Source organism: Xanthomonas hyacinthi (assembly GCF_009769165.1).
Taxonomy (GTDB): Bacteria; Pseudomonadota; Gammaproteobacteria; order Xanthomonadales; family Xanthomonadaceae; genus Xanthomonas_A; species Xanthomonas_A hyacinthi.
Genome location: NZ_CP043476.1, coordinates 1,976,052 through 2,031,313, shown reverse-complemented (window position 1 = coordinate 2,031,313; position 55,262 = coordinate 1,976,052). Strand labels below are relative to the sequence as shown.

51 protein-coding genes and 4 pseudogenes (2 of these 55 cut by a window edge) are annotated in these 55,262 nt (G+C 70.3%); 32 read left to right on the top strand and 23 right to left on the bottom strand.

The window, feature by feature from the left end; all coding sequences use genetic code 11:
* Positions 1 to 117, top strand: partial view of a type II toxin-antitoxin system TacA family antitoxin gene (locus tag FZ025_RS09145; RefSeq protein ID WP_046978659.1) — the 3' portion only. The gene continues 147 nt to the left of window position 1, outside the view; the window shows 117 of its 264 coding nt (coding positions 148-264); its start codon lies beyond the left edge, outside the window; its stop codon occupies positions 115 to 117.
* 3 nt (positions 118 to 120) lie between these two features.
* On the top strand, positions 121 to 609 hold the full coding sequence (locus FZ025_RS09140) for a GNAT family N-acetyltransferase (protein WP_046978660.1): 489 nt from the start codon (positions 121 to 123) through the stop codon (positions 607 to 609).
* Positions 610 to 812: 203 nt separating this feature from the next.
* Here the strand turns inward: FZ025_RS09140 and FZ025_RS09135 are convergent.
* A pseudogene (locus FZ025_RS09135) lies at positions 813 to 1,106 on the bottom strand (AAA family ATPase); the annotation flags it as partial.
* Positions 1,107 to 1,222: 116 nt separating this feature from the next.
* On the opposite strand from FZ025_RS09135, the gene FZ025_RS09130 reads away from it, so the two are divergent.
* The 9 genes from FZ025_RS09130 (at position 1,223) to FZ025_RS09090 (ending at position 10,239) form a co-directional block, all read left to right on the top strand.
* The gene (locus tag FZ025_RS09130) at positions 1,223 to 1,855 is read left to right on the top strand and encodes a ParA family protein (RefSeq protein WP_039006481.1); all 633 of its coding nucleotides are present in this window, start codon (positions 1,223 to 1,225) and stop codon (positions 1,853 to 1,855) included.
* A 15-nt stretch (positions 1,856 to 1,870) separates the two neighbouring features.
* A complete protein-coding gene (locus FZ025_RS09125; protein WP_046978674.1) occupies positions 1,871 to 2,347 on the top strand; it encodes a SixA phosphatase family protein in 477 nt (158 codons plus the stop codon).
* Positions 2,338 to 2,955: a YceI family protein gene (locus FZ025_RS09120; RefSeq protein ID WP_046978662.1), complete on the top strand. Its 618-nt coding sequence runs from the start codon at positions 2,338 to 2,340 to the stop codon at positions 2,953 to 2,955. The genes FZ025_RS09125 and FZ025_RS09120 overlap by 10 nt, the downstream gene beginning before the upstream one ends.
* Positions 2,952 to 4,934, top strand: coding sequence for a phospholipase D family protein (locus FZ025_RS09115; RefSeq protein WP_046978663.1), 1,983 nt, complete (start codon positions 2,952 to 2,954; stop codon positions 4,932 to 4,934). Before FZ025_RS09120 ends, FZ025_RS09115 begins: the two co-directional genes overlap by 4 nt.
* Before the next feature lie 144 nt (positions 4,935 to 5,078).
* A complete protein-coding gene (locus tag FZ025_RS09110; RefSeq protein ID WP_046978664.1) occupies positions 5,079 to 5,498 on the top strand; it encodes a hotdog fold thioesterase in 420 nt (139 codons plus the stop codon).
* 76 nt (positions 5,499 to 5,574) lie between these two features.
* Positions 5,575 to 6,369, top strand: coding sequence for a lysophospholipid acyltransferase family protein (locus tag FZ025_RS09105; protein ID WP_046978665.1), 795 nt, complete (start codon positions 5,575 to 5,577; stop codon positions 6,367 to 6,369).
* A 70-nt stretch (positions 6,370 to 6,439) separates the two neighbouring features.
* Positions 6,440 to 7,432, top strand: coding sequence for a YheT family hydrolase (locus tag FZ025_RS09100; protein ID WP_046978675.1), 993 nt, complete (start codon positions 6,440 to 6,442; stop codon positions 7,430 to 7,432).
* 100 nt (positions 7,433 to 7,532) lie between these two features.
* Complete coding sequence (locus FZ025_RS09095; RefSeq protein ID WP_046978666.1) at positions 7,533 to 9,605, top strand: tetratricopeptide repeat protein; 2,073 nt, start codon at positions 7,533 to 7,535, stop codon at positions 9,603 to 9,605.
* A 22-nt stretch (positions 9,606 to 9,627) separates the two neighbouring features.
* On the top strand, positions 9,628 to 10,239 hold the full coding sequence (locus FZ025_RS09090; RefSeq protein ID WP_046978667.1) for a YbhB/YbcL family Raf kinase inhibitor-like protein: 612 nt from the start codon (positions 9,628 to 9,630) through the stop codon (positions 10,237 to 10,239).
* Between the two features lie 60 nt (positions 10,240 to 10,299).
* Here FZ025_RS09090 and FZ025_RS09085 read toward each other — a convergent pair whose 3' ends face one another.
* Entirely contained in the window at positions 10,300 to 11,091 is a 792-nt protein-coding gene (locus tag FZ025_RS09085) for an undecaprenyl-diphosphate phosphatase (protein WP_046978668.1), read from the bottom strand.
* A gap of 224 nt (positions 11,092 to 11,315) precedes the next feature.
* Here FZ025_RS09085 and glnA point away from each other — a divergent pair, with 224 nt between their 5' ends.
* From glnA to ntrC, 5 genes are all read left to right on the top strand, one after another.
* On the top strand, positions 11,316 to 12,725 hold the full coding sequence (glnA, locus tag FZ025_RS09080; RefSeq protein ID WP_046978669.1) for a type I glutamate--ammonia ligase: 1,410 nt from the start codon (positions 11,316 to 11,318) through the stop codon (positions 12,723 to 12,725).
* A 311-nt stretch (positions 12,726 to 13,036) separates the two neighbouring features.
* The gene (locus FZ025_RS09075; RefSeq protein ID WP_003470522.1) at positions 13,037 to 13,375 is read left to right on the top strand and encodes a P-II family nitrogen regulator; all 339 of its coding nucleotides are present in this window, start codon (positions 13,037 to 13,039) and stop codon (positions 13,373 to 13,375) included.
* Between the two features lie 19 nt (positions 13,376 to 13,394).
* Complete coding sequence (amt, locus tag FZ025_RS09070; RefSeq protein ID WP_046978670.1) at positions 13,395 to 14,831, top strand: ammonium transporter; 1,437 nt, start codon at positions 13,395 to 13,397, stop codon at positions 14,829 to 14,831.
* Positions 14,832 to 15,166: 335 nt separating this feature from the next.
* Positions 15,167 to 16,204, top strand: a complete 1,038-nt coding sequence (locus tag FZ025_RS09065; RefSeq protein WP_046978671.1) for a two-component system sensor histidine kinase NtrB — start codon at positions 15,167 to 15,169, stop codon at positions 16,202 to 16,204.
* A gap of 10 nt (positions 16,205 to 16,214) precedes the next feature.
* Positions 16,215 to 17,648, top strand: coding sequence for a nitrogen regulation protein NR(I) (gene ntrC / locus FZ025_RS09060; RefSeq protein ID WP_046978672.1), 1,434 nt, complete (start codon positions 16,215 to 16,217; stop codon positions 17,646 to 17,648).
* A gap of 121 nt (positions 17,649 to 17,769) precedes the next feature.
* Here ntrC and FZ025_RS09055 read toward each other — a convergent pair whose 3' ends face one another.
* The 4 genes from FZ025_RS09055 to FZ025_RS09040 form a co-directional block, all read right to left on the bottom strand.
* Complete coding sequence (locus FZ025_RS09055) at positions 17,770 to 19,866, bottom strand: glucosidase family protein (protein WP_104558364.1); 2,097 nt, start codon at positions 19,864 to 19,866, stop codon at positions 17,770 to 17,772.
* A 16-nt stretch (positions 19,867 to 19,882) separates the two neighbouring features.
* Positions 19,883 to 22,651, bottom strand: coding sequence for a TonB-dependent siderophore receptor (locus FZ025_RS09050; RefSeq protein WP_053057199.1), 2,769 nt, complete (start codon positions 22,649 to 22,651; stop codon positions 19,883 to 19,885).
* A gap of 184 nt (positions 22,652 to 22,835) precedes the next feature.
* On the bottom strand, positions 22,836 to 23,798 hold the full coding sequence (locus FZ025_RS09045; RefSeq protein WP_046978673.1) for a FecR family protein: 963 nt from the start codon (positions 23,796 to 23,798) through the stop codon (positions 22,836 to 22,838).
* Entirely contained in the window at positions 23,795 to 24,331 is a 537-nt protein-coding gene (locus FZ025_RS09040) for an RNA polymerase sigma factor (RefSeq protein ID WP_104558366.1), read from the bottom strand. The genes FZ025_RS09045 and FZ025_RS09040 overlap by 4 nt, the downstream gene beginning before the upstream one ends.
* 167 nt (positions 24,332 to 24,498) lie before the next feature.
* On the opposite strand from FZ025_RS09040, the gene FZ025_RS09035 reads away from it, so the two are divergent.
* Positions 24,499 to 25,077: a superoxide dismutase family protein gene (locus tag FZ025_RS09035; protein WP_046978679.1), complete on the top strand. Its 579-nt coding sequence runs from the start codon at positions 24,499 to 24,501 to the stop codon at positions 25,075 to 25,077.
* A gap of 71 nt (positions 25,078 to 25,148) precedes the next feature.
* Entirely contained in the window at positions 25,149 to 25,802 is a 654-nt protein-coding gene (locus tag FZ025_RS09030; protein ID WP_104558367.1) for a superoxide dismutase family protein, read from the top strand.
* 330 nt (positions 25,803 to 26,132) lie between these two features.
* Here FZ025_RS09030 and FZ025_RS09025 read toward each other — a convergent pair whose 3' ends face one another.
* Positions 26,133 to 27,020 (bottom strand): hypothetical protein, encoded by an 888-nt coding sequence (locus tag FZ025_RS09025; protein WP_046979317.1) that lies wholly within the window; start codon positions 27,018 to 27,020, stop codon positions 26,133 to 26,135.
* A gap of 102 nt (positions 27,021 to 27,122) precedes the next feature.
* Here FZ025_RS09025 and FZ025_RS09020 point away from each other — a divergent pair, with 102 nt between their 5' ends.
* On the top strand, positions 27,123 to 28,403 hold the full coding sequence (locus FZ025_RS09020; protein ID WP_046979318.1) for an acetyl-CoA C-acetyltransferase: 1,281 nt from the start codon (positions 27,123 to 27,125) through the stop codon (positions 28,401 to 28,403).
* A gap of 125 nt (positions 28,404 to 28,528) precedes the next feature.
* Here the strand turns inward: FZ025_RS09020 and FZ025_RS09015 are convergent, their stop codons facing one another.
* From FZ025_RS09015 to FZ025_RS09005, 3 genes are all read right to left on the bottom strand, one after another.
* Entirely contained in the window at positions 28,529 to 29,797 is a 1,269-nt protein-coding gene (locus FZ025_RS09015; RefSeq protein ID WP_046979319.1) for a heme biosynthesis protein HemY, read from the bottom strand.
* Positions 29,794 to 30,771, bottom strand: a complete 978-nt coding sequence (locus tag FZ025_RS09010; RefSeq protein WP_046979320.1) for a uroporphyrinogen-III C-methyltransferase — start codon at positions 30,769 to 30,771, stop codon at positions 29,794 to 29,796. Before FZ025_RS09010 ends, FZ025_RS09015 begins: the two co-directional genes overlap by 4 nt.
* A 117-nt stretch (positions 30,772 to 30,888) precedes the next feature.
* Positions 30,889 to 31,665, bottom strand: coding sequence for a uroporphyrinogen-III synthase (locus FZ025_RS09005; RefSeq protein WP_386268469.1), 777 nt, complete (start codon positions 31,663 to 31,665; stop codon positions 30,889 to 30,891).
* A gap of 42 nt (positions 31,666 to 31,707) precedes the next feature.
* Here FZ025_RS09005 and FZ025_RS09000 point away from each other — a divergent pair, with 42 nt between their 5' ends.
* From FZ025_RS09000 to FZ025_RS08980, 5 genes are all read left to right on the top strand, one after another.
* A complete protein-coding gene (locus FZ025_RS09000; RefSeq protein WP_046979322.1) occupies positions 31,708 to 32,178 on the top strand; it encodes a YiiD C-terminal domain-containing protein in 471 nt (156 codons plus the stop codon).
* 37 nt (positions 32,179 to 32,215) lie between these two features.
* Positions 32,216 to 32,635, top strand: a complete 420-nt coding sequence (locus FZ025_RS08995) for a hypothetical protein (protein ID WP_046979323.1) — start codon at positions 32,216 to 32,218, stop codon at positions 32,633 to 32,635.
* A gap of 53 nt (positions 32,636 to 32,688) precedes the next feature.
* Entirely contained in the window at positions 32,689 to 33,123 is a 435-nt protein-coding gene (locus tag FZ025_RS08990; RefSeq protein WP_046979324.1) for a rhodanese-like domain-containing protein, read from the top strand.
* A gap of 99 nt (positions 33,124 to 33,222) precedes the next feature.
* Complete coding sequence (gene secB / locus FZ025_RS08985) at positions 33,223 to 33,741, top strand: protein-export chaperone SecB (RefSeq protein ID WP_046979325.1); 519 nt, start codon at positions 33,223 to 33,225, stop codon at positions 33,739 to 33,741.
* An 18-nt stretch (positions 33,742 to 33,759) separates the two neighbouring features.
* Positions 33,760 to 34,785 (top strand): NAD(P)H-dependent glycerol-3-phosphate dehydrogenase, encoded by a 1,026-nt coding sequence (locus tag FZ025_RS08980; RefSeq protein ID WP_046979326.1) that lies wholly within the window; start codon positions 33,760 to 33,762, stop codon positions 34,783 to 34,785.
* A 166-nt stretch (positions 34,786 to 34,951) separates the two neighbouring features.
* Here the strand turns inward: FZ025_RS08980 and FZ025_RS08975 are convergent, their stop codons facing one another.
* Positions 34,952 to 35,524 (bottom strand): OmpO family porin, encoded by a 573-nt coding sequence (locus tag FZ025_RS08975; RefSeq protein ID WP_046979327.1) that lies wholly within the window; start codon positions 35,522 to 35,524, stop codon positions 34,952 to 34,954.
* A 400-nt stretch (positions 35,525 to 35,924) separates the two neighbouring features.
* Positions 35,925 to 36,059, bottom strand: a pseudogene (locus FZ025_RS08970) (IS5/IS1182 family transposase); the annotation flags it as partial.
* A 92-nt stretch (positions 36,060 to 36,151) separates the two neighbouring features.
* Between FZ025_RS08970 and FZ025_RS08965 the strand changes: the two are divergent.
* Positions 36,152 to 38,077, top strand: a complete 1,926-nt coding sequence (locus FZ025_RS08965) for a M3 family metallopeptidase (RefSeq protein WP_146093525.1) — start codon at positions 36,152 to 36,154, stop codon at positions 38,075 to 38,077.
* On the opposite strand, the pseudogene FZ025_RS08960 reads toward FZ025_RS08965, so the two are convergent.
* A pseudogene (locus tag FZ025_RS08960) lies at positions 38,011 to 38,145 on the bottom strand (AEC family transporter); the annotation flags it as partial. The gene FZ025_RS08965 and the pseudogene FZ025_RS08960 overlap by 67 nt on opposite strands.
* Positions 38,146 to 38,350: 205 nt before the next feature.
* Complete coding sequence (locus FZ025_RS08955; protein WP_046979329.1) at positions 38,351 to 38,956, bottom strand: tetratricopeptide repeat protein; 606 nt, start codon at positions 38,954 to 38,956, stop codon at positions 38,351 to 38,353.
* Positions 38,957 to 39,145: 189 nt separating this feature from the next.
* Between FZ025_RS08955 and FZ025_RS08950 the strand changes: the two genes are divergently transcribed.
* Complete coding sequence (locus tag FZ025_RS08950) at positions 39,146 to 42,868, top strand: indolepyruvate ferredoxin oxidoreductase family protein (protein WP_046979330.1); 3,723 nt, start codon at positions 39,146 to 39,148, stop codon at positions 42,866 to 42,868.
* 297 nt (positions 42,869 to 43,165) lie between these two features.
* Here the strand turns inward: FZ025_RS08950 and FZ025_RS08945 are convergent.
* From FZ025_RS08945 to FZ025_RS08925, 5 genes and pseudogenes are all read right to left on the bottom strand, one after another.
* Positions 43,166 to 43,534, bottom strand: a pseudogene (locus FZ025_RS08945) (hypothetical protein); the annotation flags it as partial.
* Between the two features lie 178 nt (positions 43,535 to 43,712).
* The gene (locus FZ025_RS08940; protein ID WP_046979331.1) at positions 43,713 to 44,315 is read right to left on the bottom strand and encodes a DUF938 domain-containing protein; all 603 of its coding nucleotides are present in this window, start codon (positions 44,313 to 44,315) and stop codon (positions 43,713 to 43,715) included.
* Between the two features lie 65 nt (positions 44,316 to 44,380).
* Positions 44,381 to 45,238: an NYN domain-containing protein gene (locus FZ025_RS08935; RefSeq protein ID WP_104558368.1), complete on the bottom strand. Its 858-nt coding sequence runs from the start codon at positions 45,236 to 45,238 to the stop codon at positions 44,381 to 44,383.
* Positions 45,239 to 45,499: 261 nt separating this feature from the next.
* Entirely contained in the window at positions 45,500 to 46,315 is an 816-nt protein-coding gene (locus FZ025_RS08930; RefSeq protein ID WP_208803752.1) for an EcsC family protein, read from the bottom strand.
* Between the two features lie 92 nt (positions 46,316 to 46,407).
* On the bottom strand, positions 46,408 to 47,817 hold the full coding sequence (locus tag FZ025_RS08925; protein ID WP_046980402.1) for an MFS transporter: 1,410 nt from the start codon (positions 47,815 to 47,817) through the stop codon (positions 46,408 to 46,410).
* A 198-nt stretch (positions 47,818 to 48,015) separates the two neighbouring features.
* Between FZ025_RS08925 and FZ025_RS22330 the strand changes: the two genes are divergently transcribed.
* From FZ025_RS22330 to FZ025_RS08905, 4 genes are all read left to right on the top strand, one after another.
* A complete protein-coding gene (locus tag FZ025_RS22330; protein WP_244292497.1) occupies positions 48,016 to 48,534 on the top strand; it encodes a lysozyme inhibitor LprI family protein in 519 nt (172 codons plus the stop codon).
* Positions 48,535 to 48,961: 427 nt separating this feature from the next.
* Entirely contained in the window at positions 48,962 to 49,153 is a 192-nt protein-coding gene (locus tag FZ025_RS08915) for a hypothetical protein (RefSeq protein WP_046980403.1), read from the top strand.
* A 227-nt stretch (positions 49,154 to 49,380) separates the two neighbouring features.
* Entirely contained in the window at positions 49,381 to 49,674 is a 294-nt protein-coding gene (locus FZ025_RS08910; protein ID WP_046980404.1) for a DUF2388 domain-containing protein, read from the top strand.
* A gap of 153 nt (positions 49,675 to 49,827) precedes the next feature.
* Complete coding sequence (locus tag FZ025_RS08905) at positions 49,828 to 50,247, top strand: BA14K family protein (protein ID WP_046980405.1); 420 nt, start codon at positions 49,828 to 49,830, stop codon at positions 50,245 to 50,247.
* 281 nt (positions 50,248 to 50,528) lie between these two features.
* Here FZ025_RS08905 and FZ025_RS08900 read toward each other — a convergent pair whose 3' ends face one another.
* The 4 genes from FZ025_RS08900 to FZ025_RS08885 all read right to left on the bottom strand — a co-directional run bounded on the left by FZ025_RS08900 (position 50,529) and on the right by FZ025_RS08885 (position 52,482).
* Positions 50,529 to 51,014 carry a hypothetical protein gene (locus tag FZ025_RS08900; RefSeq protein ID WP_244292496.1) on the bottom strand — a complete coding sequence of 162 codons (486 nt, stop codon included), beginning with the start codon at positions 51,012 to 51,014 and terminating at the stop codon, positions 50,529 to 50,531.
* A gap of 70 nt (positions 51,015 to 51,084) precedes the next feature.
* Entirely contained in the window at positions 51,085 to 51,747 is a 663-nt protein-coding gene (gene trhA / locus FZ025_RS08895) for a PAQR family membrane homeostasis protein TrhA (protein WP_046980407.1), read from the bottom strand.
* A gap of 148 nt (positions 51,748 to 51,895) precedes the next feature.
* Positions 51,896 to 52,186, bottom strand: a complete 291-nt coding sequence (locus FZ025_RS08890) for a HigA family addiction module antitoxin (RefSeq protein ID WP_104558371.1) — start codon at positions 52,184 to 52,186, stop codon at positions 51,896 to 51,898.
* Between the two features lie 14 nt (positions 52,187 to 52,200).
* Positions 52,201 to 52,482: a type II toxin-antitoxin system RelE/ParE family toxin gene (locus FZ025_RS08885; RefSeq protein ID WP_104558372.1), complete on the bottom strand. Its 282-nt coding sequence runs from the start codon at positions 52,480 to 52,482 to the stop codon at positions 52,201 to 52,203.
* Positions 52,483 to 52,652: 170 nt separating this feature from the next.
* On the opposite strand from FZ025_RS08885, the gene FZ025_RS08880 reads away from it, so the two are divergent.
* Together FZ025_RS08880 and FZ025_RS22325 are read left to right on the top strand one after the other, a co-directional pair.
* Entirely contained in the window at positions 52,653 to 55,148 is a 2,496-nt protein-coding gene (locus tag FZ025_RS08880; protein WP_104558373.1) for a DEAD/DEAH box helicase, read from the top strand.
* Positions 55,145 to 55,262, top strand: the 5' end (the start) of a protein-coding gene (locus FZ025_RS22325) for a ribonuclease H-like domain-containing protein (protein ID WP_244292495.1). It continues 1,013 nt past the right edge of the window; 118 of the gene's 1,131 nt are visible here — the first part of the coding sequence; its start codon is at positions 55,145 to 55,147; its stop codon lies off the right edge, out of view. Before FZ025_RS08880 ends, FZ025_RS22325 begins: the two co-directional genes overlap by 4 nt.

Sequence of the window (55,262 nt, the reverse complement as noted above, 5' to 3'; positions counted from 1 at the left end):
GAACTGACCGTCACCCTGTCGGTGGAAGAGTCTCGGCGCTTCCTCAAGGCTCTGGATGCTCCTTTCCAGCCGAACACCAAGCTGAAAAAGGCCCTCGCCCGCGTCGCGCAGGCGTGATACGTGCTCGTTGTCGAGCAACTCAAGCCCAAGCGGCACCATCGCGACGGGTTTGTCTGTGGCGAACCCACGCTGGATGCCTACCTGTGCCGGCAGGCCGCCCAGCATCACCGTGATGGTATCAGCACCACACACGTCCTGGCGGATGACGCCGATCCGACCCGCATCCTCGGCTACTACAGCCTGTCCGCTGCCCAACTCTTGCTGACAGACTTGCAGGAGGCGGATCGCAAGCACCTGCCCAACTATCCGGTGCCGGCCATCCGTATGGGGCGGCTGGCCGTCTCGGCCAGTGAGCAGGGCAAGGGTCACGGTGATTACCTGCTGGCGCATGCCGTGGCGCGCTGCCTGGGGCTACGCGAGCAGCTAGGGGTGCGTGTGCTGCTGGTGGATGCGCTGCATGAGAAGGCGGCCCGTTTCTATCACGCCTATGGCTTCCGCGTAGCCACGGCGAATTCGCATACGTTGTATTTGCCGTTGGGGAATGCATGAACACGTTACAGGGGGCGCTGTGTCACGACTGACCGACTTGATTGCGAAAAAGGGGCCGGAGGAAATATGCGGTTGAAGTGGGTTGAAGTGGATATTTTCTCTGGCCCCTTTTTCCCTGGCCCCTTTTTCCGGGCCCCTTTTTCCGCCGGCCCCTTTTTCCGCCCCTTTTTCCGCAGACGTCCAACCCACTTTCCGAGGAAGGCCCCTTTTTCCGGTACCACGTCCAGCAACAGGCAGATGCCGCGCTGGTCGGCCTGCTTGATCGCCTGCAGCACCGCGCTGGCATCGGGCGGGCCGCTCGGCTCGTCCTCGCGGTCCAGGTCGATGCGGCGCAGGCCTTCGGTGATCGACCAGCGGTGCAGCGCGCGCCAGACCTGCATCAGCGCCTGCCGGAACAGCGCCACGATGCGCGCCTCCTCCGGGGTCTCGATGACGATCAAGGGGGTGTTGGCGCGGATCAGCGCGGTCAGGTCCTGCAGCTCTCGCTCATGGGCGATCCGTTGCCGTGGGGTCGCCACGCTAGCAACGCGCCGCCCGGCCCGCTACGCGTTGACTACCGGCCAACATGGGGCCGGTGTACGCTGCGGCCTCTTCTTCCGGAAGCGAGGCGCGCATGAAGACGATCCTGGTGGCCGGCTCCAAGGGCGGCGTGGGCAAGACCACGATTGCCACGCACCTGGCCGCGTACTACGCGCTGGCCGGCAAGCGCACGGTGCTCGCCGATGCCGATCCGCAGGGCTCCTCGACCCGCTGGGCCGAGCGCCGCGCCGGCCTGGACAGCGCGGTGCTGCCGATCGACGCCAGCCGCAAACGCAACTGGCGTGCGGCGCTGCCGGACGACACCCAGCGGGTGATCATCGACGGCGCCGCCGGCGCCATGGCCGAGGACCTGGCCCAGTTCCTGGACGAGGCTGACGCGGTGGTGGTGCCGGTGATGCCGTCGGCGCTGGACATCGAGGCCACCGTCGGCTTCCTCAACACCCTGGCCAAGGTGCCGCGGGTGCACCAGCGCAAGTTGCCGGTGGGGCTGGTGATCAACCGCAGCAAGCCGTGGACCCACGCCGCGCAGCAGGCGCTGGAGATGCTCGGCGGCTGGCCGTACCCGGTGCTGGCGCAACTGCGCGACAGCCAGGCCTATGTGGTGCTGGTCGGCCTTGGCCGCAGCCTGTTCGACTACCGTTCCGCTCAGGTGCGCGATCACCAGCAGGACTGGGAACCCTTGCTCAAGTGGCTCAAGAAGGCCTGACCGATGACCATCGTCCTGCGTGAAGTGATCCTGCTGCGCCATGCCCATGCCGAACCGGCCGATACCAGCCAGGCCGATTTCGACCGGCCGCTGTCGCCGCACGGCCTGGCCGAGGCGGAGGCGGCCGGACGCTGGCTGCTGGAGCAGCGGCTGGTGCCCGACCGGGTGCTGTGCTCGCCGGCGCGGCGCGCGCGCGAAACCCTGGAAGCGGTGCTGGGGCTGACCGGCTATGCCGAGCAGCGCCTGGAGCCGCGCATCTACGAAGCCACTTCCGGCACCCTGGCCACGCTGCTGGACGAGCAGCGCGACGTCGAGCGCCTGCTGCTGGTCGGCCACAACCCCGGCCTGGAGCAGCTGGCGGCGTTGATGCACAGCGGCCAGTCCGGCGACTACCGCGGCATGCCCACCGCCAGCGTGGTGCTGCTGACGGTGCCGCAGGACGCGGCGATCGAGCCGGGCGTGGCGCGATTGACCGCGTTCTGGTGGCCCTGAACGCACGGCGCGCACCGCGCCGGCGCAGGCGCCCGGCGCTGCTGTTGTCGCTATGTCTGCTGCCGGGCTGGGGCAGCGCGCAGGCGCCGCCGCTGCTGTCGCCGGGGGAGCATGTCTTCGATCCGGCCCAATCGCGCTTCGGCTTCGAGATCCGCACCCGCTTCGGGCAGCGCATCGAGGGCTTCTTCCCGCGCTTCGAAGGCACCGTGGAGATGTTGCCCGACGGCCGCCACCAGGTGCGCCTGCGCCTGTTCACCGCCTACGTGCAGATTCCCGGCAAGCCGCGCTATTCCGACTGGATGCGCGGCGAGGACTTCTTCGACGCGGCGCGCTTTCCGGCCGTGTCCTTCGATTCGCAGCCACTCTCCCCGCAACTGCTGATCAGCGGCGGCGCGCTGGCCGGCACCTTGAGCATCCGCGGGGTCAGTCATGCCGAAACCCTGACCGTGATGCCGGCCGGGTGCGCCCGCCCGGGCTATGATTGCGACGTGATCAGCCGCGGTACGGTTCTGCGTGGACGGTATGGAATGGACAAGTGGGATCTGGCCTTGAGCGATCGGGTCACCTTCGTGCTGCGCGCACGGCTGATGGGAGCGGATGCTCCGTGACCTCGCCGCTGCGGGTCCTGGCGCTGGCGGCGCTGCTGCTCGGCAGCGGCTGCGCGAGCCTGTCGCAGGCCCAGCACGGCCGCGCGATGGCGATCGCCGAGGCGGCGCGCGATGGCCGCGTCGATTGCGCGCAGAGCGACCACTGCGCGCTGGCCTCGCCGCTGCGCGCACTGGCCGGCAAGGCCTTCGCCGCGTCCGCCGGCGCCGCGCCGCGCCACTACGCCACGATCCTGGACCATGGCGAGGAAGCGCTGGTGGCGCGGGTCAGCCTGATCCGCAGCGCCAGCCGCAGCATCGACCTGCAGACCTATATCTTCGACAAGGACGACAGCGCGCGGCTGGTGCTCGACGAACTGCTGGCCGCGGCGCGGCGCGGCGTGCAGGTGCGGGTGCTGATCGACCAGCTGTCGGCGATCCCGGACCTGCAGATCCTCGGCGCGCTGGCCGGCGCGCACCGGAACTTCTCGCTGCGCATCTACAACCCCACCTTCGGCCTGGCCAAGCCCAACTACATGCACTACGCCGCCAGCGTGCTGTGCTGTTTCCGCCGTTTCAACCAGCGCATGCACAACAAGCTGCTGGTGGTGGACGACGCGATCGGCGTGGTCGGCGGGCGCAACTACCAGGACGACTATTACGACTGGGACAGCGAGTACAACTTCCGCGACCGCGACGTGCTGGTGGCCGGGCCGGTGGCGCGCAGCATGGCCGCCAACTTCGACGCATATTGGGCGGCGCGGCGCAGTGTGCCGGTGGCGCGGCTCAACGATGTCGGCAAGCTGCTGCTGCGCGACGGCGTGCCGCCGATGCCGCCGGCGCAGTTCCTGCGTCCGGAGCGGGTGCAGCGGGTGAGCGAGGAGGCCGCCGATCCGGCCTTCGTCGAGGACGCCTTCGTGTTGCCGGCGCTGCCGGTCAGGCACGTGGACTACGTTGCCGACCTGCCGCAGAAGCATCGCCGCGAGCACGGTCCCAAGGCGATCTCGACCGCGCCCAGGCTGGACAAGTTGATCGTCGAGGCGCAGCAGGAAATCATCCTGCAGACGCCGTACCTGGTGCTGTCGGATCCGGCGCAGGCGATCTTCCGCGACCTGCGCAAGCGCGCGCAGCCGCCGAAGGTGATCGTGGCCACCAACAGCCTGGCCAGCACCGACAACCCGGTGGTGTATGCGCTGTCGTACAAGTACAAGCGCCGCAACCTGCGCGAGATGGGCTTCGACATCTACGAATACAAGCCGTTCCCGCTGGACGCGCCGGTGGACTACGCCAACCTGCTGCCGTCGCCGCTGCAGCTGCCGGACGCCGGGGAGGCCGGCGGCCGCAATCCGCTGATCGGCGGCAGTGCCGCCGGCCGCAGCTCGGTGCTCGGCAGCGGCAGCGGCGGACCCTCCGGCAGCAGCCGTCGCGGCGACGGCAGCCAGGTCGATCGGCGCGTGCTGCGCACCGAGACCCGGCCGTCGTTCCTCAGCCGCCGCGTCGCCAACCGGCCGCTGCCTGTGACCCGCGACGGCGCGCGCATGGGCCTGCACGCAAAGTCGCTGGTGGTGGACCGGCGCGTCGGCGTGATCGGCACCCACAACTTCGATCCGCGCAGCGAGACCTACAACACCGAGGGCGCGGTGATCATCGACGACCCGGCCTTCGCCCAGGCGCTGGCCGCCAGCATCGGCCGCGACATCGAACCGGAGAACTCCTGGACGGTGGCGCCGCGGATCAAGCCGCCGCTGCTGTCGGGCCTGAACTACAGCATGGGCAAGGCCTCCGAGGCGCTGCCGGTGCTGGATTTCTGGCCGTGGCGCTATGCCACCGACTACGCCTTCCAGCCCGGCCCGCAGTGCCCGGCGCCGCTGACCCGGCGCGATCCCGGCTTCCACCGCTGCTATAGCGCGGTCGGCGACTTCCCCGAGGTCAACGTCGGCCCGAAGTGGCTGCTGGTGCGGATGCTGACCGCGTTCGGCTCGGGGCTGGTGCCGATTCTTTAGAGAGCCGGGAATGGGGAGTCGGGAATGGGGAATCGTAGAGCGGCTTCATGCGCGTCGAGGCGGTTGCTTGCGCCGATCCGCATCTAGGACTTGAATCCAAACCTGGCACGCGCCCGCTAATCTCCCATCTTTGGAACCAACCCAATGACCTTCCGCGACCCTGTCGATCTCGATGCCCTCAACGCCGCCGCCCGCGACACCCTGATCGCGCACCTGGGCATCGTCTTCACCGAGGCCGGGCCGGACTGGCTGCGCGCGACGATGCCGGTCGATGCGCGCACGCTGCAGCCGTACGGGCTGCTGCACGGCGGCGCCTCGGTGGCGCTGGCCGAAACCCTGGGCAGCAGCGCCGGCAACCTGTGCGTGGAACCGGACCGGATCTGCGTGGGCCTGGAGATCAACGCCAACCACCTGCGTGCCGCCCGCGCCGGCACGGTCACCGGCACCGCACGGCCGCTGCACGTGGGCCGTGCCACCCAGGTCTGGGAGATCCGCATCGAGGACGCGGCCGGCAAGCCGGTGTGCGTGTCGCGGCTGACCCTGGCGGTGATCGCACGCAATTAGCGTGCGCTCAGCCGCAACCGTCTTCATGCTGACACAATAGGGCGCTTCCTTCCCGGCTTCCGGTACCTTGACCCGAATGAGCGAGTTCTCCCCACCCGCCACGCGCCAACACGGTGGGGCGCTGCGCTGGGTCCGTTACGGCTACCGTGTTCCGCTGCTGGCGCTGCACGTGTTGCTGTCGCTGCCGTTCCTGCTGGCATGCATGGCGCTGTCGCCGGGCCGCGCCGGCGTCGAATCGTTCGGCGACCGGGTGGTGTGCTGGTGGTCGACCTGGCTGCTGCGCATCTTCGGCCTGCGCGTGCGCCGGGTCGGCACGCCGCTGCCCAATCCGGTGCTGTTCGTGGCCAACCACGTCAGCTGGATCGACATCGTGATGCTGCACAGCCAGCGCATGATGGGCTTCGTCGCCAAGCGCGAGATCGCCGGCTGGCCGCTGGTCGGCTGGCTGGCCACGCGCGGGCAGACCATCTACCACCAGCGCGGCAACACCGAATCGCTGGGCGGGGTGCTGCAGGCGATGCTGCAGCGGCTGCGCGCGGGGCGCTCGGTCGGCGTGTTCCCGGAAGGGCGCACCCGCGGCGGCCACGACGTCGGTCCGTTCCACGCGCGCATCTTCCAGGCCGCGGTGGAAGCCGCGGTGGCGGTACAGCCGGTGGCGGTGCGCTACGGCGCCGGCGGCTCGGCACAAACGGTCATCGCGTTCGCCCCGCACGAGAGCTTCTTCGCCAATTTCCTGCGCCTGCTCGGCGAGCCGGGCCGCGCGGCCGAGGTGCATTTCCTGGAGCCGATCCGGCTGCAGGACGTGGAAGGGCGCCGGCGCATCGCCGAGATCTCGCGCGCGCGTATCGCCGCGGCGATGGCGCAACGCTAACCATGGAACACTGCGGCCCGGGCGATTTGACCTATTGCTCCAATCGCCCGGCGCAAGCTCGCTGCCGATGATGAATGCCGCCGACTACCTCCCCCCGCGTTGGCTGCGCAACCCGCATCTGCAATCGGTGCTGGGTTCCAGCGCCCTGCGCGTGCGTCGCGGCGAACAGCTGCTCGCCGCCAGCGGTGCGACCACCAGCTCGCACATCCTCGACGGCGGCGACGGCGTGCGCCTGCAGGGCTGGCTCAGCGTGCCGGCCGGCGCCACCGAGCCACGCGGCACCGTGCTGCTGCTGCACGGCTGGGAAGGCAGTGCCGACTCCAGCTACATGCGCCTGACCGCCGCGCAGCTGCTGGCGCGCGGCTACCAGGTGTTCCGGCTCAACTTCCGCGACCACGGCGGCACCCACCACCTCAATGTGGACCTGTTCCATTCCGATCGGCTGGACGAAGTGGTCAATGCCGCCGGCGATCTGTGGCGGCGCTTTCCGGCACCGACGCTGCTGGCCGCCGGCTATTCGCTGGGCGGCAACTTCGCGCTGCGCCTGGCGCTGCGCGCACCGGCCGCCGGCCTGCCGTTGCAGCACGTGGCGGCGGTGTGCCCGCTGCTGGATCCGGCCAAGACCATGCAGCGGATCGAGAACGGCCCGCAGTTCTACGACTGGTATTTCCGTCGCAAGTGGCGCGAATCGCTGCTGCGCAAGCGCGAGCTGTTCCCCGAGCGGCACGGCTACGACGACGCCACGCTGGCGCTGGACATGCGCGAGCTGATGGCCTGGCTGGCGCAGCGCCACGCCGGCTTCGCCAGCCTCGACGACTACTTCGACAGCTATTCGATCGCCGGCGCGCGCTTGCTGGATCTGCGCGTGCCGACCGACATCCTGATGGCCGAGGACGACCCGGTGATCCCGCTGGACGATTTCCGCAGCTGGCGCCTGCCGCCGCCGGCGCGGCTGGAGATCGCGCGCTGGGGTGGGCATTGCGGCTTCATCGAGAACGCGCGCGGCGACGGTTTCGCCGAGCGCTGGGTGGCCGAGCGCCTGACCGACGGCCTGCCGGCCTGAGCCTGGGGCGCGTCATCCATTCCCGAGCAGGCCGACGCGCCCTGGCGCGGGCCGGCCGGGCGCTCCCGCTACAATGCCGGTTTGCCCCGAACCGGCCCACATGCAAGAGCAAATTCTTGACGCCCTGCGCCGCCAGGCCAACGCCGACGCGCTGCGCATCGCCCAGGCCTGGGTGGCCGATGCCGCCGCCGACGCGCAGGCGCACCGCTGGCTGGCGCTGGCGCAGCAGCAGAATGGCGACACCGCCGCGGCGCTGGACAGCATCGGCCAGGCCATCGCGCTGGCGCCGGAAGACGCCGGCCTGCACCTGCTGCGCGCCGGCATGCTGCTCGGCGCCAACGACCTGGCCCAGGCCGAGGACGCGCTGGCGCGTACCGCCGCGCTGGATCCCAACCAGTTCCTGGCCTACGTGATGCGCGCGCACCTGGCGCTGGGCCGCGGCGACCTGGACGAAGTGGAGCGGCTCAGCCGCACCGCTGCGCGGCTGGACCCGGAGCACCCGCAACTGCTGGGCCTGGACGGCATGCTGGCGCTGCGCCGCGGCGACGCCGATCGCGCGCTGGCGCTGCTGTCGCGCGCCAGCAAGGCGCTGCCCGACGATCCGCGGCTGCTGTACGCGCTGGGCTTCGCCTACCTGGACAAGCAGCACCTGGCCTTCGCCGAGACCGCGTTCCGCCGCGTCGCTGCGCTGACCCGCGGCAGCAGCGCGCTGATGGCGCTGGTCGCGCAGCTGGCGCACCGCCAGGGCCGCCTGGACGACGCCATCGCGGCGCTGGACGCGGTACTGGCCGATCCGGCCAGCGACACCGCCGGCATGCGCCGGCTGGCCGGCGAATACGCCTTGCAGGCCGGGCGCCCGGCCGACGCGCTGGAGCACCTGCGGCGCGCGCTGGGCGCCGCCCCGGCCGATCGCCGCACCCTGCATGCGGCGCTGATCGCCTGGCAGCGGCTGGGCGCGGTCGAGGATGCCCGCGCCACCCTGGAAGCGGCGCTGGCCACCACCACCGATGCGCACGACCTGTGGCTGGCGCGGCTGGCGCTGGAGCCGGTCGGCGGCGCCGCGGCGCGCGCGCTGATCGCACGCTGGCAGGCGGCGATGCCGGGCCACCTGCCGGCGCTGGAGGCGCAGCTGCGGGTGCACGACATGGCCGGCGAGCGCGACCAGGGCGAAGCCGTGGCGCAACGCATCGTGGCACTGGAGCCGGGCCGCATCAGCGGCGAGGAACGCCTGGTCGAAGCGCTGCTGGAACGCGGCGCGCACGACGCGGCCATCGCCCACGTGCGCAGCCTGCTGCAGCGCATGCCCAAGCACGAGCAGACCACGCTGCGGCCGTGGCTGGCGGCGGTGCAGGACCGCGCCGGTCGCCCGACCGAGGCGCTGGCGACGTGGCTGGCGTTCCAGCAGGAACAGCTGCCGCACCGCCTGCCGCTGCCGCCGCTGGGCCAGGCCACGGCGCCGTGGCCGGCGCTGGCCGCGGTCGATCCGCAGCTGCGGGCGCGGCCGCTGTTCGTGTGGGGTGCGCCGGGCAGCGGCGTGGAGCGGGTGATCGCGGTGATGGATGCGACCAGCCAGGTGCTGCGCAGCGACCGCCTCGGCGCGCAGCCGCCGACCGACGGCTTCCAGCGCTACCGCACCATCCCCCAGCTCGACAGTGGCGAACTCGACGGCGCGGCGCTGCTCGCCGAATGGCGCGCGCAGCTGCCGGCGCGCGGCATCGACGACGGCAACATCGTCGACTGGCTGCTGTGGTGGGACAACGCGCTGCTGCGCGCGCTGCGCCCGCAGCTGCCGGAAGGGCGGCTGCTGATCGCGCTGCGCGACCCGCGCGACATGCTGCTGGACTGGCTGGCCAACGGCGCCCCGGCACCGCTGGGCCTGGCCAGCCCGGAGGCCGGCGCGCGCTGGCTGGCGGCGGTGCTGGCGCAGGTCGCCGACCTGCACGACCAGGACCTGTATCCGCACCGCCTGCTGCGCCTGGACGGCATCGAGGCCGATCCGGCGGGCGTGGCCGCGGCGCTGCAGCAGGCCTTCGGCATCCCGTTCCCGAGCGTGTCCACGCTCGGCCCGCCGCGCCTGCCGTCCGGCCACTGGCGCGCCTACGCCGTGCCGCTGGCCGCGGCGTTCGCGCTGCTCACGCCGGTGGCCGTGCGCCTCGGCTACGCCGAAACCTGATTCCCCCCACAGGAGTTTCCGCATGCGTCTTCGCAGTGACAGCATCCAACCCGGCCAGCCGATCGCCGCGACCTACGCGATGGGCCAGGCCGACGGCTTCGCCGCCAATCGCAATCCGCACCTGGCCTGGGACGAGGTGCCGCCCGGCACCGCGGCGTTCGCGCTGCTGTGCCTCGATCCGGACGCGCCGACCGTGGCCGAGATGGTCGGCCGCGACGATGTGCAGATCCCGGTCGAGCAGCCACGCACCAATTTCGTGCATTGGGCTGCGGTTGAGATTCCGGCCGACGTCCGCGAGATCGCCGAGGGCAGCGCCAGCGCCGGCGTCGTCGCCCAGGGCAAGCGGCAACCGCCGGGCCTGCCTGGCGCGCGGCAGGGTTTGAACAGCTATACCGACTGGTTCGCCGACGATGCCGAGATGGGCGGGGACTACTACGGCTACGACGGCCCGTACCCGCCGGCCAACGACCTGCGCCTGCACCGCTACTTCTTCCGCCTGTTCGCGCTGGACGTGGCCACGCTGGCGCTGCCGGCGCGCTTCACCGCCGCCGACGCGCTGCGCGCGATGCAGGGCCACGTGCTGGGCGAGGCCAGCCTGCACGGCACCTACAGCCTGAATCCCGCCTTGGCATAAGCCCCTCTCCCCCCGGGAGAGGGGTTGGGGTGAGGGTCCGGCGCGCCAGCAAACCAGCCCTCAGGCCGCCGGCAACCACAGCAACAGCGCCGCGCCGAGCACGATGCGGTATACCGCGAAGGCAGTGAACCGGTGCGACTTGATGTAGCCCAGCAGCCACTTCACCACGACGAAGCCGGTCACCACCGCGGCGGCGAAGGCGATGGCCACATCGCCCCAGTCCTCGCTGCCTACCGCGCCGTCCTTGTACAGCTCCAGGAACGAGTAGCCGCTGGCCGCGAACATGGTCGGGATGCCGACCAGGAACGCGAAGTCGGCCGCGGCCGAGCGCTTGCTCAGGCCCAGCAGCATCGCCAGGAAGATCGTCGCGGCCGAGCGCGAGGTGCCGGGGAACACGCCGGCCACGACCTGTGCCAGGCCCACCGCGATGGCCACCTTCCAGGTCACCAGCTCGCGCTCGGGCAGCTTGGCGGCGAAATGCTCGGCCACCAGCATCCACACGCCGCCGATCACCAGCGCCCAGGCCACCGGCTGTACCGTCTCCGGCAACTGCCAGCCGGCCTTGCGCACCGCCAGGCCAACCACCGCGGTGACCAGGAACGCGGTCCCGAGCTTGAGTACGTAATCGCGGTTGCCGCGGTCGCCCAGCCCGGTGGCCAGCGACCACAGCTTCTGCCGGAACACCAGGGTGGTGGCCAGGATCGCGCCGGCCTGGATCACGATGTTGAAGAAGTCCGAACGGCGGCCGAGCCATTGCTCGGCGATCAGCAGGTGGCCGGTGCTGGAGACCGGCAGGAATTCGGTCAGGCCTTCGAGGATGCCCAGCAGCAGGGCAGAGAACATGTCGCTCATGGGAGAGGGTTCGGCTCGTGGGAGAGGAAATGCCGGGCAAGGATAGAACATTGTTTTGAGCACCATTTTGGTGCCATTAATTGGCATAGAACCACTTAGGTGCATGCATTTCGCCCCGTTGGCGTGCTCTCTTCACCAAAATCAAGGACTTGTGAATCTGTTGCGGTTGGCACGGTGATTGCTGTCACTGGGGCCAAGTCATTCACCAGCCCGAGGTTTCATCGATGTCTGCGGAAAATATTGAGAAGCTCGTCAAGGACAACAAGGTCGAGTTCGTCGATCTGCGGTTCGTCGATCTGCGTGGCGTGCAGCAGCACGTGACCTTCCCCGTCAGCATCATCGAGCCGGCGCTGTTCGAAGAGGGCAAGATGTTCGACGGCAGCTCGATCTCGGGCTGGAAGGGCATCAACGAGTCGGACATGGTCCTGCTGCCCGACGCCGACACCGCGTTCATCGATCCGTTCATGGCCGATCCGACCCTGGTCCTGACCTGCGACATCCTCGACCCGGCCACCATGCAGAGCTACGGCCGCGACCCGCGCGGCGTGGCCAAGCGCGCCGAGGCCTATCTGAAGTCCAGCGGCATCGCCGACCAGGCGTTCTTCGGCCCGGAGCCGGAATTCTTCGTCTTCGACGGCGTGCGCTTCGGCAACGAGATGGGCCACACCTTCTTCAAGATCGATTCGGAAGAAGCGGCGTGGAGCAGCGGCAGCAAGATCGAAGGCGGCAACAGCGGCTACCGTCCGGCGGTCAAGGGCGGCTACTTCCCGGTGCCGCCGACCGACTCGCTGCAGGATCTGCGCGCGGAAATGTGCAAGACCCTGGAGCAGGTCGGCATCGAGGTCGAGGTGCACCATCACGAAGTGGCCACCGCCGGCCAGTGCGAGATCGGCACCAAGTTCAATTCGCTGGTGAAGAAGGCCGACGAGCTGATGATGATGAAGTACATCATCAAGAACGTGGCCTACCGCAACGGCAAGACCGCGACCTTCATGCCCAAGCCGATCGTCGGCGACAACGGCTCGGGCATGCACGTGCACCAGTCGCTGACCAAGGGCGGCACCAACCTGTTCTCCGGCGACGGCTACGGCGGCCTGTCGCAGATGGCGCTGTGGTACATCGGCGGCACCTTCAAGCACGCCAAGGCGATCAACGCCTTCACCAACTCCGGCACCAACAGCTACAAGCGCCTGGTCCCGGGCTTCGAGGCGCCGGTGATGCTGGCCTACTCGGCGCGCAACCGCTCGGCCTCGTGCCGCATTCCGTGGGTGTCCAACCCGAAGGCGCGGCGCATCGAGATCCGTTTCCCGGATCCGCTGCAGTCCGGCTACCTGGCCTTCGCCGCGCTGATGATGGCCGGCCTGGACGGCATCAAGAACCAGATCGATCCGGGCGCGCCCAGCGACAAGGATCTGTACGACCTGCCGCCGGAAGAAGAGAAGAAGATCCCGCAGGTATGCTCCAGCCTCGACCAGGCGCTGGAAGCGCTCGACGCCGACCGCGAGTTCCTGAAGGCCGGCGGCGTGTTCAGCGACGACCTCATCGACGGCTACATCGCGCTGAAGATGCAGGAAGTGACCAAGTTCCGCGCCGCAACGCACCCGCTGGAGTACCAGCTGTACTACGCCAACTGAGTTCCACGCGCGGCGATGGCGAAGGTTACCCCTCCCTCCTTCGTCATCGCCGCCACCTGCCCGGCTGGGGAGCCGTGGCGGTGGTCCGCGCCCGAATCAGTGGCAACCGCCGTTTTTCCAGGGGATGCACCACGCAAGAAGCGCTTGCGTGCCGTGGGCCACGCTCCCTCCCACGTCGCCGTTGCCGCCGCGCCACGGCGCGATCCGCGGGACGCACCGCGCAGCAGGACGGCGCCGTTCGCGGCGCCGATGACATGCAAACCGCCGGCCGGCGTTCGGCGGCCGGCTCCTTCCACCAACGGGGTATGCGCATGAAACTGATCACCGCCATCATCCGGCCATTCAAGCTCGACGAGGTCCGCGAGGCCTTGTCGCAGGCAGGCGTGTCCGGCATCACCGTCACCGAGGTCAAGGGCTTCGGCCGGCAGAAAGGCCACACCGAGCTATATCGCGGTGCCGAGTACGTCGTCGACTTCCTGCCCAAGATCAAGATCGAGACCGTGGTGACCGACGAGCGTCTGGATGCCGTGGTCGAGGCGATCCAGACCGCGGCCGGAACCGGCAAGATCGGCGACGGCAAGATCTTCGTCACCGCGATCGAACAGGTCATCCGGATCCGCACCGGCGAGATCGGCGCAGATGCGCTCTAACCCCACCTTGGAGCCCCTCATGAAGACAGGTCTTTTCTCCGGGTGGAAGGCCCGGTTCTACGCGGTATGCATGCTGATGCTGGTCAGCGCGATGGCGGTGGGCGTGCCCGGCACGGCCTTCGCCCAGGCCGAAGTGACGCCGGTGCCGACGGCGGACGTGGTCACCGAACAACTGACCCCGCCGGCGCCGCCGGCCGCTGCCGCGCCGGCTGTCGCCGCGCCGGTCGTGGACAAGGGCGACGTCGCCTGGATGCTGACCTCCACGCTGCTGGTGCTGCTGATGGTGGTGCCGGGCCTGGCGCTGTTCTACGGCGGCATGGTGCGCTCCAAGAACGTGCTGTCGGTGCTGATCCAGGTCGGCGTGGTGTTCTCGCTGATCTCGATCCTGTGGGTGCTGTACGGCTACAGCCTGGCCTTCGCCGACGGCGGTCCGTACATCGGCACGCTCAACAAGGCGCTGCTGCACGGGGTGGACACCACCACATTGGCCGACACCTTCTCCAAGGGCTTCAAGCTGCCGGAGTACGTGTTCGTCGCCTTCCAGCTGACCTTCGCCGGCATCACCGGCACGCTGATCCTCGGCGCCTTCGCCGAGCGCGTGAAGTTCGCCGCGGTGCTGCTGTTCATCGTCATCTGGTTCACCTTCGGCTACCTGCCGCTGGCGCATATGGTGTGGGCGGCGCCGGGCTTCCTGTTCACCAAGGGCGCGCTGGACTTCGCCGGCGGCACCGTGGTGCACATCAACGCCGGTGTGGCCGGCCTGGTCGGGTCCTACTTCGTCGGCAAGCGCCTGGGATTCGGCCAGACCGCGCTCAAGCCGCACAACGTGACCCTGACCTTCGTCGGCGCCTCGCTGCTGTGGGTGGGCTGGTTCGGCTTCAACGCCGGTTCGGCCCTGGAAGCCAACGCCACCGCGGCGCTGGCCTTCCTCAACACGCTGCTGGCCACCGCCGCGGCGGTGCTGGCCTGGTCGCTGGTCGAGAAGCTGGTCAAGGGCAAGTCCTCGGCGCTGGGCGTGGCCTCGGGCATGGTCGCCGGCCTGGTCGGCATCACCCCGGCCGCCGGTACCGTCGGCCCGTTCGGCGCGATCGCCATCGGCGTGGCCGCCGGCGCGATCTGCGTGTGGGGCGTGACCGGCCTGAAGAAGCTGCTCAATGCCGACGACACGCTGGACGTGTTCGGCGTGCACGGGGTGGGCGGCATCGTCGGCGCGATCCTGACCGGCGTGTTCACCGACAAGGCCCTGGGCGGCGCCGGCTATGCCGAAGGCGTGAGCATGGGCCACCAGGTGCTGGTGCAGGCCACCGGCGTGGGCGTGACCGTGGTCTGGATCGGCGTGGTTTCGGTGGTCGGCTTCCTGGTCGCCAAGCTGGTGTTCGGCCTGCGGGTGTCGGAAGAAGCCGAGCGCGAGGGCCTGGACATCACCTCGCACGGCGAAGCCGCCTACGAGTCCTGAGCAAGACCGGCCCGCGACCTCGCGTCGCGGGCCGCTGCAGCAATCCCGCCTGCGACCGGCATGCCCGGTCCTGGCGGTCAGAGGCCATCGCCGGCGCTCCATGGGGCGGAACGACGGCAGTTTTCTTAGCGATCGAGGTATTCCTGCGTGGCCGCTCGCCTCGCCCGACCCCCTAATTACTTTTTTCCCGTTGCCTGCGGGGCCTTGCGCCCCGGGGCGGCGGTGGCGGCGATAGGCCGCGCGGCGGCGGCCGGCGGCGCCAGCGTGTTCCGGCGCGCGTTCCGCACTGCCAGGCGTTCAGCGCTCTCCAGCCGCTTTTGCACTACATTGGTGCAATGCTGATGACCTCGCCTCCACCCCCGCTCGATGCGCTCGGCACCCCGGTGGTCTGGGCCGATGCCGACGGCCGCCTGCTCGGCGCCAATCCGGCCTTCGCGCGCTGGCTGGGCGTCAGCGTGCGGCGCCTGCTCGACCAGCCGCTGGCGTCGCTGGAAGCGCAGGGCGACGCGCTGGCGCGGTTCCTGCTCAACGACGAACGCGACGTGCTGCGCCTGCACCGCATGGCGCTGGCCATTCCAGGCGAGACCCCGCGCTTCGCCGAGGGCTGGCTGTCGCGGCTGGACGTCGGCGGCTGGCTGCTCGAAGCGCATCCGGTCGACGAATTTCCCACCCTGGATCCGGCCCAGGCGCTGCCCAATGCGCTCGGCGCGGCGTTGAAGGGGCTGGCCCACGAGCTACGCAATCCGCTGGCCGGACTCAAGGGCGCCGCGCAGTTGCTGGCGCGGCGCGCGCAGCATCGCGACGAGGACGAACGCGAGCTGATCGACTTGATCGGCGCGGAAATCGAACGCCTCAACAGCCTGCTCGACCAGCTGCTGTCGCCGGCACCGGCGCGGCCGCACGCCATGCTCAACATCCACGCGGTGCTGGAGCGGGTGCTGCGCCTGGCCGAGAACGAAGGCGGCTGGTCGATGCGTCTGCAGCGCGACTACGACCCCAGCATTCCCGAGTTCCTCGGCGACGCCGACCGCCTGACCCAGGCGGTGTGGAACCTGGTCCGCAATGCGATCCAGGCCGGCGCCGCGCAGGTGACCTTGCGCACCCGCGTCGAGCACGCCCAGCGCATCCGCGACCGCGTGCATGCGCGCGGCGTGCGCCTGGAGATCGTCGACGACGGCCGCGGCGTGCCGGAGGAATTGGCTGAACATCTGTTCCTGCCGCTGGTCAGCGGCCGCGCCGAAGGCAGCGGCCTGGGCCTGGCGCTGGCGCAGCAGGTGGCGCGCGAACACGCCGGTTCGCTGACCTTCCGCTCCCGCCCCGGGCATACCGTCTTCACCCTGCTGCTGCCGCAGGCCGCAGCGGACCCCGAATAGGAGCATTCCGATGACCGAATCCCTGGAAGGATCGCAACGCATCTGGGTGGTCGACGACGACCGCTCGGTCCGCTTCGTGCTGTCCACCGCCTTGCGCGACGCCGGCTACAGCGTGGACGGTTTCGACAGCGCCGCCGCGGCGCTGCAGGCGCTGGCGCAGCGACCGTTGCCGGACCTGCTGTTCACCGACGTGCGCATGCCCGGCGACGACGGCCTGGTGCTGCTGGACAAGCTCAAGGCCGCGCATCCGCAACTGCCGGTGATCGTGATGTCCGCCTACACCGACGTGGCCAGCACCGCCGGCGCGTTCCGCGGCGGCGCGCACGAATTCCTGTCCAAGCCGTTCGACCTGGACGACGCGGTGGCGCTGGCCGCGCGCGCGCTGCCGGAGGCCGGCGGCGTCGCCGAGGTCGCGCTGCCGGTGTCCAGCCAGGGCAGCGCCGAACTGATCGGCGACACCCCGGCGATGCGCGCGCTGTTCCGCGCCATCGGCCGCCTGGCGCAGGCGCCGCTGTCGGTGCTGATCAATGGCGAAACCGGCACCGGCAAGGAACTGGTCGCGCACGCGCTGCATACCGAGTCGCCGCGCGCGCGCAAGCCGTTCGTCGCGCTCAACACCGCCGCGATCCCGGCCGAATTGCTGGAAAGCGAACTGTTCGGCCACGAGGCCGGCGCCTTCACCGGCGCGCAGCGGCGCCACATCGGCCGCTTCGAACAGGCCGACGGCGGCACCCTGTTCCTGGACGAGATCGGCGACATGCCGCTGCCGCTGCAGACCCGGCTGCTGCGCGTGCTGGCCGAGAACGAATTCTTCCGCGTCGGCGGCCGCGAACTGATCCGGGTCGACGTGCGGGTGATCGCCGCCACCCACCAGGACCTGGAAGCGCTGGTCGAACAGGGCCGCTTCCGCGCCGACCTGCTGCACCGGCTGGACGTGGTGCGGCTGCAGCTGCCGCCGCTGCGCGAACGCCGCGCCGACGTGCCGCAGCTGGCCGAGAACTTCCTGGCGATGGCCGCACGCAAGCTCGACACTGCCCCCAAGCGGCTGTCGCCGGCGGCGCTGGACGCGCTGCGCGGCTACGCCTGGCCGGGCAACGTGCGCGAGCTGGAGAACGTGTGCTGGCGGCTGGCCGCCCTGGCACCGGCCGAGGTCATCGACGCGCACGACGTGGACGGCGCGCTGCTGCGCGGCAGCCGCCGCGAGCGCAGCGGCGAGGGCGGCGAGGGCGGCGAATGGGACGCGCAGTTGTCGGCCTGGGCGCAGCAGCGCCTGGCCGACGGCGCCGAAGGCCTGCATGCGGAAGCGCGCGACCGCTTCGACAAGGCACTGCTGGAAGTGGCGCTGCGCTTCACCCAGGGCCGCCGCGCCGAAGCCGCCGCACGCCTGGGCGTGGGCCGCAACACGGTCACGCGCAAGCTGGGGCCGGGGCGGCGCCGGCGCTGAGCGAACGCCGCAGCGTCCTGTCGGGGGGACTTCAGCCCCGACGCATACCGATAGCGCGTCGGGCCTGAAGCCCCTTCCACGGAGGCGCGCCGCGCATCGTGTGCGTCATGGCCGCACCCGCTCATGGCGGTGGCCGCAGCGCCAGGAACACCGTGCTCCACAGCTGCGCGGCGTTGGATTCGTCCGCATCGCCGTGGTCCTGGCCGAACGCGCGCACCGCGTAGCGGCCGTCGGCATAGCGCCACGACCACAGCTCCGAGGTGCGCACCGTGCGCGCCGCATCGATTGCCGTCCATAGCCGCTGGCGCGCCGCCAGCAGGCGCGCGCGGGTCGCCGCCGGCAGGTCCTCGCGCCGCAGCTGGCGCTCCAGGCCCGCGGCCAGCACCGCCTGCTGCCACGACCAGACCACGGTGCCATGGTAGGCATCGGCGCCGAACCGCGGCTGCAGCGCCGGCGCATAGGCGGGATTGGCCACCAGCAGGCCGACGTCGGTCATCAGTCCGGCCGGGAACGGGCGCAGCAGCGCGTCCACCAGCGCATCGAGCGCGGCCGCGGACGGATCCAGCAACAGCAGCGCAAAGCCGCCGTCCGAATGCAGCACCGGCAGCGGTTGTCCGTCGGCGTCCAGCGCCAGCGCGGCGAAACGCAGCGGCGTGCGCGGCAGCGACGCCAGCGCCGGTGCCGGATCGACGCCGGCCGTGCGCGCGTAGGCGGCCACCGCAGCGCGCGCCTGCTCCGGCGCGCGCTCGACCGCGAACAGCGCCGGCGCATGGCGCTGCCAGCACTCGGCGAAGCCGGCGGCGCGCTGCAGGCGCTGCGCCTGCGCCAGGCCCAGGTACGGCTGCAGCAGGCCCTGCGCCTGCAGCCGCGCGATCGCCTGCAGCGCCGCCGGCACGAACACGGCATTGACGTCGTAGGCATAGCGGCCGCCGCCCAGCCCGTGTTCGCTGTCGCGCCACTGCCCGGCGTTGTGGCCCGGCTGCAGGGCGATCAGGCGATCCCAGCGCGGCGTCTCGGCGAATGCCGCGCTGCGCGCCACCACCCACAGCAGGTTGCGCGCCAGCGCCGCGCCGTAGCGCTCGCCGGCGGGCGTGGTGCGGGCCAGGAACGCAGCGGCGCGGGCGCGGCCATCGGCACTGTCCAGCAGCCACGCGGCCGCCACCGGCGCCAGCATGAAGTCGTCGTCGACCATGCCGTAGTCGTAGATCGGCGTGGCATCGTCGCGCCCGTCGCGCTGCCGATGGCGCAGCACCGCGAATTCGCCGATGTCCTCCTCGTGCGCGACCTCGCCGTCGCGGTCCAGCCGCGCCAGCACCGAGCCCAGCCCGGCCTCCACCGCCTCCGGCACCAGTGCCGGCAGCAGCAGGCGCAGCGACATCAGCGTGTCGCGACCGAAATAGGTATCGAAGCGCCAGGAGCCGGCCAGCAGCTTCTCGCGGTAGCTGAGGAACGCCAGCGCCTGGCGGCTGCGCGGATCGCGGCCGGCGGCCGGCGCGAACAGCTGCGCCGCATCCAACGGGGTCAACGGCGGCTCCCCGGTGAGCGCGCTGAAGCGCACCCGCAGCGGCTTGCCAGGCGGCGCATGCAGCATGATCGGCTGGCCGGCGCGCGCGTCGATGCGGCCATCGAGCAGCTCCAGCTCCAGCGCATAGCCGGCGGCGCCGTCGAGCCGCTCGCGCGCCCAGCGCAGGCGCCGGCCGTCGCGGGTCGGCACGACGCTCGCCACCGCGTCCGGCCGCTCGCCCAATGCCTGGAAATCGCGCAGCACGCGGATGCTGCCCAGCACCGCCTCGCGCACCGTCAGCGTGGCCGCGTCGCTGCTGGCCTCCAGCGCGATGCCGCGTAGCGTGCGCCCGCGCGCGTCGGCGCGGACCAGTTCGCGCAGCTCGCCCTGGGCCTGCCATTGCATCGGCGCCGCGCCGGCCTCGAACCACAGCCCGACGCCGCTGTTACCGGCAGGGAACGCCGCCAGCAACCGTGGCTGCGTGCCGGAGGTCAGCAGCGCATGCGCCGCGACCGGTCCGTGCCGGTAGAACAGGTTGTCGTTGCGGCCTTCGCGGATCCGGAAGCGCAAGATGTCGCCGGTGTCGCCGGTGTCGCTGGCGGCCTGCGCGGCGGCGGCGGCCGGCGCCTGCGCGGCGAGCGCAGGGCCGCCCAGCGCCATCGACAGCGCCAGCGCCAGCGCGACGCCGGCGGTGCGGCGGAAAAGAACGGGCATGGAGGCGGCTCCTCGCTCAGAAATCGTAGGTCAGGCTCAGCAGCAGGTTGCGGCCCAGGATCGGCCGCGCGTAGAACGCGCCGGACACGCCGCTGTTCTCGACGAATCCCGAACGCGGATTGCCTTCGGTCAGGCCGACTTCGTCGGTCAGGTTGTCCAGGTTCGCCTGCAGCTGCCATTTCGGCGCGAGCCGGTACATCACGCCTGCGCTCCATACGCCGTAGCTCGGCAGTTCCAGGCTGTTGGCGATGTCCGAATACATCTTGTCCAGGTAGTGGTAGGACAGGTAGACCTCGCCGCGTCCGTCCGGCAGCAGCAGGCTCGGGGTCACGGTGACATTGACCGGCGGTGTGCGCTCGGGCTTGTTGCCGTCGAACACGTTGGCGAAGCCGGTACCCTGGTCGTCGTTGACCTGGATCTCCGAACGCTGCACCACGCCGGTGACCTGCAGCTGGAAATAGCGCGCCGGCTTCCACAGCACATCGAACTCCACGCCGTTGGACACGATGTCCGAATAGAAGCGCACCTCGGTCGCCGCGCCCGGCGGCAGGCGCGAGAACAGGAAGTCCTTGTAGGTGGTGCGGAAGCCGGTCAGCGACGCGGTCAGCGCCCGGCTCTGGTAGCGCAGGCCGATCTCGCCGAAGTCGATCTTGACCGGATCGAAGCGGCCGTTGGCCTGGAAGCCGCGCGCATAGCGCGCATACAGCGCGAAGTTGTCGCCGAGCAGGTAGGTGCCGCCCAGCGTGGCCGCGGTCTGGGTGAAGCCGCGGTCGTAGTGGGTGTAGCGGCCGGTGAACGCGCCGCCGCCGAACTGCGCCAGGTAGTTGTTGGCGATGATGTCGTCCACGTCGTTGCCGTTGGCGTCGAAGGCGCCTTCGATCGGCTGCATCGGCGTGGAAATGCCCTCGTAGAAGTCGATGTCGTAGCGCTCCACACGCACGCCGCCGTCGATGCGCAGGCGCTCGGTGGCCTGGAACTCGTCGTTGAGGTAGAGCGAAAACGAATCGGCGCTGTAGTGGTTGTTGCTGTCGCCCCAGTTGCTGTAGTTGAGCAGGCCGTCCTCGGTCAGCGCGCCGACCACGTTGCCGGCCGCGTCGAGCGCGACGATGTCCATGCGATCGGGATGGTTGCGTACCTCGCTGACGAAGGTCGAGGCGCCGATGTTGGAATCGCGCACCCGGCTGTGGAAATACAGCAGGCCGGCGGTGAAGCTGTTGCGCTCGTTGTGCCAGGTCAGGCTGGCGTCGTTGACGAATTCTTCCACATCGCGGCGGTTGTCGCCGGTGATGCTGTGGGTGACCAGGCCGTTGCCGTTGAGCGCGTTCAGCGCGTCGGCGCCGGCGATCACCTCGCCGTTGCGGACGCGGCGCAGCCCGGCCTGCACCGCGCCCTGCGCGGCGAAGCGGTCCAGCAGCACGCCGATGTCGCTGAAGTTGGCGCGGTCCAGGCGGTAGGCGGCCGGCACCAGCGAGGCGTTGTCGGAACTGAACACCGCGTTGAAGTCGCTCTTGAAATCGGTGTAGCGGCCCTTGGAGCGGAAGCTCAGGCCGTCGTCGATGTCGTATTCGAACTGGTAGCCGGGCGCGAACGCGGTGGCATGCACGCCGTCGCGCAGGTCGTGGCGCTGCCAGCTGCGGCCGGAGGCCGGTGCGGTACGTACCCGCATCACCGCGTTGTCGCGGCTGAGCATGGTGCCGGTGGTGGCGTCCAGGCCGGGCACGCCACGCGGATCGTCCGCATCCTGCAGCGGGATCGGCAACTGAAAGGTGTTGTGGTCGTCGACCAGCTTGAGGTTGAAGCCGAATTGACCGCGCTCGAACATGCGCCCGATCGCGGCGCGGAAGATGCCGCCGTGGTCGCCGGTGAAACCCGAGTCGCGGACGCCGTCGGAGCGGCGGTAGAAGCCGCCGACGCTGTACTGCCAATTGGCGTCGATCGGTCCGCCCTGCCACAGGTCGATGCGGCGCGTGCCGAAGTCGGAGGTGGTCAGGCGCAGCGTGCCTTCCGGCTCGGCGCCGGGCTTGCGGGTCAGGAAGTTGACCGTGGCGCCGGCGCCGTTGACGGTGAGGATGCCGGAAGTGCCGCCGCGCACCGCCTCCATGCGGTCGATGCTCACCTCCTGCTTGAGGATCGTGTCGGCCAGCGCGTTGCTGTAGAACACCGGCAGGCCGTCCTCGGACAGCTGCACGAACTGCTGGCTGCCGCCGGGCATGCCGCGCACCGAAAAATTATTGGAGATCTCGCCGCCGGAGGCCTCCACGAACATGCCCGGGATCAGCTCCAGCGCCTGCGCGGTGCTGCGCGGCGCCTTGCGTTCCAGCGCCTGCTGATCGGCCACGGTGATCGCCGAGGACGACTGCAGCACAGTGCGGTGCGCCGCCGTGGTGCCGGTGACGATCACCGCATCCAGCGTCTGCGCGCCGCCGCTGGCCGGCGCCGCCTCGATCGCCAGCACGTGGTTGCCGGCCGCGCGCACCGCCAATCCGGTGCCGGCCAGCAACAGGTCCAGGCCTTCCTCGATGCCGTAGCTGCCGCCGAGCGGGCTGCTGCGCTTGCCGGCAACCACCGCCCGGTCGTACGCCAGCTGTTGCTGCGAGACGCGGCCGAAGGCGACCAGCGCGCCGGCCAGGTCCTGCGCCGGGATATCGAAGGCGATGCGCGCCGCGGCCGGCGCCGCTGGTGGCGTCTGCGCCAGCGCCGGGGCGCACAGCGCCATGGCCAGGCCGAGCTGCAGACAGGCGTGCACGGCCTGAGGAAGCAAACGGGAATGCGACGATAGCGACATGACGGGCTCTCTCCTCATGGCAGGGACGGCGCCGCAGGCAGGGCGACGCGCTCGCTAGGAAGAACACGCACCAGTGGCGCAAACCCACACTTGCGGCCGTTGGCCGCGGGATTGGGGATTGGGGCAGCGCGCGGGCGGATGACGTGCCCTGGATGCGCCGTTGCGAATCCCCAATCCCGGCCCCTCAGCGCGGCTCGAGCACGATCGCCCCGGCATCGTCGGTGCGCGCGCGCAGCGGCAGCACCGCGGTCACGCCGGAGACGAAGGCGGCGCTGTCGCCGGCCTTGAACAGGCCGCTGACCCGCAACTGCCCGGCGCCGCGGTCGCCCAGTTGCAGCTGCACCGGGCTGTAGCGGTTCACCTGCGCCACCGCGGTGGCCAGTGGTTCGTCGTCGAACAGCAGCAGCCCGCTGCGCCAGGCCTGCTCTTGCGCCGGATCCACCCGCACCACGTGCGGTTTCGTCGTCCCCGGGGCCGCCGAGGTCCAGGCCTGGCCGGCGGCCAGCCGTTGCGGCGCCGGCGCGGCGGCGGCCGCGCTGCGGTCCTGGCTTTCGATGCGCACGCTGCCTTCGTACAGCACCACCCGCACCTGGTCGCTCACCCGTTCGACGCTGAACGCGGTGCCGGTGGCGACCACCCGGCTGGCACCGGCGGCGACCACGAACGGGCGTTCGCGCTGCTTGGCCACGGTGAACGCGGCGCGGCCGCGGCGCAGCCGCAGCTCGCGCAGCCGCCCGCTGTAGCGCACCTCCACGCGGCTGTCGGCATCCAGCGCCACCTCCGATCCGTCGTCCAGCACCACCTGGCGCTGCTGCGCCAGCCCGGTCCGGTACACCGTCGGCGCCAGCATCCACCAGCTGCCGACGGCTGCCAGCGCCAGGCCCGCGACCGCCACCCAGGCCGCTGCCGGCCGCCGCGCGCGCTGCGCATCGGCGCGCGCGGCGCGGCGCAGCGCCTGCACCTGCGGATGCGCGGCGGCGGCGCCGGTCATGTCCCAGATGCGCTGGGCGCGCTGCAACAGGCGCGGATGCGCGGGGTCTTCCTGCAGCCAGCGCTGCAACGCCTGCCGCTGCGCCGGCGCCGGCGCGCCGGCGGCCAGCAGCAGGCACCAGCGCGCCGCCGCTGCGGCGCTGCGTTCGCCGCTCATGGCGCCTCTTCCATCAATTCCGCCAGCTCGGTCATCGCGCGCAGCAGATGCTTCTGCACCGCGCTGACCGAGATGCCGTAGCAACGCGCGATCTGCGCCTGGCTCATGTTCTCCAGGCGGAACTGCAGGAAGATCGCGCGGGTGCGCGGCGCCAGCCGCTCCAGCGCATCGGCGACCTCGCCCAGCGCCTGGCGTCCGGCCAGCACCCGCGGCGGATCGAGCGTCTCCACCTGATGCTCGGCCACCACGCCGTGCTGCTGCCGGTGCAGCGTGCGCACCTTCTCGCGGCGCGCGCGGTCGCGCAGCAGGTTGGCCGCGCTGCGGAACAGGTAGCCGTCGTCGCAGACCGCGCTCGGCGAGGCGGCGAGATTGGCGAACACCTGGTGGGTCAGGTCCTCCGCCTCGCTGGGGTCGGCGACGCGGCGCCGGAAGAACGACATCAGCGCCGGCCGGCAGCGCTGGTACAGCGCGGTCAACGCGCCGCGGGGCCAGGCGCGCGCCACCAGTGGAGGACGGAGTTTGCGGGTCGTCATCGCGCCGGGACTATAGGCGCAGCGCCGGTGCGAGGCTTGACACATTGCAGCAAAGCGCGGCGCACTACGCGTGCGCACGCGACGGTTAGACTTGGCCCGCCGGCGCCGCCTTCATGAGCTGTGAACGGCCATCCCTCTAGTTTCCGCTGCACAAGGAGCCAATGCCGATGCGTTACAGCTTGCATGCCATCGTGGGAAGCGCGTTGCTGATACTGGCCGCCTGCAGCAGTGCGCCGCCGGTAGCGCCACCGCCGCCACCGAAAGCGCCGCCGATGCCCACCACCGGCACCGCGCAGCAGGCGCAGGCGGTGCTCGCGCCGGCCTCGGGCAGCCTGGTCAGCGGCAAGCTGTCGCTGGTCGCGGCGCCCGGCGGCGTGCGCATCACCGGCACCCTCGGCGGCCTGCAGCCGAACCGCGCGTTCGCGTTCCACGTGCATGAGCGCGGCGATTGCAGCGCGGCCGATGCCAGCAGCGCCGGCGGCCACTTCAATCCGCTCGGCGGCCCGCACGGCCGCGCCGGCAGCGGCCCGCACCACGCCGGCGACATGGACAACCTCAGCGCAAACGCCGCCGGCATCGCCCAGGTCGACGTGCTGCTGCACGGCGTGGTGCTCGGCGGCGGCGCGGCCAACGACATCGCCGGCCGCGCACTGGTCGCGCACGCCGACGCGGACGACTACCGCAGCCAGCCGGCCGGCAACGCCGGCGCGCGCGTGGCCTGCGGCGTGATTCGCGTGTTGCGCTGACCGATCATCCGCCCGGGGCTTGCTCCGCGGCGAACGTCCGCATTCCGCGGCCCCTGCAAGGAGAACCACTCATGCGTGCGCTTCCCACTGTGCTGTTTCTGGCCACCACCCTCGCGCTCGGCGCCTGCAAGCGCGAAGCGCCTGCTGCCGACGCTCCGGCCGCGGCGACGCCGCCGGCGGCCGCCACCCCGGCCCCGGCCGCCGAGCCTGTGCCCGCTGCCGCGGCCCAGGCCGCCGCCAGCGCCGCGCTGAGTCCGACCCAGGGCAACCAGGTTGCCGGCGAGGTCAAGTTCGACGTGGTCGACGGCGTCGTGCACGTCGCCGGCACCATCACCGGACTCGCGCCCAACAGCGAGCACGGCTTCCACATCCACGAGTTCGGCGACTGCAGCGCGCCCGACGGCAGCAGCGCCGGCGGCCACTTCAATCCGGCCAAGTCCGAACACGGCCAGGTCAGCGCCGATCCGCACCACGGCGGCGACATGCCGAACCTGAAGGCCGACGCCGACGGCAAGGCCACGATCGACGCGGCGGTGTCCAACAACGTCAACATCGGCAAGGGCGACGGCTTCGACATCCTCAACCACGCGGTGATCGTCCACGCCGACCCGGACGACTACAAGACCCAGCCCACCGGCAACGCCGGCGGCCGCCTGGCCTGCGGCGTGATCAAGGGCAATGCGACCGCGGCGGCGGCGGCCCCGGCAGCTCCCGCCGCGCAGTAAGGCGCGACGCAAGCCGTCGCACGCTGCTGCAGGATGGCCGCTGGCCCAGCGCAGCGGCGGCGACGGGTTCTCCGAAGCCGGCCAGTCGGCCGGCTTCGGCGCCTTAGCCTTCTTGTGGAGCGGCTTCAGCCGCGACAGACGAAGTCAGCCAGCCGGCTGGCTTCGCAGCCAGTCGGGGTTGAAACCCCTCCCATAGTGCACCCGGCCGGATGCCGGACGTTTTTGTAGGGCGGCTTCAGCCGCGACCAACCGCGCCGGCACGTCGCCCGCTCGTGGATCTGCCGATGACGCCATTGCCGACCGCGTCGGCTGCCCCGCGATCAGCGCACTTCACGCCGCCAGCAACGCCTGCCTCGCGTCCTGCCCGGCCTCGCAGTGCACATACAGCACCGGCATGCCGTGCGCTTCCAGCACCGCGGCCAGTTGCCGCTGCCGGGCCAGGTAGTGTTCGTAGACCCGCTGCAGGCGCTCGCAGTCCTGGCGGTCGTGGGCGTAGTACGCGCACCAGCCGGCCGGGTCGAACAAGGCCATGCGCACTTCGCCGCCGCGGTAGCGCAGCAGCGGCTCGGGCGGGCTGGCCAGCCACTCTTCCTGGTCCGGCGCCAGCAGCGCGGTCTCGATCAGCGGCCACAGCGGCGCCAGGCCCTGGTTGTCGTACTGCATCGACATCATCGCGGCCAAGTCGTTGACCGTCAGGTAGCGCGCATGTTCGATCTGCGCGCCGAACGCCTGCTGCGCCAGCAGCGCGGTGTCCGGCTGCGCCATGCCCTGCGCCAGCAGCACGTCCTCCAGCGCCGCGGCGACCGGCGCCAGCGTCTGCGCCGGCCCGCTGAGCAGGAACGGCACCACCCGCAGCGCACCGCCGCGCAGGCCGGCATCGGCCTGGAACGGCAGCGGCACCGCGCCATCGGCAGCGGCGCCGAACGCCAGCAGGCGCGGGCCGGCGTCGCGACCGGGCGCGCGCGCGCGCAGCTCGTCCAGGCGCCGGTGCATCGGCCAGCCCGGGCGCAGCACCTCGGCGGGGTCGAAATGCGCGCCGGCCAGGCTCAATTCCAATTCGCGCAGCGCCGGCACCAGTTGCGCCAGGTCGCGGCCGACCTTCCCGGCCAGCTCCGCGGCCAGGGCGTGCGGCAGCGCCGCGTGGGCCGGGGCGAGCCCGGCGGACAGTTCCAGGGCGATCACGCCGCGGGCATTCATGCTGGCAATGGCTTGGCTCATGGCTTGGCGGTTGGCCCGTCGCGGGCGCAAAGCTACACTCGCTGCATTATGCCTGCGCTAACGTGCAGGCCATGTCCCCGACCCCTCGCGCGAGGTAATCCCATGCCAGTAGCCCGCCCCGTCGCCATTCTCGGCGGCGTCCGTATTCCGTTTTGCCGGCAGAACACGGCGTATGCGGATGTCGGGAACCTCGGCATGTCGGTGCGCACGCTGGGCGCACTGGTCGAGCGCTACGGCCTGCACGGCCAGCAGCTGGGCGAGGTGGCGATGGGGGCGGTGATCAAGCACTCCAGCGACTGGAACCTGGGCCGCGAGGCAGCGCTGTCGTCGGGGCTGTCGCCGCTGACCCCGGGCATCACCCTGCAGCGCGCCTGCGGCACCAGCCTGGATAGCATCATCACCGTGGCCAACAAGATCGCGCTGGGGCAGATCGAGTCGGGCATCGGCGGCGGTTCGGACACCACCTCCGAGGTGCCGATCGTCTATGGCAAGAAGCTGCGCGCGCGGCTGCTGGCCGCCAGCCGCGCCAAGACCACCGGCGACAAGATCCGCGCGCTGACCCGCAGCTTCAAGTTCGCCGAACTCAAGCCGGAATTCCCCGGCGTGGCCGAGCCGCGCACCGGCAAGAGCATGGGCGACCACTGCGAGGACATGGCCAAGCAGTGGAACATTGCGCGCGACGCGCAGGACGCCTGGGCGGTGTCCTCGCACCACAAGCTCGCCGCGGCCTACGAGCGCGGCTTCTTCGCCGAGCTGATCGCGCCATTCCGCGGCGTGGAGCGCGACAACATCCTGCGCGCCGATACCTCGCTGGAAAAGCTCGCCACGCTGAAGCCGGCGTTCGACAAGGTCAGCGGCCGCGGCACCCTGACCGCGGCCAACTCCACCCCGCTGACCGACGGCGCCGCCGCGGTGCTGCTGGCCTCGGAGGAATGGGCGCAGGCGCACGGCCATGTGCCGATGGCGTATCTGCGCGATGCGCAGGTCGCGGCGGTGGATTTCGTGCACGGCGAAGGCCTGCTGATGGCGCCGACCATCGCTGTGCCGGACATGCTCAAGCGGCATAACCTGAGCCTGCAGGACTTCGACATCTACGAAATCCACGAGGCCTTCGCCGCGCAGGTGCTATGCACGCTGCGCGCCTGGGAGAGCGAGGACTACTGCCGCACCCGGCTCGGCCTTGACGCGCCGCTGGGGCAGATCGATCCGGCCAAGATCAATCCGCTGGGATCCTCGCTGGCCACCGGCCACCCGTTCGCCGCGACCGGCGCGCGCATCGTCGCCACCGTGGCCAAGCAGCTGGTGGAACGCGGCGGCGGCCGCGCGCTGATCTCGATCTGCACCGCCGGCGGCATGGGCGTGGTGGCGATCGTCGAGCGCTGAGCGTCACCCCGGCCGCGATCGCAGGCGGGTTGCGTGCCCGCGTTGCCGCCGAACCGTCCCTGCGCCCAACGCTTAGCGCTTATCGCGGCGCATCCGCCGCGCTACCCCGCGCGCCGCCGCCGGCCTCATTCCTGCAGGCGCGGGAAACCGTGTTCGTCGCGGCGCTCGGCGCTGCCCGGATCCGGATCGCTCGGGATCACCGGTGCGCGGGCCGCGGACAGCGGCTGGGCGCGTTCGCCGCGTTGCACGCGCAATGCGTTGGCGTAGCAGCGCTGCGCCATGAACGGGTCGCCGGCCTCGGCATAGCCATCGCCGAACGCCTCCCAGGCCTCGGCACCGGCGCCCAGCGCCAGCGCGCGGTGCAGGAACTCCTCCGACTGCGGCCACTGTTGCTGCTGACGCGCCAGCCGCGCCAGGGTCAGCAGCAGGCCCGGGCTGTCCGGATGGCTCTGCAGCCAGCGCTGCGCACTGGCGCGGCGCGAATCGTATTTCTCCACCGGCAGACGTCCGTACAGCGCCGCCAGGCCTTCGTCCCAGCGCGTTTCCAGCGCCTGTTCCATGCTGCGCAGCGCCGCGTCGTCCCAGTGCAGCGCGGCGGCGCGGACCGCGTAGGCCTCGACCACGGCCGCTTCGCTGCGCAGCGACTTGGGCAGGCATTCCCAGCGCTCGGCCAGCGCGTTGGCGTCGCTCGCCTGTTGCAGCGACGCCGCGGCCAGGCGCGCTTCCAGCGGGCCGATCGCCTCCAGCGGCAAGGCCTGCTGCTGGCGGATCGCGCCGAGCTGCCCATAGGCCTCGCCGGCGCGGCCGATGCTGGCCAGCGCCTCGGTGCGCAGCAGCAGCCCGCGCGGCGGCAACGGCTGCGCCGCGGCCACGTCCAGCGCATTGATCGCATCGACCGGACGCTGTCGGGCCAGGTGGCGTTCGGCCTGCAGCAGCGCGTGCGCGCCCGCGTCGCGCGCGGCCAGGCGTTGCAGGTAGCCGGTGGCAGCCTCCGCATCGGCACGCGCATCGGCTGCGCGCACCGCCGCGACCAGGGCGATGGCGCTGACTTCGGGATCTTCCGCGGCGGCATGCAATTGCTTGTCGGCGCGCGTCCATTGGCCGTTGTGCAGCGCGGTCAGGCCTTCGATCAGGCGTGCGCGCGACTGCTTGCGGCGATGCCGGCCCCAGGCGCGGAGCGGGAAGCTGAGCAGGTTCCACAGCAGCAACAGCGCCAGGAAGGCGATCACCAGCAGCAGCGCCGCCTGCGGCAGCGGCGAGATGTAGTCGTTGCCGCCGGCACGCACGATCACTTCGCCAAGGTCGCCCAGCTTGTCCTGCGCCAGCCATTGCGCGCCGATCACGCCCAGCGCGATCACCACCAGCAATACGATCAGGGAACGGAGGGATTTCATGGTTGGCTCCTTGCGTCGCGCATGTGGCGCAACTGCTGCAGGGTGGTGCCCAGCTCGGGGACGGCCGGGCGCAGGGCGGCGTTGCACAGGGTCTGCAGCGTGCGGCGGCGTTCGCGCAGCGGCACCGAATCGGGCCACAGGCGTTGCAGCCAGGTGCCGGCGCGGGTCAGCGCAGCGCGATAGCCGCGCGCATCGCCGCGTTCCAGCGCGGCGCGCGCCAGGTTCAGGTCCAGCTGCAGCGCGTCGCGCGCGGCGACCCGCTCCGAACGCGTGGCCAGCACGCCGCCCTGGGCGGGGCGGATCTTGACCAGCGGCGACAGCAGCCGTTGCCACAGCGGCGCCTGCGCGCGCTCGGGCAGTTGCGTGGGCAATGCCTCCAGGCTGGCGGCGAAGGCGTCCAGCTGCGCCGACAGGCGCGCTTGCGGCCCCTCGCCAAGCGCGTCCAGCGCGGTGCGCTCCTGCAGCAGCACCTGGCGCAGGTTGAGATAGCGCGGATCGTCCACGCCGTCCAGCACGCCGCTGGCCAGCGCATAGGCGCGGCGGGCGCCCTGTGCATCACCGGCCAGGTGCAGACGCTGCTGGCCCTGGCTCAGCAGCAGTTCCACCTCGTCCAGGCGCAGCGCCTGCGCGCCGTGGCGGTTGGAGTCGGCGAGCTTGCCGAGGTTGTCTTCGAGCAGCGCGCTGCGCTGGCTCAGGCCGAGCATCTCGTCGCGCAGCACGCGGTTGGTGCTGGCCGCGTCCTGCACCCGCTGCACGGTGGCGCGCTGGTCGCGGCGCAGGGTTTCCAGATTCTGTTGCAGGGCCTGCAGTTGCTGCTGGGTCGCGGATTGTTCGGCCAGCGCGCGCGCGCTGCGCGCCTGCCACCCGTCCCAGCCGCGCCAGCCGGCCAGCGCGAGCGCCGCCAGCATGGCCAGCGCCAGCAGCAGCCAGATCCAGCGCGTGGAGCGGCGGGGCGTGGACGAGATTTCGGTCATCGGCAGCATCCTTGTCGGCCTGCGTCCCGTCGCGACGATGGCGACGGCCGCACGCACGGCACCGCGGGAGCATGGCGTGAGCGGCACTGCGGCCGCAAGCCGCTGGCCGGCGCGCGTTCAGCGAGGTGGCGAGCGCGTCACGATCATGGCGGCGGCCGTGGCCAGTTGCCGCGGCAGCGGACCGGCGGCGCAGGCGATGTCGGCGAAGCCGAGTTCGGCGGCCAGCGCGGCCAGCCGCGCGCTGGCCGCGACCAGCGGCTGCGCGCGCCATGCCGCGGCCAGATCGTCGGGCAGCTGCGCCAGCACCAGCCGCAGCGCGGCGCCGCTGCTCAGCGCCAGCACCCCCGGCGCCGCGCCGCGCAGCCGGGCAATGCGCGCGGCGGGCAGGGGCAACGGCACCCGGCGGTAGACATCGGCGCGCTGCAGCGGCGTGCCGCGCGCCTGCAAGCGTTCGGCGATCAGGCCGCGACCGCCGGGCGCGGTGACCAGGCCGACGGCGCCGTCGATGGCGGCCAACTGCGGCAGGGCGAGCAGGCCATCGCTGTCCATCCGGGCCGGCACCGCGACCTCGGCGATGCCATGGCGCTGCAGCGCCCGCGCGGTGCCGGCGCCCACCGCCAGCCAGCATTGTCCGGGCGCCGCCGCCAGCGGCTGCAGCGCCGCGGCCGCGCGCACCGCGGCGGGGCTGCTGAAGATCACCCGCGGCGCGGCCAGCGCCAGCGCCAGCGCGGCGCGCGTGGTGGCGTCGGCACAGGCCTGCAGGCGCCAGGGCGAGACCGCCAGCAGGCGCGCGCCGACCCGCGCCGCGGCACGCCGCAGCGGCGCGTGCTCGCCCTGCGGGCGCAGCGAGATCAGGGTCCAGGCCGCGGCGGCAGCGGTTGCATGTGCGCTCATGCCAGGCATTATGCGAGCCCCCACCGGCAGCACAATCGCACCATGGCCGCGGATCTTCCTTTCGATGCGTTCCTGCAGCAGCTGCAGCGGCAGTTCGAGGCGATGCCGCCGGTGGCGGCGCTGCAGGTCGCGCTGCAGGGCTACGCCGCGCAGCGCCTGCACCTGGTCGCGCCGCTGGCGGCCAACCTCAACGACAAGGGCAATGCCTTCGGCGGCAGCCTCGGCTCGGTGATGACCCTGGCCGGCTGGGCGCTGGTCAATTGCGAACTGCACCGCGCCGGCCTGCAGGCCGACGTCTACGTCGCCGACACCCAGGTGCGCTACCTGGCACCGCTGTACGCCGACCTGCATGCGCAGGCCAGCGCCGATGCGGATGCCGACTGGGGCAGCTTCGTGCAGACCTTCCGCCAGCGCGGCCGCGCCCGGATCGGCATCCAGGCCCAGGTCGGGCCGGCCGCTGCCGCCGCGGCGGCGACGCTGAGCGGGCGTTTCGTCGCCATCGCGAAAGGGTAGGATGCGCGCACCGCTCGCGCCTACCCGGAAACCCGCCATGCCCTCGATGTTCCGCGCTCTGGCGCTGCTGCTGGTGCTGGGTTTCGCCGGCACCGCGCTGGCCGGCAGCCGCAGCCAGCAGAACAAACTCGACGATCTGCAGACCGCCTACGGCGCGGCGATGCGCTGGAGCGAGTTCGAGTCGGCCTGGGCAGCGGTGGACCCGGCCTACCGGCAGGCGCATCCGCTGACCGACCTGGAGCTGGAGCGCTATCGCCAGGTGCAGGTGTCCTCCTACAAGGTCGGGCGGGTCGGCGCGCTGGACGGCGACGCGGTGCGCGACATCGAGCTGGGCGTGATCAACCGCAATACCCAGGCCGAGCGCATCGTGCGCTACCGCGAGCGCTGGCGCTGGGATGCGCAGGCCAGGACCTGGTGGCTGCTGGACGGGCTGCCGGACGTGTGGAACGGCCAGTAGCGCCGCCGGCCAGCTGTGCGACAATCGGCGCCCGCTTCCAGCCCCCCATTCCTGTGAACTTCGAAGAACTGCTGGCCTTCGCCGGCCGCAACCCGATGCTGGCCCTGGCCCTGGTTGGCCTGACCATCGCCCTGATCGTCACCGAAATCGCGCGCCTGTTCCGCGGCTTCAAGACCCTGCGTCCGGCCGAACTGACCCGCCTGATCAATGCCGGCAACGCGGTGCTGGTCGACCTGTCGGCCGCGGCCGATTTCGAGAAGGGCCATATCGCCGGCAGCCGCAACGCCACGCCGAGCCAGTTCGGCCCCGAGCACAAGCTGGTGGCCAACGCCAAGGCCGCGCCGGTGGTGCTGGTGTGCCGCACCGGCAGCACCGCCGATGCCGCCGCCAAGCAGTTGAAGAAGGCCGGCTTCGAGCAGGTATCCGTGCTCGACGGCGGCATCGCCGCCTGGCAGCAGGCCGATCTGCCGCTGGTCAAGGGCCGCTGAGCGCGCTTCCCGGCCGGGCGCCGAGCGCCGCGGCCGGCATGTGATGTGATGTGATAATCCCGATCCTTTTTGTTAGCTGAATCCACCGGAGTCAAGAGAATGTCCGACGTCACCAACAACGGCGCCACGGCGCCGGCCGAAACCGCGGCTGGCCCCGCTTTCACCATCGAGAAGATCTACGTCAAGGACGTGTCCTTCGAGTCGCCCAACGCGCCGGCGGTGTTCAACGACAACGTGCAGCCGGAGCTGCAGCTCAACCTCAACCAGCGCGTGCAGCGCCTGAACGAGCAGGCCTTCGAAGTGGTGCTCGCGGTGACCCTGACCTGCACCGCCGCCGGCAAGACCGCGTACGTGGCCGAAGTGCAGCAGGCCGGCGTGTTCGGCCTGGTCGGCCTGGACCCGCAGGCGGTGGACGTGCTGCTCGGCACGCAGTGCCCGAACATCCTGTTCCCGTACGTGCGCGCGCTGGTCAGCGACCTGATCCAGGCCGGCGGCTTCCCGCCGTTCTTCCTGCAGCCGATCAACTTCGAAGCGCTGTACGCCGAGACCCTGCGCCAGCGCGCGCAGCAGGACGAGACCCAGTCGCTGGCCGACTCGGAGCCGGCCGGCAACGCCTGAGCGCGTCCGCCGTTCCACATGCGCGATAACCCTGCGAAGAAGATCGCCGTCCTCGGCGCCGGCTCCTGGGGCACCGCCCTGGCCGCGCTCGTCGCCCGGCACGGTTTTCCGACCGTGCTGTGGGGACGCGATGCCGCCGTCGCCGAGGCGATCGGGCAGCGCCACGAGAACCCGCGCTACCTGCCGGACATTGCGCTGCCGGCGGCGCTGGAGGCCACCACCGACCTGGCGGCGGCCGTGCACGGCGCCGACTGGATCCTGGTGGTGGTGCCGTCGCACGCCTTCACCGAAACCTTGCACCAGCTGGCGCCGCTGCGCCCGCCGCAGGCCGGCGTGGCCTGGGCGACCAAGGGCTTCGAGCCGGGGTCCGGACGCTTCCTGCACGAAGTGGCGCAGCAGATCCTGGGCGAGGACGTGCCGCTGGCGGTGGTGACCGGGCCGTCGTTCGCCAAGGAAGTGGCGCTGGACCTGCCGACCGCGGTGACCGTGCACGGCGATGCCGCGTTCGCGCAGCAGGTCGCCGACGCGATGCACGGTCCCACCTTCCGCGCCTATACCGGCGACGACATGGTCGGTGCGGAGCTGGGCGGGGCGATGAAGAACGTGCTGGCGGTGGCCACCGGCGTGGCCGACGGCATGGCGCTGGGCTTGAACGCCCGCGCCGGCCTGATCACCCGCGGGCTCAACGAAATGCTGCGGCTGGCCGCAGCGATCGGGGGCAAGCCGGAAACGCTGATGGGCCTGGCCGGACTCGGCGATCTGGTGCTGACCTGCACCGGCGACCTGTCGCGCAACCGGCGCCTGGGCCTGGCCCTGGGCCGCGGGCAGACCCTGCAGGACGCGGTCCGCGCGATCGGCCAGGTGGTCGAGTCGGTGCAGACCGCCGACGAGGTGATGCGCCAGGCCGAACGCCATGGCATCGACCTGCCGATCTCCAACGCGGTGCGCGCGGTGCTGCATGGCGAGCTGACCCCGGCGGTGGGCCTGCAGCAATTGCTGGCCCGCGAGCGCAAGCCCGAGTATCCGACCACGCTGTTCAGCTGATCGTTTGCGGTGGCAGCGAAAAAGCCCGGCTCCGGCCGGGCTTTTTTGTGTCTGCAGCCGTTCGCGCCGGGGAGGGGGGCGCGCAAAAAAAGCCCGGTCCTGGGACCGGGCTTCGAACCGCGCGCAGCGAGAGAGAGACGCGGCGCGCAGTGCTACGCGGTGCCGCTTACCAGCTGAAACGCGGGCCGACGAACCATTCCTTGTCGCCGTCGCGGTTCATCTTCAGGTCCGCGCTCAGGCCCCAGTTCTGGTTGAGCTTGGCCTGGGCGCCGAGGCGGCCGTAGAACTCGCCGTCCGGGTTGATGCCGTCCTTCTTGGTGTAGTCCTCGTAGCCGCCCAGCGCATACACCTCGAAGTACGGGTTGAACGCGGTGCGGATGCCGACTTCGGCGCTGTAGCCGTTGAACTTGGTGCCGTCTTCCGGGTCGAAGCGGTTATAGGCCACGCGGGTCACCAGGTCGGTGCTGGTCGAGATCTCGTGGTTGTAGCCGGCGCCGATGCGCCACTGGTCGACATCGACGTCGCCCAGGTCGGTCTTCTGGCGGCTGAAGTCGCCGAACACGCTGAAGTTCGGGTTGATCGCGTAGGAACCCTTGACGGCCCAACCATCCGCGTCGCCGCCGCTGGCGTCGGTCTTGATGTAACCGCCTTCGACGTAGTTGTAGGACAGGCCTTCGGCCGCGGAGGCAGCGAACGGCAGAGCGGCCAGGAGGCCGAGAGCGAGCAGAGAAGTCTTCATGATCGGGATACCCTTGTTATTGGTTTAGTCGGCGCTGAGGCGTGGGCCGTTCGCTGCCGAGATGTAAATTATCCGTTAGCGACCCGAACTTGCCCTGAATTTCAAACTGACCGGTATATAAATTTAGACGCCGTGTTCAGGAACTTTTGGGGTGCAGTGTGGGGAGAACCCCATCGTTGGGCAGGTAGTGGACGAACCATGGGGTTCGCGGGGGCGGCAAACGAGGGTGTTCGTCCCCAGCGAGCTGGATGGACCTTGCGCCGCTGGCCGCAACCGGGGGGAGGTCGCAGGCTCATGCCTGGTTTGGACGTTGCGCAGTGCAGTCTTGGTGGCACAGGTTCTCGGCCACCTGTCGGCGACCCCGCCCCGGACGCCGCGACAGCCGTGGCGCGCCTTGCTCGAACAGTCCGTCCAGGCGCCGCAGCGCCTCGTCGACCCTCTCGCGTACCGGGCGCAACGGATGGCTTGCAGGGATGAATTCCGGCAGTCGCTCGACCGTGAACAACTGCTCGCTGAAGACGTCTGCGCCACGCATGGAATTGGATGACGTCACGCTACGGCAGGAAAGGCATTTCGGCAGCCTGTTTTAGGTAAGCTCTGGCGTGCCTTGCAGATGGGTGAAATCAGATGGCCGAAAAATTTTCGGTACGGCTTTTCAGACGTTGGTTAGCCGCACTTTGCTTTAGCGCGAGCCTCGGATCTGCCGCGTCCGCCGAGTCATTGCCGCCATCGACCGAATCTCGGTCTGCTGATGAGTCGCAGTTCTTTCCATCGTCTGCCGACGAGCTCGCCTCGCGCGGCGGACTTGAGACACGACTTACTCGGGTCCGATCTCAGGCCGATCGCTCGGCAACCGCGCATGAAACATTCTCTGCGTTTGAAAGCATTTTTGGCGCCTGCTTGAAGCACTACGCGTATTACGAGCTCATCAGCTCCCGCGATGGCGACAATACATCGGCGCGGGAAGCCTTGGAAAACATAGAGAAGCTTTGTTCCGAGGCATCGGCCGGTGCAAAGAAAGCGCTCTTGAGCAGCTCCCCAACGGCGTCCTGGACGAAGCCCTACGCCTATCTTCGTCTGAAGGCCAAGCGCGACCAGGCGCATAGTTTCGCTCAAGGCAGCGATGCCCTGGCTGAATCGTCGGCACGCGCTTTGGAGCGCTTCGAGCGTCTCTACGGCCTGACCCTCCGCGCTGCCGACTTCGCGACTATCCAGGCGAATACCCAATCGCTCAATGCGTTCTTCGACTACAAGACCCTGATGGCGCTTCCCGATGCATCTATCCGCCAAGCGGCATGGAACAGCTACTGGTCGGGACTCCAATCCAGCAAGCAGATACTGGCGAATATCCTGCTCGGCATTACCGAGGTCAAGAATGGCAGAGCCATCGCACAAGGCTATCCGAATGCTGCCGATGCCGCGTATTCCGCCATGGGGCTGACTGTGCCGGAGGTGAGCGCCACGATCCTGTCCATGCAACACCACTCTCGATCATTGAAGGCGTATCAGGCACTGCTGGGTGCAGCCGACAGCGCCGATCAGCGGGAAACCGTGCCTCCTTGGGACGTGGCTGCATCGGAAGGCGGCCAGCAATCGCATCTCCTTTCCCTATCCCAACTACAACAGATTGCGCGTCGCGCTACTCGCAGGCTGGGCGCAACGCACTCCGCGGAGATCGCAGCAGTCCTCGATCCAAACGGTCATCGGATGGATTTTTCCACTCGTCAGGGTGCAAGGGCAATGGATGCCTTCTCCATCACGGCACCCGGCGTTTCCTCGGTCCTGTTTGTCGGCTACCGTCGTCCCGACTTGGAAAGCGACGTCGAAGTCGTGCATGAAGCCGCGCATGCCGTGCATGGGCAACTTATGAACGCACAAGGGACTTCTCCTTTGAATCGGAACGGTGCGCCTTGGTTGATGGAGGCCTTCGCCATCCTGGATGAATTGCTCTTCCGCGAGCAGCTCGTCCGGGAGGCGAAGGACCCGGACCGGCAGGAGTATTACCTCAGAAGCCTGGTGGACGACTTGGCGCTGCAGTTGTTTACATCGGCGGAGGAAGCGCAACTTGAAGATGCGATCTATCGCGGCGTTCTAGATGGCAAAATCGGTTCATCCTCCGAGCTGGATGAACTTACCCGCTCGATCCTGTGCAACTACGAGCTTTGGCCACGCCAGCATCCAGAGCTTGCTGGTACCTGGGAGAGCAAGCGGCTCTTCTATCAGGATCCACTCTACCTCGCCAACTACCTCTATGCCGGGCTGATTGCGGTCAAGCTGTATGCCCTCAGCCAAGAGAATGACGCCGGATTCCGCCAACGCTACGCCACGCTCCTAGGACGAGGCTTTGAGGCTGAACCTGGCTCCATGATCGAGGAATTGCTCGGCGAGAAGCTCGATTGGGTCCAGCTGGTTAACGATGACGTTCGCATTTTCGACTCGAAGGTCGCGCAACTGCGTACAGCGCGCGCAGCACGCCTTCGATTCGGCTACCCCAGCGCCCCCAGCCGCCACGCCCAGGCCGGCAGGGTGGCCAGCGACAGCAGGCTGCCGTAGCCGACCAGCGCCGCCGCCCGGTGCGAGATCGCCGGCGCGGCGGCGGTGATCGTCGTCGGCAACGAAGCAATAGATCTAGATCTTGACGACGTCGAAAAGCATCGGGGCTGAAGCCCCTCCTACAGCGTCCAGCCGAGCCATCGCTAGCCGCCGCGGGTGCCTCGGCCATCCCTCGGCCATCCGCGGCGACAAGCGCAGTGGTGGATCGCTCGGCGCCTCGCGCCATCGCGCGCGATGGCGCGATCCTGGCCGTGGCGCGAGGGCAAGCGCGCCTCAGGGCCAGGCCGGCGGGCTGGCCTGCCAGGCCGCCTGCACCTCGGACAGGGTGGCGCGTTCGTCCTCGCGCCAGGCCGGCAGCAGCCTGGCGAAGTCGGCGCCCGGGCCCCACTGGTCCGGCCAGGTGCGCACCGCGGCGGCATACCACTTCACCGCCTCGTCCTTGCGGTCCAGCCGCCACAGCACCAGCGCCAGCGTCGGCGGCACCCAGTCCGGTGCCGCCGGGCGGCCGTTGACCAGCCCGCTCCACTGCGCCAGCGCGCGCCCCGGATCGCCGGCACGCAGCAGGTCCCAGCCGTAGTTCCATTCGATCTGGCGGCGTTGCGCGCCGACCGTCAGCGTGCGCAGTACCGCCTGGTACAGCTCTTCGCCCAGTTCGCGGCGGCCGCCGGCCATGGCGATGGACGCCAGCTGCGCGCGTGCCTCGGCCGCGTTCGGATCGCGCCGCACCGCGGCGGCAAGGCGGTCGACCAGCGCATTGCCGCTGCCGGCGATCGCCACCACCGGGCGCGTGGTGCTGCGGTCCTGGTCGAAGTAGAACTCCTTCGGCGCCGGCACGGCCGCTTGCGCCCCGGCCGCGCTCGCGCCCACCCAGGCCAGCATCGCGGCCAGCGCATATGTATGTGCATTCACTGCTGACAACCCCTGGAGGTGGTCCCCTCACCCGACTGCATCCTAACCGCGTCCGCCACCGGGGGCGAGGGGCAGGTTCACAAAAATGCCGCTGATACAATCCACCGATCGTGCACGGTCTGCGCCGCGCGCGCGCCAGCCTTCCATCCCGGGCAAGCCATGAACCGCATCGCCGATCCGCGTCCGCCGTCTTCCCTCGCCGTGCCGGCGGCCGCCGGCGTCGACGCCGGCTATACGCTGGAAGACAAATACACCCGCAGCGACGGCCGCATCTACCTGTCCGGCGTGCAGGCGCTGGTGCGCCTGCCGCTGATGCAGCAGTTGCGCGACCGCGCCGCCGGGCTGAACACCGGCGGCTTCGTCAGCGGCTACCGCGGCAGCCCGCTGGGCGGCTTCGACCTGGAGCTGTGGCGCGCACGCACGCACCTGGACGCGGCCAACGTGAAGTTCCAGCCCGGCCTCAACGAGGACCTGGGCGCGACCATGGTGTGGGGCACGCAGCAGACCAACCTGTTCCCCGGCGCGCGCGTGGATGGCGTGTACGCGATGTGGTACGGCAAGGGCCCGGGCGTGGACCGCTGCGGCGATGTGTTCAAGCACGGCAACGCCGCCGGTACCTCGCGCCACGGCGGCGTGCTGGCGCTGGCCGCCGACGACCACGCCTGCCGCAGTTCGACCCTGCCGCACGGCTCGGAAGAGGAATTCGTCAGCGCGATGATGCCGGTGCTCAATCCGGCCGGGGTGCAGGACATCCTCGACCTGGGCCTGCTCGGCTGGGCGATGAGCCGCTACACCGGATGCTGGATCGGCTTCAAGACCATCGCCGAGACGGCGGAATCCTCGGCCTCGGTGGAGCTGGATCCGTTCGCGCGGCGCATCGTGCTGCCGGAAAATTTCGAACTGCCGCCGGGCGGGCTCAACATCCGCTGGCCGGATCCGCCGCTGGACCAGGAGATGCGCCTGCACCGCTACGCGGTGCGCGCCGCGCAGGCCTTCGCCCGCGCCAACGGCGTGGACCGCACGGTGATGGATTCGCCGCACGCGCGGCTGGGCATCGTCACCACCGGCAAGAGCTACCTGGACGTGCTGCAGGCGCTGGAGTACCTGGGCCTGGACGCGCGCGCCTGCCGCGACATCGGCATCCGCGTGTACAAGGTCGGCATGAGCTGGCCGCTGGAGCCGCTCGGCATCGCCGCGTTCGCGCAGGGCCTGGACGACATCGTGGTGGTGGAGGAGAAGAAGGCCTTCATCGAGCGGCAGATGAAGGAGCAGTTCTACAACTGGCCGGCCAGCGCCGGCCCGCGCCCGAGCATCGTCGGCAAGTACGACGAGGCCGGCGAATGGATCCTGCCGTCCACCGGCGAGCTGACCCCGGCGACCATCGCCGCGGTGATCGGCAGGCGCATCCAGCGCCTGCTGCAATCGAGTGCGATCAACACCGAGTCGATCGAGCAGCGGCTGCGCTGGATGGAGGCCAAGGAAGCGGAAATGGCCTTGCCGCGCGCCAATTTCCCGCGCGTGCCGCACTACTGCTCGGGTTGCCCGCACAACACCTCCACCGTGGTGCCGGAAGGCTCGCGCGCGCTGGGCGGGATCGGCTGCCACTACATGGTGACGTGGATGGACCGTTCCACCGACACCTTCACCCACATGGGCGGCGAGGGCGTCACCTGGGCCGGGCAGGCGCCGTTCACCGATACCCCGCACGTGTTCCAGAACCTGGGCGACGGCACCTACTTCCACAGCGGTTCGCTGGCGATCCGCCAATCGATCGCCGCCGGCGTCAACATCACCTACAAGATCCTCTACAACGGCGGGGTGGCGATGACCGGTGGGCAGCCGGTGGACGGCAGCCTGAGCGTGCCCGACATCGCCCGGCAGATGCGCGCCGAAGGCGTGCACAGCATCGCCCTGGTCAGCGACGACATCGGCAAGTGGACGCGGCGCCGCGAGCAGTTCCCCAGCGAGGTGGAGTTCCACGACCGCAGCGAGCTGGACGCGGTGCAAAAGCGCCTGCGCGAGGTCAAGGGCACCAGCATCCTGATCTACGACCAGACCTGCGCCACCGAGAAGCGGCGCCGGCGCAAGCGCGGCAAGCTGCCCGATCCGGCCAAGCGCGTGCTGGTCAATTCGCTGGTCTGCGAGGGCTGCGGCGATTGCGGCGAAAAGAGCTTCTGCGTGTCGGTGCTGCCGAAGGAGACCGAGTTCGGGCGCAAGCGCCAGATCGACCAGTCCGGCTGCAACAAGGACTACTCCTGCGTCTCCGGCTTCTGCCCCAGCTTCGTCACCGTGCACGGCGGACAGCTGCGCAAGGGCCGCAAGGCCGACGCGGCCGCGCTGCTGCAGGACCTGCCGGCGCCGGTGTTCCGCAGCGATCTGGCGCAGCCCTGGAACATCCTGATCACCGGCGTCGGCGGCACCGGCGTGGTCACCATCGGCGCGCTGCTGGGCATGGCCGGGCATCTGGAAGGCAAGGGCGCCAGCGTGCTCGACCAGACCGGGCTGGCGCAGAAGGGCGGCGCGGTCACCACCCATATCCGCCTGGCGCGCCAGCCCGAGGACCTGCACGCGGTGCGCATCGCCGCCGGCGAGGCCGACCTGGTGCTGGGCTGCGACATGGTCGTGGTCAACGACTACTGGGCGCTGTCCAAGGTACGCGGCGACCGCTCGCAGGTGGTGCTCAACACCTACGAAGCGATGCCCGGCACCTTCACCACGCATCCGGACATGCAGTTCCCCGCCGCCGCCATCGTCGCCGGCGTGCGCCTGGCCTTGGGCGGACGCGAGCCGCTGCTGCTCGACGCCACGCAACTGGCCACCGCGCTGCTCGGCGACGCCATCGCCAGCAACCTGTTCATGCTCGGCTACGCCTGGCAGCAGGGGCTGGTGCCGCTGTCGCACGACGCACTGATGCGCGCGATCGAACTCAACGGCGCGGCGGTGGCGATGAACCAGCAGGCCTTCGCCTGGGGCCGCCTGGCGGCGCTGGACCTGGCCGCGGTGCAGCAGGCGGCGGGCACGCCGGGCAGCGTCGCGGCCGCGGCCGAAGCCGCCGCGCAACGGCTGCAGCAGCTGCCGCCCGGCGAGTGGGAAGGCCACGAGGGCGCCGCCAGCGCCGCACCGCGCAATCCGCACAACGCGCGCCAGGCGCGCGACCTGCCCGCCGCCGGCGATGCCGCCGACAGCGGCCATGCGCCGCTGGACGACACGCGCCTGTCGTGCTCGCTGCACGAACTGGTCGCGCGCCGCCGTGCGTTCCTGGTCGATTACCAGGACGGCGCCTACGCCGCGCGCTACGCCACGCTGGTGGAGCGCGTGCGCGAGGCCGAGCAGCGCGTCGCCGCCGATTCGACCGCGCTGACCGAGGCGGTGGCACGCTACGCGTTCAAGCTGATGGCCTACAAGGACGAATACGAAGTGGCGCGGCTGTACACCAGCGGCGATTTCCAGCGCCAGCTGCAGCAGCAGTTCGACGGCGCCTATTCGCTGCGCTTCCACCTGGCGCCGCCGCTGCTGGCCAGGAAGGACGCGCAGGGCCGCGCGCTCAAGCGCGAATACGGGCCGTGGATGTTCACCGCGTTCAAGTGGCTGGCCAAGCTGCGCGTGCTGCGCGGCGGTGCGTTCGACCTCTTCGGCTACAGCGCCGAACGCCGCGGCGAGCGGCAGCTGATCGCCGACTACGAACGCAGCGTGGACGAGCTGCTGGAACGCCTGGGCGCCGACAACCTGGCGCTGGCGGTGGAGATCGCCAGCGTGCCGGAACACATCCGCGGCTACGGCCACGTCAAGGCAGCGCACCTGCACGAGGCCAAGCAGCGCGAAGCGCGGCTGCTGGCGACCTGGCGCAACCCGAAGGCGCTGCATATCGTGCAGGCGGCTTGAGCTACGGAGTCGCTGCGCGATGCAGCAACGGCGGTCGCGGCTGAAGCCGCTCCTGCAGTGCACCCGGTCGGCCAGCACGCAATCGTAGGAACGGTTTCAACCGCGACCTGCGCTGTGCTGGCGAAGATCGATGCGCTGACTTTGACAGCGTCCAGCACACCCTGCCCAGGCCTCGCCCCCTGTGGGAGCGACTCTGGGTGGCCTTGGGCCATCAGTCGCGACGAACGAAACAGGAATCTGAAGGATCGAAGGCGTCGGGACTGAAGTCCCTCCCACAGAAAAAATACGGCCGGCAGTCATGTCGGTCTCGGTCTCGTCCCAGCTGCGGGTCGGATACTGCTCGCGCGCCTGCAGACCGAGGCCGTAGGCGGCCGCGTAGTCGTAGTCGGATTTCACGTAGTCGCGATTGCGGTATTCCTCGCGCCAGTATTCGGCTTCGCCGGTGGGGTCGATGCGTTCGGCCACGCCCTTGCCCGCCGCGGCACCGGCGACCACGCCGACCGCCGCGCCGATCAGCGTGCCGAGCGGACCGAACACGGTGCCTGCCAATGCGCCGGCAGCAACGCCACCCGCGGTGCCGCCGATGCCGACGCCAAGCGGATGCGAACCCGGCGTGCCGGAGATGGGATCGCGATTGAGATCGCGTGCTTCGTTGCTGTTGCTCATGGGAAGGCTCCGCAGTGAAAGGATCACCGGCCCTGCGCAGCGGCCCGTGGTGGCGGCACAGTGGCAAGCGTTCGGTTAATGCGCACGATGAGGCGGCACAGCGGCTCCCGTCACGCCGTCGCAACGGCTGCGGCCCCGTGAGCGGCGCCGCGGCACCTACGCACAACGCGGCATGCGCTCAGCCGCGGCGCCAGACCAGGCAGCGATTGTTCGCCGGCATCGCCACATCCTCCTGCAGCAGCAGTCCTTGCGCCTGCGCCAGCGCGTCGATCGCCTCGAAGTCGCGGATACCGCTCGCGGCATCGCGCACCTTCAGCCAGGCATCGAACTCCCGGTTGCTGTCGCTGCTGAACGCACCACCGTAATTGAACGGCCCGTACACCGCCAAGGTGCCGCCGTCGCGGTCGGCCAGCAACCGGCCGACACCGGCGAAGAACGCCTGCACCGCGGACCAGCCCATGATGTGCAGGGTGTTGGCGGTGAACACCGCATCGTAGCCGGCGCGCGGCCACGGCCCCGCCTGCACGTCCAGCGCCAGGGCCGGCGGCGTGTTCGGCAATGCCGCCGCGTCCAGCCATTGCACGATGCCGGGCAGGTGCTCGGCGCGCTCGCTGCATTGCCAGATCAGCGGCGGCAGCGCGGCGGCGAAATGCACCGCATGCTGGCCGGTACCGCTGCCGATCTCCAGCACATGCCGGCGCGCGGCGAAATGCCGCCGCAGCACCTGCAGGATCGGCTCGCGATTGCGCTCGCAGGAAGGGGCGTAAGGTCTGGCGTTCATCGCTCTTGCAGGTGGGTTGTGGCTGCAGCGCGCCGCGGCCACGCGGATGCGTGACGGTCAGACGCTCAACTGCGGGTGCGCACGAAGATGCGCTTGCCACCGCCTTCGTTGCCGCGTTCCTCGAGTTCGAATTGCGCCGACAGCCGGCGCAGCAGGTCGCTGAGCTTCTTGTGCCCGTACAGGCGCGGATCGAAATCCGGGCGCACCTTGTTGAGGTAGCTGCCGACGCTGCCGAGCCCGGCCCAGCCCTGGTCGTCGGAGGCTTCCTCGATCGCCTGGCGCAGCAGTTTCAGCGGCGCCGACAGCGGTTGCGCCTTGGCCTCGGCGGGCGCGGCAGGCGTTGCCGCGGCCGCAGCCGCCTCGGGCTTGGCCGCCTGCGCGGCCGGTGGCGCCTTGCTTGCCTTGCGCGCAGGCTTGGCGGCGGGCGTGGACGGCGTGGACGGTTCGCTGCCGGCGGCCTCGCTGCGCAGCACTTCGGTGTAGATGAACTTGTCGCAGGCCTGCACGAACGCGTCCGGGGTCTTGCGCTCGCCGAAGCCGTACACGGTCGGCCCCTCCTCGCGCAGGCGCTGCGCCAGGCGGGTGAAGTCGCTGTCGCTGGAGACCAGGCAGAAGCCGTCGAAGCGGCCGGTGTACAGCAGGTCCATCGCGTCGATGATCAGCGAGCTGTCGGTGGCGTTCTTGCCGCTGGTGTAGGCGAACTGCTGCACCGGACTGATCGAATGCTTCAGCAGCGCCTGCTTCCACTGGGTCATGCGCGTGCTGGTGAAGTCGCCGTAGATGCGCTTGACGCTGGCCACGCCGTACTTGGCCACCTCGGCCAGCAAGCCTTCGATCACCGAGGGTTGCGCGTTGTCGGCGTCGATCAGCACCGCCAGGCGCGGCTGGTCGTCGTCGGTCTCGGATCTGGAACGGGTTTTCATGGCGGGAACCTGCGTGGAAACGAAAGCGGCGGCGGCGCCGCGCTGGCACGCTGCGGCGCCAGCTGCCACTGTGCCACTGCGGGGCAGCGGCGGCCAGTCTGGGGCGATGACGAACGCATGGCCCATGCCGTCCCCTACATGCAGATCCGCTTTGCGGCGCAGATCGACCAGGCGCGAAGGGGGGAGGCGACAGTGCTCCGTTCGGCCGCCCGCGTGCCGGTGTTGAACAGCAGCGGCGGGAAGCGATGCGGCTGCGCTGGCTTACGCCGACGCCGGCAACGCCTCGTAGGCCTGCCGCACCGCGGCCTCGCCGTAGCGCCGCTCCAACCGGCGCACGATGAAATGGCCACGCGCCATCGCCTGGAAGTGCGCGATGAACACCGTATTGAGCAGCGCGCCGCTGGCCGCGCCGACCAGCGGCACCGCCTGCGCCGCCAGTTTTTCGCTGACCGTGATCGAGAACTTCGCCGCGATCCGCGACATCAGCGACACCAGCGCCGGCGCGCCCTTGCTGCCGATGCCGTGCGCGGCGATGTATTGCGCGGCGGCGCTGAGCTGCTGCGCCATCGCCGTGCGCACCGCGAAATAGCCCGACTCGCTGCCGTCGTCGCGCGCGCTGCGCCCGCCGTGCGCCAGCACTTCCAGGCAGGCCAGGGTAGTGGCCGGATCGTCCAGCCGCTCGCCCTCGGCGCGGGCGATATCGGCGATCGAACGCAGCATCAGCGTGGTGGTCAGCGGCAGCTCCACCAGCAAGCCGGGCAGGCCGAAGAAACCGCCGGCCGCGCCGGTCGCGGCCACCGCCACGCCATGCAGGCGCGGCCGTGCCGTGCCCGGCGCCTGCCTGCGCATGGTCAGCAGCGCCGAGCGCAAGGCGATGCGCAGCGCGCGCTGGCTGATCGCGTCGATGCGCGAGGACAGCGCCTTCGGCAGGCGCTTGCTGAGCAGGTCCTCGATCGGCGCGCCGACGGTATTGGCGATCTTCGCCGCCAGGCCCGGATGCTCGAGCAGCGCATGCGCCTGGGCCAGGTCGCGGTGGTCGGCGGCATCCATGGCGGGAACGGGGAGAGTGGAGGTCATGGCCAGGTGGGGTGGCGTGGGAGCGCACAGCATGCACCGGTCGGCGCCGCGATGCTGTCGCGGGCAGATGACGAAGCCGGGCACACCACGCCCTAGCCTGCGATCTGCTCCAGCGTGCGGTTGCGGGTGCGCGGGCCGAACACGCCGATGATCCCGGCCACCGCCAGCAGGCTGGCGACGATGAAGGCCAGCACGCCGCGGTTGCCGGCACGCTCCAGCAGCAGGCCGATCAGCAGGCTGCTGCCGGCGGTGGACAGGCGGCTGAAGGAATAGCAGAAGCCCACCGCGCGGGCGCGCAGCGCGGTCGGGAACAGCTCGGCCTGGTAGCCGTGGTAGGCGAAGCTCATCCAGGCATTGCAGAAGGTGATCGCCGCGCCGCAGGCGATGATGGCCAGCGGCTGGGTCTGCCAGGCGAACAGCGTGCCGAACAGCACCGCGCCGAGCGCCGACCACACCACCTGCCACTTGTTTTCCCAGCGCTGGGCGCCGCGCAGCAACAGCAGCGGCGCCAGCGGATAGGCCAGCGAGATCGCGAACGCATAGCCCAGCCCATGCACGCTGTCCGCGCCTTGCGCCGACAACAGCGCCGGCAGCCAGTTGCCGAAGCCGAAGAAGCCGATCGCCTGGAACACGTGGAACGCCACCAGCATCGCCACGCGGCGCCGATAGGGCGGCTTCCACAGCGCGGCGAAACGCCCCTGCGTCGCAGCGGAGGCGACGACCTGCGATTCGATCTGCGGCGTGTCCAGCGCGCGGCCCAGGTCGGCCGCGCAGCGTGCTTCCAGATCGCGCAGCACGGCATCGGCCTCGGCATGCCGGCCCTGCGCCGCCAGCCAGCGCGCCGATTCCGGCAGGCGCCGGCGCAGCCACCAGATCGCCACTGCGAACGTGCCGCTGAGCAGCACCACCCAGCGCCAGCCGCTGACTCCGAACGGCGCATGCGGCACCAGCGCCCACGCGCTCGCCGCCACCGCCGGCACCGCCAGGAACTGCACGAAGAACGCGAACGCGAAGGCTGCCCCGCGCATGTGCTTGGGCATCAGCTCGGACAGATAGGTGTCGATGGTGACCAGCTCGATGCCCAGGCCGATGCCGACCACGAAGCGCAGCGCGATCACCCCCAGCGCCGTGCTCTGCAGGCCCATCGCCACGGTCGCGGCGGTGTACCAGAGCAGGGCGAAGGCGAATACCGGGCGGCGTCCGAAGCGGTCGGCGAACGGACTGAGCAGGCTGGCGCCGAGAAACAGGCCCAGGAACGTGGCCGAGGCGAACGCGGCCTGGTCGGCGATGCCGAACACGCCCGCCGCGCCGGTGGTGAAGATGCCGTCGTGAAGAAGGCCCGGGCTGATGTAGGCGGTCTGGAACAGGTCGTACAGCTCGAAGAAGCCGCCCAGCGCCAGCAGCGCGACCAGGCGCCACAGCGTGGCCGTCGCCGGCAGGCGGTCGATGCGCGCGGCCACCAGCGCAACGGGATCGGAACAAGCGGCAGCGGGATCGAGCATGGCAGGCACCGGCAACAAAAAGGGTCGCCGACGACCTCGGCCGTCGGCGCTGCCGCATGCTGACCGATTGCGCTGCACACCCGCTACCGCCAGCGACCCGAAGTGTCGACGCCTGCCGGCAGGCGTTCAGCCAGGCGTCGGCTTGCGGGACTCCCGCTGTGCATGCCAGGATCGGACCGGTCAGAAGGGGAAGGACTCATGGGAACCAAGGGAAGCAAGCGCCGCAGGCTGTTGCGGGTCGTGCTGCTGGCCGCTGCGGCCGCCGGCGTCGAAGCAAACGCGCAGCAGGATCAGCAACAGATGCAACAACAGCAACAGCAACTCCAACAGCTTCAGCAGTTGCAGCAACAACTGCAGCAGCAGCAGGCGGCAGACGCCGGTGCGGCCAAGGGCTTGTCCGCCGCCTACCTGGACTGCCGCAAGCAGGCGAGCGGTTTGGACGATCGAAGGCGCTGCATCGCGCGCGAACACAGGCTGCAGGAAGACCGCCTGAGCAAGGCCTACGACACACTGCGCCATCGGCTTAGCGGCAGCGACAGGGCCAAGCTGATGGACGCGCAGTACACCTGGCAGCAGTCCAGCGCGCAGGCGAACGCTCTGGACAAGACCCTCGGCGGCCGCGGCCAGGCAGCGGCATTGCAGAACGCCGAGGCCGCGCTGCAGCGGATCAGCGCACGCGCCGACGAATTGGAGAGGTACGCCAGCCCGAACCGCTGACGCGGCGAACGCGAACCCGCGCTGGCCGATGCGGTCGGTGCTGCGGTCTCGACTTCGGCGGCGGCCACGCGCAACTGGACCTCAAGGACCAGCAGTTCGACGGGGCCTGCGGCAGACGCCGGCGCTTAGGGCCTGTTGCCGCGATCGGGATAGGCCCTAGATCGTCCTGCCGGCGGACGCGAGGCATGCGTCGGCCGGAGTGGCTGGCCGCGAGGTGAACCGCCTCTTGCGCTCGTGTTGACAGCCGCAGGCGGCAGCTCAATAATAAAACCGTACAGTTTGGTTTTTATACAACATGGTCCGAAACCAAAGTTCCGAACAGGCGCGGCGGCAGCGAGATGACCCGTCGCTGCCGCGTAGCAAGATTGCTGCATCGTGTTGTGTCGTTCGTCCGCCGTGCTTTGCCACCTCCCGTCAGGCCTCCCCCATGAAGCCGCACCATCCCACGCCCTCCGCTGCCTCGCCCGCATTGCGGCCGGGTGAGCAGGCGCTGTTCGATCTTCCGGAGATCCCGTCGCCGCACGTCCGCCCGGCAGCCGGCTGGATGAGCCGGCGCCTGCACACGATCGCCGCGATGCTGTCGCGCAATCGCGCGGGCCGCTGCGGCCCGCGCGATTGAACGCGCCGGCGCCGGCAGCGCAACGTCTGCGTCCCCACGCGCGCGACGCCGCCGGAGCAGCGCCAGCGCGGGCCAGCGGCGGCAGCGCTGCGCGCGCGGTGGATCGATGCTGCGCACCGCGCCATTCGACGCGATGATGGGTTCGCCGCGGCAATCTGCCGCGGCGATGCTGGAACGTCCGGTGCCGAGCGCCGGGAACACGCTGCATCCACTCTGGAGCGATATCCATGAACAAGATCACCTTGGCCGGCGCGTTGCTGGCGGGCCTTTCCCTGCCGCTGCTGGCCCAGGCCTCCAGCTTCGCCGGCACCTCCGCCGGCGCATCCTCGGCCGGCAGCAGCAGTTCCGGCGACGACAAAGTGGTGCTGCAGGCGCGCGACGATGCCGCGAGCTTCGTCGCCAGCGAGGGCCGCATCCGCGGCGCGCAGCTGGAGTCGGCGCTACAGTTGCTGCGCGAGCGCGACCCGAACGCGCGCCAGGCCAGCGACCTGCAACTGGCCCAGGCCATCCTTACCCAGTGACACCGGGCCAGCGGCTGTCGTCCCACGGCGGCGGCCCCATCCGGCATCCCGGCCGCCTGCACGGGCGGCCGACATCACGGCGTCACCGTACCGGTGCGCGTAGTGTCATCGCCGGATCGTATGCAATGCGTCACCCGCCCATGGAGAAGTCGAATGAACAAGATGCTTGGAGTTGTCGTCGCTTGCGCCCTGGCCGCCAGCCTTCCTGCCGTTGCAGGTGCGGACCAGGTTCAGCCCCAGAACCGTTACGACGATGGCCCGCGCCACGACGACCCGCCGCGGCCTGACCAACCTAACCCTGATCGCCGCGACGAGGCCCGGCACGACGACCGGCATGACGATCGGCCCGGCGACCATGGCGACGATCGCCGCAGGGACGACCGCCCGGACGACAAGCGCTATGGACGCTGGGATCCCAAGTGGGGTCCGCGCCCGGGCGATCCTCCCGCGCACCGGTCCCGGCAAGACGATTGGTATCGTCACGCGCGCGCCTGCCAACAGCGTTACCGCAGCTACGACGCGCGCACCGACACCTTCGTCCATCGCGGCCGCCGCCTGCGCTGCTCGCTGTAAGCGCCTGCGCGCCGTCTGCGCAACGCGCGTGGACCGCGGCGCAGGTTCGATGCACGGGGAAGTGCAACACGCGCGGGCCTGCGCCGAACGCCGCCCTGGTCATTGCAGGTGCGGCCAACGGCTGCGCGCATGCATGGCGAAGACAGCACGACCAGTGGCCTGGCCCCGCGTGCGTCAGGCACGATGGTTCCCGAACCACGCGATGGTGCGGTCCCATGCCGGCGTCGCCACCGCCGCGCCCGGGCGCGACGCAGGCCGGCGGCAGCGCCAGTCGGGGTGGCTCACTGCTGCGCAGCGCAGTCCGCGTTCTGCGCGTCGCAGAGTTGCGCCGCGCGGCGCAGTTGCGCGTCGTCCAATGGCGGTGGGCGGGCGATGGCCGGCTGAACGTGGTCCGGCGCGCCGGTGAGGGCATGCAGGCCCTTGGCGGCCTTGCCGGCAACGTAGTAGATGCCGAGGGCGAGGTAGCCGCCGCCCTGGCTGACCTGCTCCACCGAGGGCGGTGGCCGCCAGTCCTTGTCGAAGCGGTTGGGTTGGGCGCTGACCGGATTCTTGAAGCGATACAGGTCCAGCGGCTGTTCCGCGTCCGGCGGCAGCGCGCGCACTTCGCCAAGGGTCTGGACGTCCTGCGGCGGCGGGCTGGTCGCGACGGGTGCGGGGTCGGCCTGCCGGGCATGCGCGTGCGCGGCCATGCCAAGCAGCGCTGCGGCAACGACGGAACGCACGGCATTGCACATCGAAATCGGTCCTTTCCCATGCGCGAGGGCCATGGCCTGCGCCGAGCTTACGGTCGGCGGCTGAACGTCGCCAACGCGGCGCCGACCCACACGTGCAAGACGCTCAGGCCGCCTGCAACGGCCGCAGGCACAGCCAGATGGCGCACCAGTGGCTCAGCGCGCCGCCGAGCACGTGCGCGTGCCAGATGGCGCGGTTGTAGACCATCGACTTGCGCACGTAGAAGCCCACGCCCACGGTGTAGAACATGCCGCCGGCGGCGATGAACCACAGCACGGCGCTGTCCAGGCTGGCCATGAGCGGCTTGATCGCGACGATACCGGCCCAGCCCAGCAGCAGGTAGATCGCGACCCAGAAGCCCTTGCTGATGCCGGGCAGGAACAGTTTGGCGAACACGCCGAACAGGGCCACGCCCCACACCGCCAGGGTCATCGACCAGACCCAGGCACCGGACAGCGCCAGCACGAACAGCGGCGTGTAGGAACCGGCGATCATCACGAAGATGCCGGCGTGGTCGAGCTTGCGCAGGATCGGCTGGCGCTGTGGCGGGGCGAAGTTGTAGGCGGCCGAGCAGGCGAACATCACCAACATCCCCAGCGCGTAGACGCAGGTGGCCAGGAGCAGCGCATGGTTGGCGTGGGGGCGCCAGATCAGCATGGCGCCGCCGACGATGGACAGCAGCAGGCCGGCGGCGTGCACGATCAGGTCGGCGCGGCGGGCGCCGGCGGTTTTGTAATGTGCGGCGGGGGCGGGAGCAGGCACGGACAAGGCGAGTCTTCGACGCGTCGGGGGACGGCGCCGCTGCGCGAGGGGGGAGCACAGGATACGCGCTGGCCGCGACGATCAGCTCAGCGTTGCGGGCCCGCGCGCGCCGTCGTCGGGCGGCATCGCGACGGCGGCGCCGCAACTGCGTGGGCTACGCCGCGATGCGTTCGATCTTCTGTGCCTGCGCGCCCAGCGCGCGCCGCGCCTGTTCCAGGTCGTAGTCGGCCTGCAGGCCGAGCCAGAAGCGCTCGCTGGTGCCGAGCGCGGCGGCCAGCCGGATCGCGCTGTCGGCGGTGACGCTGCGCTTGCCGAGCACGATTTCGTTGATGCGGCGCGGCGGCACGCCGGCGGCGCGCGCCAGTGCGTTCTGGCTGATGCCCAGCGGGGTCAGGAATTCCTCCAGCAGGACTTCGCCGGGGTGGATGTTGGGCAGGGTCTTCATGGCGGCTCGATGGGTCAGTGGTAGTCGACGATTTCCACGTCCAGCGCATCGCCGTCCTTCCATTGGAAGCACACGCGCCATTGATCGTTGATCCGGATGCTGTATTGGCCCTTGCGGTCTCCCTTCAAGGACTCCAGACGGTTGGCCGGCGGAACACGCAGATCGTCCAGCGTGGCCGCGCTGTTGAGCATGCGCAGCTTGCGCCGAGCCACGGCCCGGATATCGGCCGGCAATCGCCGGGAAGGCATGCCCTGCCAGATCTTTTCGGCTTCCTTGTCGACAAAGTTCCGGATCACGCAGCAACCATAACGCAACTCGTCATATAACGCAACTCGTCATGGATATCCTGCACGTGCTGCGCTGCTCTGGCTGAATCCGCTCAGCCAGCTGCCCTCGCCGGTTCGGCCGCTGTCTCATACCCTGAGACGCGTTTCCGCTTCCCTGACCCGCTTTGAGAGCCGTGCCGATGCCCGCCCACGCCCTAGCCCGCCGCACCGAGGACGCCGAGCGCGCCCTGTCCACCACCGGCGGCGCGCCTTCGCGCGACGGCGCGCTGCTGACCGAACGGCTGGAGCGGCGCTACCACGACCGCATCACCGGCAGCTTCATGATCCCCGGCCGCGCGGGCCGCTACGCGCCGATCCCGGGCGACGTGCCGGCGGCGCTGGTCGCGGCGCTGCAGGCGCGCGGCATCGAGCAGCTGTACAGCCATCAGGCGCAGGCCTGGGATGCGGCGCAGCGCGGCGAACACGTGGCCATCGCCACCCCCACCGCCTCGGGCAAGTCGCTGTGCTACACGCTGCCGGTGCTGGCCGCGGCGATGACCGCGCAGGCCAAGGCGCTGTACCTGTTCCCGACCAAGGCGCTGGCGCAGGACCAGGTGGCCGAGCTGCTGGAACTCAACCGCGCCGGCGAACTGGGGGTGAAGGCCTTCACCTTCGACGGCGACACGCCGGGCGATGCGCGCCAGGCGATCCGCCTGCACGGCGACATCGTGGTCAGCAACCCGGACATGCTGCACCAGGCGATCCTGCCGCATCACACCAAGTGGGCGCAGTTCTTCGAGAACCTGCGCTACGTGGTGATCGACGAAATCCACACCTACCGCGGCGTGTTCGGCAGCCACGTCACCAACGTGCTGCGCCGGCTCAAGCGCATCTGCGCGTTCTACGGGGTGAACCCGCAGTTCATCCTGTGCTCGGCCACCATCGGCAACCCGCGCGCGCACGCCGAGGCGCTGATCGAGCAGCGCGTGCATGCGATCACCGAGTCCGGCGCGCCGTGCGGCGACAAGCACGTGCTGCTGTGGAACCCGCCGGTGGTCAACGCCGACCTGGGCCTGCGCGCGTCGGCACGCTCGCAGAGCAACCGCATCGCGCGCATCGCGATCAAGTCCGGGCTGAAGACCCTGGTGTTCGCGCAGACCCGGCTGATGGTGGAGGTGCTGACCAAGTACCTGAAGGACATCTTCGACCACGATCCGCGCAAGCCGCCGCGCATCCGCGCCTACCGCGGCGGCTACCTGCCCACCGAACGCCGCGAGGCCGAACGCGCGATGCGCGCCGGCAGCATCGACGGCATCGTTTCAACGTCCGCGCTGGAACTGGGCGTGGACATCGGCGCGCTGGACGTGGTCGTGCTCAACGGCTACCCCGGCAGCGTGGCCGCGACCTGGCAGCGCTTCGGCCGCGCCGGGCGCCGCCAGCAGCCGTCGCTCGGCGTGCTGGTGGCCAGCTCGCAGCCGCTGGACCAGTACGTGGTGCGGCATCCGGACTTCTTCGCCGACGCCTCGCCCGAACACGCGCGCATCGCCCCGGACCAGCCGCTGATCCTGTTCGACCACATCCGCTGCGCCGCGTTCGAACTGACCTTCGTCGCCGGCGAGGGGTTCGGCCCGGTCGATCCGGCGGTGTTCCTGGAAGCGCTGGCCGAAAGCGACGTGGTGCACCAGGAAGGCGAGCGCTGGGAGTGGATCGCCGACAGCTACCCGGCCAACGCGGTGAGCCTGCGCTCGATGGCCGACGGCAACTTCGTGGTCGTCGACAAGACCGACGGCAAGCAGCAGATCATCGCCGAAGTGGATTATTCCGCCGCTGCGCTGACCTTGTACGAAGGCGCGATCCATATGGTGCAGAGCACCCCGTACCAGGTGGAGACGCTGGACTGGGAAGGGCGCAAGGCCTACGTCACCCGCACCCATGTGGACTACTACACCGACAGCATCGACTTCACCAAGCTCAAGGTGCTGGACCGTTTCGACGGCGGCGCGGCCGGGCGCGGCGACAGCCACCACGGCGAGGTGCACGTGGTGCGGCGCGTGGCCGGCTACAAGAAGATCCGCTACTACACCCACGAGAACATCGGCTACGGCCCGGTCGCCCTGCCCGACCAGGAACTGCATACCACCGCGGTGTGGTGGCAGCTGCCGCAGGCCACCCTGCTGAAGGCGTTCGCCGCCAGGCAGGACGCGCTGGACGGCTTCCTCGGCGCGGCCTACGCGCTGCACGTGGTGGCGACGGTGGCGGTGATGGCCGACGCGCGCGACCTGCAGAAGGCGGTGGGCGACGGCGATGGCGCCTGGTTCGCGATGGCCGACGCCAAGGGCCGCGGCCAGCTACGCGGCGGCGACAACGGCGAACCGGTCGGCGTGGAACTGCAGCAGTTCGTGCCCACCGTGTACCTGTACGACAACTTCCCCGGCGGCGTGGGCCTGAGCGAGCCGCTGTGGCAGCGCCAGGCCGAGCTGGTGCAGCGCGCGCGCGAACTGGTGCAGCGCTGCGACTGCGTGGCCGGCTGCCCGGCCTGCGTCGGCCCGGTGCTGGCCGCGCAGGAAGACAGCGCGACCACGCCGAAGGCGCTGGCGCTGCAGGTGCTGCGCCTGCTGCTGGAGAACGCGGCGCTGGACGAGGAAACCACCACGAGCGACCGCGAATTCGATGCGCTGCCGGAGTGGAGCGCATGAGCATCAGCCTCGAACGCCTGCGCGCGCTGCGCAGGCAGGCCGGCGATGCGCGCGTGGACGCGTGGCGCGCGCCTGTGCCAGACACGCGCTCGCCCGGCAAAGCGGTCGCCGCGA

Bases quoted from the DNA above. Each gene is read 5' to 3' on its own strand.
- FZ025_RS08965 (WP_146093525.1), top strand. From the start codon at position 36,152: ATGGCCGAAAAATTTTCGGTACGGCTTTTCAGACGTTGGTTAGCCGCA.
- FZ025_RS09130 (WP_039006481.1), top strand. From the start codon at position 1,223: ATGAAGACGATCCTGGTGGCCGGCTCCAAGGGCGGCGTGGGCAAGACC.
- FZ025_RS09100 (WP_046978675.1), top strand. From the start codon at position 6,440: ATGAATGCCGCCGACTACCTCCCCCCGCGTTGGCTGCGCAACCCGCAT.
- FZ025_RS09000 (WP_046979322.1), top strand. From the start codon at position 31,708: ATGGCCGCGGATCTTCCTTTCGATGCGTTCCTGCAGCAGCTGCAGCGG.
- FZ025_RS22330 (WP_244292497.1), top strand. From the start codon at position 48,016: ATGGGAACCAAGGGAAGCAAGCGCCGCAGGCTGTTGCGGGTCGTGCTG.
- FZ025_RS09110 (WP_046978664.1), top strand. From the start codon at position 5,079: ATGACCTTCCGCGACCCTGTCGATCTCGATGCCCTCAACGCCGCCGCC.
- FZ025_RS08975 (WP_046979327.1), bottom strand. From the start codon at position 35,524: ATGAAGACTTCTCTGCTCGCTCTCGGCCTCCTGGCCGCTCTGCCGTTC.
- FZ025_RS09045 (WP_046978673.1), bottom strand. From the start codon at position 23,798: ATGAGCGGCGAACGCAGCGCCGCAGCGGCGGCGCGCTGGTGCCTGCTG.
- FZ025_RS08950 (WP_046979330.1), top strand. From the start codon at position 39,146: ATGAACCGCATCGCCGATCCGCGTCCGCCGTCTTCCCTCGCCGTGCCG.
- FZ025_RS09055 (WP_104558364.1), bottom strand. From the start codon at position 19,866: ATGCCCGTTCTTTTCCGCCGCACCGCCGGCGTCGCGCTGGCGCTGGCG.
- FZ025_RS08995 (WP_046979323.1), top strand. From the start codon at position 32,216: ATGCCCTCGATGTTCCGCGCTCTGGCGCTGCTGCTGGTGCTGGGTTTC.
- FZ025_RS09025 (WP_046979317.1), bottom strand. From the start codon at position 27,020: ATGAGCCAAGCCATTGCCAGCATGAATGCCCGCGGCGTGATCGCCCTG.
- FZ025_RS09105 (WP_046978665.1), top strand. From the start codon at position 5,575: ATGAGCGAGTTCTCCCCACCCGCCACGCGCCAACACGGTGGGGCGCTG.
- glnA (WP_046978669.1), top strand. From the start codon at position 11,316: ATGTCTGCGGAAAATATTGAGAAGCTCGTCAAGGACAACAAGGTCGAG.
- FZ025_RS09030 (WP_104558367.1), top strand. From the start codon at position 25,149: ATGCGTGCGCTTCCCACTGTGCTGTTTCTGGCCACCACCCTCGCGCTC.
- ntrC (WP_046978672.1), top strand. From the start codon at position 16,215: ATGACCGAATCCCTGGAAGGATCGCAACGCATCTGGGTGGTCGACGAC.
- FZ025_RS08930 (WP_208803752.1), bottom strand. From the start codon at position 46,315: ATGACCTCCACTCTCCCCGTTCCCGCCATGGATGCCGCCGACCACCGC.
- FZ025_RS08955 (WP_046979329.1), bottom strand. From the start codon at position 38,956: ATGCTGGCCTGGGTGGGCGCGAGCGCGGCCGGGGCGCAAGCGGCCGTG.
- FZ025_RS09005 (WP_386268469.1), bottom strand. From the start codon at position 31,665: ATGAGCGCACATGCAACCGCTGCCGCCGCGGCCTGGACCCTGATCTCG.
- FZ025_RS08980 (WP_046979326.1), top strand. From the start codon at position 33,760: ATGCGCGATAACCCTGCGAAGAAGATCGCCGTCCTCGGCGCCGGCTCC.
- FZ025_RS09065 (WP_046978671.1), top strand. From the start codon at position 15,167: ATGCTGATGACCTCGCCTCCACCCCCGCTCGATGCGCTCGGCACCCCG.
- FZ025_RS08880 (WP_104558373.1), top strand. From the start codon at position 52,653: ATGCCCGCCCACGCCCTAGCCCGCCGCACCGAGGACGCCGAGCGCGCC.
- FZ025_RS09085 (WP_046978668.1), bottom strand. From the start codon at position 11,091: ATGAGCGACATGTTCTCTGCCCTGCTGCTGGGCATCCTCGAAGGCCTG.
- FZ025_RS09075 (WP_003470522.1), top strand. From the start codon at position 13,037: ATGAAACTGATCACCGCCATCATCCGGCCATTCAAGCTCGACGAGGTC.
- FZ025_RS08935 (WP_104558368.1), bottom strand. From the start codon at position 45,238: ATGAAAACCCGTTCCAGATCCGAGACCGACGACGACCAGCCGCGCCTG.
- FZ025_RS08905 (WP_046980405.1), top strand. From the start codon at position 49,828: ATGAACAAGATGCTTGGAGTTGTCGTCGCTTGCGCCCTGGCCGCCAGC.
- FZ025_RS09090 (WP_046978667.1), top strand. From the start codon at position 9,628: ATGCGTCTTCGCAGTGACAGCATCCAACCCGGCCAGCCGATCGCCGCG.
- FZ025_RS09040 (WP_104558366.1), bottom strand. From the start codon at position 24,331: ATGACGACCCGCAAACTCCGTCCTCCACTGGTGGCGCGCGCCTGGCCC.
- FZ025_RS09035 (WP_046978679.1), top strand. From the start codon at position 24,499: ATGCGTTACAGCTTGCATGCCATCGTGGGAAGCGCGTTGCTGATACTG.
- FZ025_RS08900 (WP_244292496.1), bottom strand. From the start codon at position 51,014: ATGGCCCTCGCGCATGGGAAAGGACCGATTTCGATGTGCAATGCCGTG.
- FZ025_RS08940 (WP_046979331.1), bottom strand. From the start codon at position 44,315: ATGAACGCCAGACCTTACGCCCCTTCCTGCGAGCGCAATCGCGAGCCG.
- FZ025_RS09010 (WP_046979320.1), bottom strand. From the start codon at position 30,771: ATGACCGAAATCTCGTCCACGCCCCGCCGCTCCACGCGCTGGATCTGG.
- FZ025_RS09050 (WP_053057199.1), bottom strand. From the start codon at position 22,651: ATGTCGCTATCGTCGCATTCCCGTTTGCTTCCTCAGGCCGTGCACGCC.
- FZ025_RS08925 (WP_046980402.1), bottom strand. From the start codon at position 47,817: ATGCTCGATCCCGCTGCCGCTTGTTCCGATCCCGTTGCGCTGGTGGCC.
- FZ025_RS09095 (WP_046978666.1), top strand. From the start codon at position 7,533: ATGCAAGAGCAAATTCTTGACGCCCTGCGCCGCCAGGCCAACGCCGAC.
- FZ025_RS08915 (WP_046980403.1), top strand. From the start codon at position 48,962: ATGAAGCCGCACCATCCCACGCCCTCCGCTGCCTCGCCCGCATTGCGG.
- secB (WP_046979325.1), top strand. From the start codon at position 33,223: ATGTCCGACGTCACCAACAACGGCGCCACGGCGCCGGCCGAAACCGCG.
- FZ025_RS08910 (WP_046980404.1), top strand. From the start codon at position 49,381: ATGAACAAGATCACCTTGGCCGGCGCGTTGCTGGCGGGCCTTTCCCTG.
- FZ025_RS09015 (WP_046979319.1), bottom strand. From the start codon at position 29,797: ATGAAATCCCTCCGTTCCCTGATCGTATTGCTGGTGGTGATCGCGCTG.
- amt (WP_046978670.1), top strand. From the start codon at position 13,395: ATGAAGACAGGTCTTTTCTCCGGGTGGAAGGCCCGGTTCTACGCGGTA.
- FZ025_RS09020 (WP_046979318.1), top strand. From the start codon at position 27,123: ATGCCAGTAGCCCGCCCCGTCGCCATTCTCGGCGGCGTCCGTATTCCG.
- FZ025_RS08890 (WP_104558371.1), bottom strand. From the start codon at position 52,186: ATGAAGACCCTGCCCAACATCCACCCCGGCGAAGTCCTGCTGGAGGAA.